The following is a 57,671-nucleotide window of genomic DNA, read 5'->3' as shown; positions in this document are numbered from 1 at the left end:
CGTCCCCATGTTCCGTAGCCTCTGGCACCGCGTCCGCGATTACATCCTGCTCGTGGTGCTCCTCGTGGTCTCACTCGTCGTCCTGCTCTCGCAGAACGGGCCGCTCTTCCGCTCGGCGCGGGCACTCTCGCTCCAGGCCACGGCCCCCGTTGAGGGGACGTTCACCTGGACCGACCGCTACACCCGCGCCCTCGATGAGAACGACGAACTGCGGGCCGACAACATCGCCCTCGCGGCGGAGGTGGCGCGCCTCCGCGAAGCCCGTCGCGAGAACGACCGGCTCCGCGCGCTCGTCGCCTTCCGCGACTCCGTCAGCTTCGACATGGTGCCCGCGCGCATCGTCGGCAAGGACATCACGAAGCAGGACAACCTCCTCACGCTCAACGTCGGCACGAGCGACAGCGTGCGCGTCGGCATGGCCGTGATCGACGAGCGCGGGATCATAGGAAAAGTGGTGCTCGCGAGCGAGAACTACGCCCTCGTGATGCCGCACCAGAACACCGACTTCCGCGTCCCGGCACAGATCGAGCTGCTCGGCCGCGACGGCGTCGTCCGCTGGGACGGGACGGCCTACGACCGGCTGCTGATGGAGTACGTGGGCAAGACGGAGCCCGTCGTGCGCGGCCAGCTCGTCGTCACGAGCGGGTTCAGCGGGACGTTCCCGCCCGGCATCCCCGTGGGGAAGGTGGACTCGGTGTTCGCCGCGAAGGGCCGGAACGACCTCGTGATCTACCTCGAACCCTCCGCCGCGCTCAGCACAGTGGACTACGTGTACGTGCTCCTCGACCAGATCTCGCCCGAGCGCGAGGAGTTGGAGAACACGTCGCTCCGCTAACAGGCACGTGCCCCGCACCGGGGGCCCGACCGAGCAGAGAGAGCGGCTCGTGCCGTTTCGCCGCTCGGCGGTACCGGACCTCGGCACCTCCCCACCCCATCCCTCAACGATCGTGACGCGCACGGCCCTCCTCCTCGTCCTCGGGTTCGTCTGGCTCGCGGGCCCGGCCCGCGCGCAGTCATCGCCGGAAGCGCTCCGCGCCGCCATCGACGCCATCATAGACGACCCCGACTTCGACGATGCGTTCTGGGGCCTCCACGTCGTCGACCTCGCGACGGGCGACACGGTCTACGCCCGGAACGAGCGGAAGAACTTCATCCCGGCCTCGAACCAGAAGCTGTTCTCGACGGCCGCCGCGCTCGACGGGCTCGGCCCCGACTACCGCTACACGACGACGCTCTACCTCGACGGCACCGTGCGCGGCTCGGTCCTCGAAGGCAACCTCGTCGTCCGCGGCTCCGGCGACCCGACGATCGGCGACCGCGCCTTCACCGAGGGCTACCCCCACGACGCCGACGCTACGGCGCTCTTCCGCGCATGGGCGGACTCCGTCAAAGCCCGCGGCATCACGGCCGTCACCGAGCACGTCATCGGCGACGACGACGTGTTCGACGACACCGAACTCGGCAACGGCTGGGCGTGGGACGACGTGCCCTCGCGCTTCGCCGCCGAGATCAGCGGGCTCTCCTTTAACGAGGGGCGCATCGTCGTCACCGCGCGGGGCGAGCGGATCGGCCGCCGCGCCGAGCTGAGCTGGGAGCCGGGCGATACCGACTACGTCTACTTCGTCAACAAAACCGAGACGGTCCGCTCGCGGCGGGACGCCGACCGCGAGATCCGGCGCGAGCGCGGCGGCAACACGTTCTGGATCGAGTCCGAGGTGCCGGTCGGCGAGCGCCTCCAGCAGACGGTCTCGGTGCACAACCCGACGCGCTACTTCGCGCACGTCCTCCGCGCCACACTCCGCGCCGAGGGCGTCCACGTCGACGGCGACCCCGTAGACATCGACGACTGGCGCGAGAAGCCGGAGTACCGGCGGCTCATCCCGGTTGCCACGCACACGTCGCGCCCGCTCTCCGAGATCGTCGCCCTCACCAACAAGGAGAGCCAGAACCTCTACGCCGAACATCTGCTCAAGACGCTCGGCGCCGTGCGCTGCCCCGAGGACCGGCCGGACGACGTCGACTGCGGCTCCGCCGAGGCCGGGCTCCTCGCCGCCGCGCCCCTCTTCGAGCGCGCCGGGATGGACCTCGAGACGATGCGGCTGCGCGACGGCTCCGGCATCTCCCCCTACAACTCGGTGTCGCCGGAGGACGTGACGGGCCTCCTCCGCGTGATGTGGGTCCACCCGGACCCCCGCGTCACCGAGGCGTACGTGCGCTCCCTCGCCGTCGGCGGGGAGGACGGCACGCTGCAGCGGCGGCTCCGCTCGGGCCGCGCGCGAGGCAACGCCCGCGCGAAGACGGGGACCGTCACCGGAGCCCGCAACCTCAGCGGCTACGTAACGACCGCGGCCGGGACGCCCCTCGCGTTCGCCCTCCTCGCCAACAACTTCGGCACGAGCGTCGGGCGGGTGACGCGGGCGCAGGACGCCATCGTCGAACTGCTCGCCGGATACGGCCGCTGAGACGGCGGGCTAGGCAAGTGCTTGTTTCGACGACGACATAATTTAGATATCGTATCTTTACGCCTCAGCGACCAGGCGACGGCTATCCCACGCTGCGGTCTCCTCCCCTAATTTCCTTCCCGCATGTCTTCCACCCATCGCTCGGCCTTCCCGGCCATCCACGCCACCACCGTACTCGGCGTGCGACACAACGGCCGCGTTGTCCTCGGCTCCGACGGGCAGGCGACGATGAAAGACACCGTGCTCAAGCACAGCGCGCAGAAGGTTCGCCCATTGTTCGGGGGGAAGATCCTCGCGGGGTTCGCCGGCGCCACCGCCGACGCGTTCACGCTCTTCGAGCGGTTCGAGGAAAAGCTCCAGAAGTACGGCGGCAACACCACACGCGCCGCCGTCGAGCTGGCGAAGGACTGGCGGACGGACCGCTACCTCCGCCGGCTGGAAGCCCTCCTCGCCGTCGCTGCCTCTGACCGGCTCCTGCTCATCAGCGGGACCGGCGACGTCATCGAGCCCGACGATGACATCCTCGCCATCGGGAGCGGGGCGCCCTACGCCCTCGCCGCCACGAGGGCGCTACTCAAGCACAGCAGCGGACTCTCGGCGCGGGAAATCGTCGAAGAGGGGCTTCACATCGCGGCTGACATCTGCATTTACACGAACCATAACCTCACGATCCTCGAACTCGACGCGAAGGAACCGGAGGCTGCCACCACAGCCACCGGCACCCAGGGGACGGACTGAATCCGGAAAATTCTACGGATCGGGGCCGTGCGTCTGCGGGGACGCGGGCACAACGCTACGATTGTAACCATGCGCGAACCTACCCACCAGGCGCCGGGCTCTGCCCGTGCCGCCGTCTTGATCGATTACCAAAACCTCTACTACTACCTCAAGAACAGGCTCGAAGGCCACGCCTCGCCGGGGGACCACATCCTCGACATGATCGACGCGCTGCGCCAGCGGTTGGTCGAGCAGGAAGCCCCCATCGCCGTCGGCCGCGCCTACGCCGACTTCGCGGGGCTCGACGACCACGCCCGCCACGTCCAGCGCGCGCTCTACCTCCTCGGCATCGACCCGTGCTTCGTCCCCTCGACGATGCACCGCAACACGACCGACCTCCAGCTCTGCATCGACGCGCTCGACCTCGTGCAGGACCGGCGCGACATCGCCACCGTCGTCCTCGTCTCCGGCGACCGCGACTACGTCCCGCTCGTGCAGGCGATCCAGCGGCGCGGCTGCGAGGTCATCATGGTCTCCTTCCGCGAGCACCTCTCGGCCCGCCTCTTCGAGAACGTCGACGCCGGCCGCTTCATCGACGCCGAGACGCTGATGACCGAGGACGCCCGCACCCTCCTCCAGGAGGATCACCACGCGAACGGCCAGCCGGAGACGACGACGGAGTTCGCCGAGGTCACCGACCTCCCCTTCCCCATCGACGTCGAGGCCCTCCGCGTGATCGAGGACTACTTCGGGCAGTACGACGAGGTCTACCTCACGCCGCTCCTCCGCAAGCTCTCCGAAGAGCTCGGCGACATCGAAGACCACGATCCGAAGTCGCTCATCGGCGACCTCGAGGACTGCGGGGCGTGCCGGCTCGAGCGCCGCAAGGGGATGCCCTACGACTACACCGTCCTCATCGTCAACCCCGAGCACCCCGCCGTCCGCGAGGTGCAGAACGAGATGCGCGCCGACTACGACGACGAGGACGAGTACGAGTCCAACGGCGACGGAGCCGACTACGAAGGCGAGTTCGGCGACCTCGCGACCGAAGAGGAGTAAGCGCAACCCCCTGCCTTTCTCGCATACGCTCGAAAAGCTGTCCCCCTCATCGAGGGGGACAGCCGCGCGAAGCTGGGAGTGAACGGAGGGACGCGTCCCGGAGTGAGCGACCGCGAGCGCGGCGGGGGGTCCGGCGTCATTTCAGGCGTCGTCGGAATTCCATAAACCCGGCGGGCCTCCCCTCGTACAACGCCTCTCCCTTTTGCTCATCGCGCCGGGCCCGCGGCTCGGCGCTTCCGACATGCTCATGCACGAAGAACGCACCCCGCGCCAGATCGTCGCGGAACTCGACAAGTACATCATCGGGCAGGACGACGCCAAGAAGAGCGTCGCCATCGCCCTCCGCAACCGCTGGCGGCGCATGAACGCGCCCGACGAGATGCGCGAGGAGATCATGCCCAATAACATCATCATGATCGGCCCGACGGGCGTGGGCAAGACCGAAATCGCCCGCCGCCTCGCCCGCCTCGCCGGCGCGCCCTTCATCAAGGTCGAGGCCACGAAGTTCACCGAGGTCGGCTACGTCGGCCGCGACGTGGACTCCATCATCCGCGACCTCACCGACTTCGCGATCGGGATGATCAAGGAAGAGCAGGCCGAAGGCGTGCAGGAGAAGGCCCGGCAGCAGGCCGAGGAGCGCGTGCTCGACGTGCTGATCCCGCCGTCGAAGCCGCGCAAGGAGCGGGAAGGCACCCTCCTCAACGGTCCCGGCTTCGTGATCCGCCCGCAGGAGGAGGTCGAAGGCGAGCCGACGGACGAGGACGACCTCCGTGAGCGCACGCGCGAGCGCTTCCGTACGATGCTCCACGAGGGCAAACTCGACGAGCGCGAGATCGAGATCGACGTGGCGAGCGAGAGCACGCCGACGCTCCAGATGTTCGGGCCGATGGGGCTCGAAGAGATGGGGATCAACATCCAGGAGATGTTCGGCAACCTCGGCGGCGGCAAGAAAAAGAAGAAGCGCCGGATGCCAGTGAACGAGGCCATCGAAGCGCTCACGGCCGAGGAAGCGCAGAAGCTCATCGACATGGACGCTGTCCAGCGCGTGGCTGTCGAGCGCGTCCAGCAGTCGGGCATCGTGTTCATCGACGAGATCGACAAGGTAGCCGGCGGCTCGCGGCAGGCGGGCGGGCCGGACGTCTCGCGCGAGGGCGTCCAGCGCGACCTCCTCCCGATCGTCGAGGGCTCGACGGTGATGACGAAGTACGGACCCGTTAAGACCGACCACATCTTGTTCATCGCCTCGGGCGCGTTCCACGTCTCGAAGCCGAGCGACCTCATCCCCGAGATGCAGGGCCGCTTCCCGATCCGCGTCGAGCTCGACAACCTCACCGAGAACGACTTCTACAAGATCCTCACGATCCCGAAGAACGCCCTCCTCAAGCAGTACCAAGCGCTCCTCGCCTCCGAAGGCGTGACGATCGAGTTCACCGACGATGCCGTGCGCGAGATCGCCCGGATCGCGGCGCACGTCAACGAGGAGGTCGAGAACATCGGCGCCCGGCGGCTCCACACGATCCTGACGACGCTGCTCGAGGAGATCCTCTTCGAGGTCCCCGAAGCGCAGCAGGACGACACGATCACGGTCGACGAGGCCTACGTCCGCGACCGGCTCCAGTCCGTCGTCGAGAACCGCGACCTCAGCCAGTACATCCTGTAATCCACCCGATTGCCGGTTTTGCCGTAGGGGCGCAGCACGCTGCGCCCCTACTGTATTTTGGCGCGATGGCCGACGCATCCCCGTACCGCACGTCTCTCCACCGCCTGAGCGATCCGGCCGTGCGCCCCGCGTGGGACCGGCTGCTCGCCCAGAGCGCGCAGGCCACGGCGTACGCTGACCTCCGGTTCGCGGCCCGAGTCGAGGCCGCGCTCGGCCTGCCTGCCTTCGTCGCCTCGGTATGGGAGGACGATGTGCTGCGCGCCGGGGCGCTCGTGTTCGAGAAGCGGCGGGGGCCCTACCGCGCCGCCGCCCTCCCGCCGCTCGTGCAGTACGTCTCTCCGTTGCTCGACGGGGACCTGCGCGAGACCGACGTGCACCATCACCGCTCGCCGCTCGATGCCCTGCTCGGACTGATTGCCGGCACGTTCCATCAGGCGACGCTGGTCCTCCACCCGTCGCTCGGCGACGTGCGGCCGTTCCAGTGGCAGGGCTGGCGGGTCGAGCCCGCGTTCACGTACCGCATCGACCTGCAAGCGCAGGACGCCGTAACGTCGGGCTGGTCGTCGAACCCGAAGCGGACGCTGAAAAGGGAGCGGGACGACTTCGTGCTAGCGGACGGAGCCCAATACGTCGCCGAGGCGCTCGCGCTCGTCGAGGCATCGCACGCCCGGCAGGGGCAATCGCTCGGGATCGCATCGGAATCGGCGGCGGCACTGGCGCACGGACTCGCCGAGGACGGCCTTGTCCGGGCTTTCGTCGCGCGCCGCGATGGGACGGCAGAAGCCGGACTGCTCGTGCTCTCGGACGGGCGGACGGCGCACTACTGGCTCGCCGGCAGCGAGCCCGGCGCGGCGATGACCGTGCTGCTCGGCCACGTCCTGCCCCGGCTGCGCGAGGAGGGCGTGGCGACCTTCGACTTCGTCGGGGCCAACACGCCGTCCATCGCCGAGTTCAAGCGTCGGTTCGGCAGCGCACTCGTTCCGTATTTTCGCGCCCGCCACACCGCCCGCCCCGAGCTCCGCCTGCTCGACCGGCTGCGGCGGTGACCCCGCTCGCCTCCGGCCCCCCTCCCGATGCAGTCCGACGCGCCCGCCCGCCCTGACGGCACACCCGCTCCGCCGTCGACGATCGGCGACCTCGCGGGGCGACTCCGCCGGCAGCAGCACGGGCTCCCGCTCTTCGTCGCGCTCCTCACCCTCGCTGCGACCTTTCTCCGGTTCGGGTACGTCTACGGATCGGGCGATCAGGACGAGCTGATCCCATCGCTGCTCCACCTCCTCGACGGCAGCCTGTTCACGCAGGACTGGCTGGTGCAGACCGTCGCGTCGGGCGTCAACGTGCGGACGTATTTCCTGTGGCTGATGGCACTGCCGAGCCTCGTTCTACCCGGGTGGCTGAGCGTGCTGCTGCTGTGGATTGGCGTGACCGTCGCGCTCAGCTTCGGCGTGTACGGACTCGCGCGCGATCTCGTCCGCGACCGGCTCGCGGCGGCGCTGAGCGTGCCCGTCGTGCTCGTGCTGACGGTGAAGTGGACGCTCGGGGCGAACTCGCTGGCCTACGACGCGCTCGTGCCGGAGGGCGTGGCGTGGGCGCTCGCCGTGCCCGCGATCACCCTCTTCCTGCAACGGCGCTGGGGCTGGGCGGGCGTGCTCCTCGGCGTCGCGGCGTGGTTCCACCTGCTCGCCGGGGCGCAGACGGCCCTCGTGCTCGGCGTGGTCGGGCTCGGGCGGGCGGCGTTGAGCGCGGACCTCGAAGGACAGAAGTGGCGCGCCGACCTCCTCGACCTCGTGCGATTCGGCGGTGCGTTCGTCCTCGCCGCCCTGCCGATCCTCGTCCCAGTGGGGTTCGAACAGTCCGCCACGAGCCCGACCGTCGAGTCCGCACCGCCGCCGTTCTACATCCACGCCCTCTTTCGCAATCCGCACCACCATCTGTTCTTCTCTTTCGGGGCCGGTGCCCACCTCCGGTTCTGGCCGGTCGCCGTGTTCGGGATCGCGGCGGGCCGATGGCTGCACCGGCGTGGCGTCCTCCGACACGGAGGCTTTCTCGCGGCGAGCGGCGTCTTCATCGCGCTCCTCTGCGGGATCGCCGTGCTCTTCGTCGAAATCGTCCCCGTGACGCTCGTGGCGAAGCTGCAACTGTTCAAGCTGACGGTGCTCGTCACGCTCGTAGCATCGATCCTCGTCACCGCTGCGTTCGCGAGTCTGCTGCCCGACGCACTCCGGCGATTCAGCGAGGGCGTGCTCGGCCGCCGGTGGATCGGGCTGGCCGTCGCGACCGTGCTGCTTGTGCTCCTCGCCGGACTCGCTGTCCGGGATGTGGGGCGGCCGGGTGCGCTGCTCCACCCGCTGCGCCATCAGGCCTCTCCGCTGGGCGAGGTCGAAGCGTGGGCACGGGTAGCGACGGCCGAGGACGCCCTGTTCGCGACCCCTCCGTCCGTGAGCACGTTTCGGACGTTCGCCCGCCGCGCCGTCGTCGCCGATTTCACCGGGTTCGTCTTCACCGATGCTGCGATGCAGACGTGGTTTCAGCGGCTGATGGACATCGCGCCCATCACGCTGCCGGCGACGGGGGTCGGCGTGAAGCCGGTGCTCGACGCCGCGTACGAGCAGCTCGGCCCGGCTGACTGGCAGCGGCTCCAGTCGGGATACGGCGCCGACTACGCGCTCGTGGCGCGCGGCACGCGCCTCCCTTTCGCCGTGGCGTTCGAAAACGCAGAGTGGACGGTGTACCGGCTAACCGGACCCTCGCCTTGAACGCGCTCCGCACTCTGCGACGGGTCCGCCTGCGGCTCGCACGGGCGAAGCGCTCGATCCGCCGTGCCGAGAGACTCCGCCACGGCGGCTTCCTGCGCCCCGTCCTCACCCTCGTTACGGGCGCCGTCGCGGCCCAAGCCGTCGTCTTCGCCGCGCGGCCGGTGCTGACGCGGCTGTTCACCCCCGACGAGTTCGGCGTTTTGACGGTCTTCGTCACGCTCGTCACCGTGCTCGGCACCGTCTCCTCCGGCCGCTATGAGGATGCCCTCATGCTCCCCGACGACGACGACGACGCGGCGGGCGTGCTCGCCCTCGCCTTCGCCGTGACGATGGGCGTGGGCCTGGCGACTGCCCTCGTCCTGCTGGACCTCTCGTGGTGGGCCGAGGTGCTCGGCGGGCCGGCGATGCGGCCGGCGCTCCTCTTCCTCCCGCCCGCTGTCGTCCTCGCGGGGTGGGGCCTCGCGCTCGAGACGTGGCACACCCGCCTCCACCGGTTCCGCCCCGTCTCGGCCAGCCGGGCCGTGCAGAGCGGGAGTGTTGTGGCGATCCAACTCGCCGCCGGGTTCCTGGCGATCGGCGCGGTGGGCCTCGTCGCTGGCGCCGCCGTAGGGTTCGTCGTGAGCGTCCTCTGGCTCGGCGCGACGTATATGTACGCCGACGGGCGGCGGCTGCGTGTTTCCCTCTCCGCTCTTCCGACGCTCGCGCGGCGATATGTCCGCTTCCCGCTCTTCTCGGCACCTGCCGCCCTGCTGAACGTCCTCGCCAGCCGCGCGCCGGTCCTCCTCCTCGCCGCCTTCTTCACCACGGGCACCGTCGGCCAGTTCGGCATCGCGTTCGGGACCCTCGTGCTCCCCCTCGGCCTGCTGACCGGTGCCGTCGGGCAGGTGTTCTTCGTCCGGGCGGCCGAGGCGCACCGCGCGAACCGGTTGGGTCCGCTCACGCTCAGCGTCCTCCGCCAGCTCCTCGTCGTGACGGTCTACCCCGCGCTCGTCGTCGCCGTCGCGGGTCCTGCCCTGTTTGCCTTTGTGTTCGGCCCGGAGTGGGCACTGGCTGGGGAATACGCCCGCGCGCTGTCGGTGTGGGTGCTGCTCGTCTCCGTCGCCGTGCCGCTGACGCGCGTGTTCGACGTCACGGAGCAGCAGCGCGCCGACCTCGGCTTCAGCATCGTCCTGTTCGTAGTCCAGACCGGCGCCTTCGCTGCCGTCGCCGTACTCGGCACCGCGCTCGATGCGATCGTCGCGCTCGGCGTCGTCGGCGCGGCGATGCGGCTGCTCCACATCGGCTGGATGCTCCGCCTGGCCGGGACGCCCCTTCGGCCGGCCGCCCTCGCTGCCCTCCGGGTCGTCACCTACGCGCTCCCATTCCTCGTGCTCGTGGGCATCGTGCAGGCGTGGGCCGAATCCGGTCTCTGGGTCGTACTCGCGGCCTTCGCCGGTGGGCTCGGCTATCTCGGCCTCGCGGTCCGACAAGGCGCGCTCGGAGACGACCTCTGAAAACGCAGCGCGGGGGCAACGCAAGCGCCGCCCCCGCGATATCAATTCCGTTCCAGCTTTCGGATCAGAGGATCGAGCGGAACGAGTCGGGCAGTTCGCCGCGGGCGTCGGGCTGCGCGGCGAGTTCGGGGCGCTCGGCTTCGCCGGCGGGCGCGGCGTCGGTCCCGCAGTACTTCTCGAACGCACCCACGAGGTCGGTCGCGATCGCGCTCGCGCTGCGGCCCTCGATGTGGCGGCGCTCCAGCACGAAGACGGGGTCGCCGTCCTTCAACAGCGCCATGAACGGCGACGACGGCGGGATGCCCTGCAGGTGCTCGCGCATGCGCGCGGTCGCCTCCAGATCCTGCCCGGCGAAGACCGTCACGTAGCGGTCGGGCTGCGGACCGACGTTCTTCGCCATCGCGACAGCGGGACGAGCGTTCGCCGCGGCGCAACCGCACACGGAGTTGACGACGACGAGGACGGTCTGGTCCTCGGCCGCTTCCATCGCCTGATCGACGGCGGCGGCGTCGGTGAGTTCGTCCACGCCGAGGCGGGTTAGCTCTGCGCGCATGGGTTGGACGAGCGGCTCGGGATACGGCATGGGGAATCGGGTCGGTGGAAAACGCGGAAGGAGGATTGGTGCGCCGAACCGGACCGGAGCTTGCAGACGAGGGAGGCACGGTGCGCGACACCTCGGGTGAATCCTCACGGCAAGACCGTGTTCCCGCCACCGTGGACGCAATCCGGTTGCTATCGTTCTATTTCACGTCAATGTCTTACCTTAAAGCAAAACATTACCCAACCGTTCGTTTCGTCATGCCCCCGTTTCGATTCGCACTCGACCGCGCGTTCGCTCCGCTCGTCGCCACGGCGGCGCTCCTGCTCCTCGCCGGGTGCGGGTCGAGCGCCCCGGTTGGAAACGCGACGACGCCCGCGACGGTCGAGGCCCGCGCTCGCGCTCCGGTGCCCGCGACGGCGGCGGAAGCGCAACTCCTCCGCGCGGCGTCCGAGTGGATGGGCGTGCCGTACCGCTTCGGCGGCACCACGAAGAGCGGCGTCGACTGCTCCGCGCTCGTCCGCGCCGTCTACGCCGGGGCGTTCGCGCTCCACCTCACGCGCTCGACGCGGACGCAGGTCAACGAGGGCATCGCCGTGCGCCGGGACGACCTCCGCACGGGCGACCTCGTCTTCTTCCGCACCGGCCCCGACCAGCGCCACGTCGGTATCTACCTCGACGGCGGACGCCTCCTCCACGCCTCGTCGTCGCGCGACCGCGTGCTCGTCGACGATTTCAACCAGCGACACTTCCAAGAGACGTATTGGACCGCCCGCCGCCTCCTCGACGTGCGGACCGACGGCGGCCCGGCCTCACCCGTATTCGCCACGACCGCGCCGCCCGCCCAGCCCGCTGTTCGCCCCGAGTCCGCGCGACCGGGCCCCGCGCCGTCCGGCCCGGCTCGCTCCGGGTGGTGACGATCGACGGCTTCGACGTGACGGCGCAGGCGCTATCGGTATTCTCCTGACTTCAATGGCGGTGACGCCCTTCGTCGCCGTATATTCCGCTTTCCATCGCCGCCTCCCGGTCGGGACGTGGCGTTCTTTTTTGTTTTCAGGGTACCACGACGGGCATGGACAAGCCGGTTTATCTCACGCAAGAAGCGCTCGACAAGCTCAAGGAAGAACTCCGCCTCGCCAAGACCGAGGGGCGGCAACGGATCGCCCAGGAGATCGCCGAGGCGCGCGCGCAGGGCGACCTCTCGGAGAACGCGGAGTACGACGCTGCCAAAGAGGCGCAGGGCCACCACGAAGCCCGCATCGCGAAGCTCGAAACGACGATCGCGAGCGCCCGCCTCGTCGACGAGAAGCAGATCGACGACTCCAAGGTCTTCATCCTCTCGACCGTCCGGGTGGAGAACGTGAAGACGAAGAAGGAGGCGACGTACACCCTCGTCTCCGCCGAAGAAGCGGACATGGCGAAGGGCAAGATCTCGATCGCGAGCCCGGTCGGGAAAGGCTTGCTCGGCCACGAAGTTGGCGACGTCGTGGAGATCACGGTGCCCGCCGGCAAGGTCCCGCTCAAGATCCTCGAGATCAGCCGGCAGTAGCCGCCCGCCCGACCCGGTTCCCCGCACGCCCCGGCGTGTCCTTTCTCCCCTCCGGTACGCAGCGATGCCCCGTGCGCAGGTCCAACGGAACACCCTGCTCCGCGTCCTCCGCGCGCTCGTCCTCTGGCCGATCCTCGCGCTGCTGATCTTTTACGGGCTGTGCACCGTGTCGCTCGTGGCGATGCGCTTCGTGCCGCCGCCCGTGACCTCGGTCCAGATCCAGCGGCAGATCGAGGCGATCTTCGAAGAGGGCGACTTCGAGTTCCGCTACTACCCCGTCTCGCTCGGCGCGATCTCGGACCAGGCCGAGCGCGCCGTAGTCGCCGCCGAGGACACGCGCTTCTACCAGCACGGCGGGATCGATTGGGAGGAGCTCGACAAAGCCCGCCGCGAGGCCGCACGCCGGGGCCGCGCCCCCCGCGGTGCCTCGACGATCACGCAGCAGCTCGTCAAAAACCTATTCCTGACGACGCACCGCTCGTACGTCCGCAAAGGGCTCGAAGTCCCGCTGACGTACCTCGCCGAGCTGATCCTCCCGAAGGAGCGCATCCTCGCGCTCTACCTCAACGTGATCGAGTGGGGGCCGGGCGTGTTCGGGATCGAGGCCGCCGCCCGCTACCACTACGACACCTCGGCCGCCGACCTCTCGCGCGATCAGGCCGCCCGGCTCGCCGCCGTCATCCCCGCGCCGCGCACGCGCCGCCCGCAGAACATGGGCAGCTACGCCGGAACGATCCGCTCCCGGATGCAGCAGATGGGATGGTGAGTCGGGGGTCGAGGGTCCGGCGCCTCGACTCCTGACGCTCGACCCCCGACTCCTATGATCGACCTCCGCAGCGACACGGTCACGAAGCCGACGCCGGCCATGCGCCGCGCCATAGCTGAGGCGGAGGTCGGCGACGACGTGTTCGGCGAGGACCCGACGGCGCGGCGGCTCGAAGCCCGTGTGGCGGAGCTGCTCGGCAAAGAGGCCGCCGTGTTCGTGCCGACCGGGGTGATGGGCAACCAGCTCGCCATCAAGGTCCACACCCGGCCCGGCGACGAGGTGGTAGTCGCCGAGCGGAGCCACATCTTCCACTACGAGTCGGGCGCGCCGGGGCTGCTCTCCGGCGTTCAACTCCGGCCGATTGAGGAGCCGCACGGGCTGCTCTCCGGCGAGGCCGTCGCCGCCGTCGCGCGGGGCCGCTACGACTGGGAGCCGCGCACGCGGCTCGTGTGCCTGGAGAACACGGTCAACAAAGCCGGTGGCGTGGTCTATCCGCTCGACCTCATCCACGATGTCGCCGAGGCAGCGCGGGCCCACAGCCTCGCGCTTCACCTCGACGGGGCGCGGTTGTGGAACGCCGCCGTCGCGTCGGGCCACAGCGAGGCGGAGATCGCAGCGCCGTTCGACACCGTGACGGTGTGTCTTTCGAAAGGGCTCGGCGCGCCGGTCGGGTCCGTGCTCGCAGGGTCGGAGGAGACGATCCGGCTGGCGCGGCGCTACCGGAAGCTGTTCGGCGGCGGGATGCGGCAGATCGGCCTCCTCGCCGCGGCGGGCCTCTACGCCCTCGACCACCACCGCGCCGGGCTCGCCGACGACCACGCCCGCGCCCGCCGTCTCGCCGATGCCTTCGCGGCGCTCCCTACGTTCACGATCGACCCGGCGACGGTCGAGACGAACATCGTCATCGCCGAGACGGGGCCGCCGGCCGAGGACGTGCTGGCCCGGCTCGAAGCGCGCGGCGTGCGCCTCGTCGCCTTCGGCCCGCACACCGTCCGCGCCACGCTCCACCGCGACGTGTCGGACGAGGACGTCGACGCAGCGATCACCGTGCTCCGCGAGGCGTTTGGCGAGCGAGAGCCGCGCCGCTTGTAATTGGACTACTTATCCACAAACGGGGCGTCGCGAAACCTTCGCGGGCGTCGTTCATCCTATCTTGGTAGCGCTTCCATTTCTCCCCTCTTTCCCGCAGCGTGATGTCCGACTGGTACGAGGTATTCGATAACGAGCAGGTCCAGTTCGATACGCGGCGACGTGTAGCCCGGCTGGTCGGCGTGCTCGTCGTCGTGCTCGGAGCCATCGCCGGGGCGATCCCGCTGATCCTGCTCTACGTCCCCTTCCCGTTCGTGGCGCTCGGCCTCGTCGGACTCGTGGTGGCGGGCATTCTCGCGTGGGCCTCGCGCGCGTTCCTCCGGCTGCGGAGCGTCGTGTGGTGCGTCAAGCTCTCGGTCCACCGCGTCGTCGGCTACGACTACGCGCGGCGGAAGTCGGTGCTGCCGTGGACGGAGGTAGAGCGCGTCGAGCTCGACGCGGCAGGCCTAGTGATCGCGCAAGCACCGGCGGAGGGGCGACCGGGTCGGGTGTTCCGCATCCCCCACCTCTTCCCGGACTTCCCCCGGCTCAGCCACCGCGTCGTCGAATACGCCGAGGCGCACGGCCTGCCCGTCTGCGTCGACGGTCGCCCGTGGCAGCTCCTCGATCTCTCGGCGCTCTACCCGTTCATGGCGGAGTGCGCGATCGCGGGCAGCGTCGACCCCTCCCGTGGCCGCGCGCTCGAAGGCGGTGACGAGGCGTAGCGGCGGGGCTAGTCCTCGTCGGACTGAAGCTCGGTCGCGCTGAGGAGGGCCCCGATCTCGTCGATCCGCGCCTCCGCGTCGTGCTCTCCGATCTCCATGAGGTGCCGGATGTAGTCCGGCTCGAAGAGGAGCATCGAGAGCCAGTCCGGGCTCCGCGTCTGCCGCGTCCCCAGCCCCCGCATGAGGAAGCGGAACGCGGGCGGCAGCTCCGGCTCGTAGTCGCCCGCGAGCCGGCCGAGGTCCTGCGACGGTCGGATCACGAGGAGGCGAACCGGGCGGAGCCCGTCGCGCTGATCCGGCGCGAGCGACCCGGAGAGGCGGCTGATCCGGCGCAGCGTCGTCGCGTCCTGGTCGAGGAGGTCGAGGAAGATGGCGTTCATGAGGACGCCGAGGATCTGCGCGGGCGGCGGGTAGCCCGTCACGGCGCGGTCCTCCGCTTCGACGGCCGTCCGTGCGTAGCGCGTCGAGACGGCGAGGATGCGGCGGGCGCCGAGGTGGAGCGCGGGCGAGAGCGGCGCCGTCAGCCGGATGCCGCCGTCGCCGTACCAGTCGGCGCCGACGGGGACGGCCGGGAAGATGAGGGGGAGCGCCGCCGACGCCATGACGTGCTCCACGCCGACGCGGGCGTGGACGCTGTGACGCTTCGGGAAGTCCCACGATTGAACGTCCTTCCCCTGCACCCACGTCACCGACCGGCCCGTGGCGTAGTTCGTCGCCGTGATGCCGAAGGCGTGGAGCCGGCCGGCCCCGATGTTCGCCTCGACGCCTTCGATCCCGTCGCCCTTGGGGTCGAGGTGGCGAGAGAGGAGGTCCCGTAGTGGGGCCGTGTCGACGAACCCACGCGCGCGGCGGCCCGCCTCGCCGCCGGAGAGCAGCCGCTTGGCCCAGCGGTAGCCGATCTGGAGCAGGCTCGAACTGTCGGTCCGGAACACCTGCTCCGTCGTCAGCCCGCCCCACAGCCGGCCGAGGTCGTCGAGCGCGTCGACGAAGGGGCCGGCGTAGCCGGCGAGCGAGGCGGCGTTGATGGCGCCGGCCGATACGCCGGTGATGATCTGCGGCTGGAAATCGGGCCAGCGCCGCGCGAGCGCGCGGAGCACGCCCACCTGATACGCCGCGCGGGCGCCGCCGCCACTCATCATCAGCGCGAGCGGCGCGACGGACGGGGACGTGGGGCCGGGGGACGTGGACACGGGGAGCGGAGACGTGCGTTCGGGAAATCCGAATCTACGGCAGCACCGTGAACGGGGTCAGGCTGCCCGTTACGCCGCCCCCTTCCCGGCTCGATCCAGCACCGCGAGCAGCTTCTCCAGCCGCTCTTTCGTAAACGGCCGGCTGACGCAGTGGTCGAACCCTGCATCGAGGAAGGGCACGTCGCCCACCCCGTTCGGCAGGAGCGCTACGGCTACGGTGCCCGCGTAGCCCGGCAGCGTGCGCGCCACGCGGAGCACGTTGACTCCACGCCGGCTGCCGCCGAGGTTGACGTCGAGCACGAACGCATCGTACGTCCCCTTCGCCATTCGGTCGAGCGCGGTCCGCGCTTCGGTCGCGACGTCAACGGCGAACCTGCTTTGGAGCACGCGCTCCAGGGCGGTGCGCGTCTGCGGATCGTCCTCGATGAGGAGCACACGCGGCCGTCCCTCGGCTGGCGGGGCGACGGGCTTCACCGGCACCACGTCGTCCAAGATGAAGGAGCCTAAGCGCTCCCCCTTCGTCTCTCCGGTGACGCGGAGCGACACCTCGCTGAGCGAGAGGAAGCCCTCTACTGCATCGCCGTCCGAGCCGCTCCGCTCCGTGGCACTGCTCGGCAGCAAGTCCGTCAGCATGAAGTCGTCTTCCATCATGAAACCATCCGTAGCGGATGGCGCCTTCGCTACCGTCTCCACTGGCTCCCAGGAGGGCCCTGCGGTCGTCGTCCCCACCGGCGCGGTCTCCGACCCCGGATCCGCCTCCGAGGGGTGGGTGAAGACGAGCGTGGTCAGGTCGAAGTCGCCGGCCTCGGGCTCCGCAATCGCACGCGCGGCGTGTTTCATCGCGTCCTCGTTTCGCGCGAAGGCGCGGCCGATCGCCTCCTGCACCCGCTCCGGCTCGATGATGCTGGGGAACGTCAGCGTGAACCGGCTCCCCTCGCCCTTCACGCTCTCGACGTTGACCGTCCCCCCCATGATCCCGACGAGCTTCTTCGTGATGGCGAGGCCGAGCCCGCTGCCGCCGTGACCGTGGCTGTTCCCCTGGTCCTCCTGCCGGAACTCGTCGAAGAGATGCGGCAGGAAGTCCTCGTCGATGCCGACGCCGGAGTCGACGACGTCGAGGCGGACGCGGTCGCCCTCGGTCGCCACCTCGATCGTGACGTGCCCGGACTCCGTGAACTTAATGGCGTTGCCGACGAGGTTGTTGAGGATGCGGTGGAGGCACACGGCGTCGAGCGGCGCGATCAGCTCCCGCTCGTCGGTGCGAAGTCGGAGCGCGATGCCTTTCCCGTCGGCGAGGGGCGAGAGCAAGAGGACGACCTGCCGCGCCTCATCCACGATGTCGAGGGGTTCGGGGACCAACTCGATCCCCTCGGACTCCAACTTGGCGAGGTCGAGCACGGAGTTCACCGTGCCCAGCAGCCGCCGCCCGCTCTGCTCGATGAGCCGGGCGAACTCGCGCTGCTCGCCGTCAAGTTCCTCGGCGAGGACGCCGGCAAAGCCGAGGAGGCCCGTGAGGGGCGTGCGGATCTCGTGGCTCATGCTGGCGAGGAACTCGCTCTTCTGCCGCGCCATCTCTTCCGCCTCCTCGCGCGCGGCCACGAGCGCCGTCTCGAACCGCTTGCGCTCGGTGATGTCCTGCCCGGTCGAATAGATGTAACTCATGCGCCCCCGCTCGTCCCGGACGGGCCGGCTGCGGTGCCAGATCCACCGCTCTTCGCCGGACTTGGTGCGGATCCGCATCTCGAGGTCGATCGTGCGGCCCTGGCGCAGGAGCTCGATCTCGGCGGCCAGCGCCGGCCGGTCGTCCTCGTGGACGATCCGCTGCAGCCCGTCGAGGTCTTCGACTTCGTCGATCGTGTACCCGCTGATCCGCTCGAAGGCATCGGTCACCCACGCGAGGCGGTGGCTCCCGTCGGGCTCCACTGTCAGCGCGTGCGCGTAGTCGGCCGCGAGTTCGGAGATGGCGCGGTACCGCAGTTCGCTCTCGCGGAGGGCTGCCTCGGCGTGGGCGCGCTGCTCCCGCTCCAGCGTAAGGGCGAGGAGATCGCCGACGGCCCCGGCGAAGTCCTGCTCGTCGAGGGTCCATGTGCGCGGCGCGGCGAGGTGCTCGAAGGCGACGAACCCGACGACGCGCCCGCCCCGACGGATGGGCGCGGTGAGCACGGCCCGCACGCCGTTCCGGGCGTGGTAGACGTCGAGGCCGACGCGCTCGCTCAGCGGCTTGTTCATCACATCGGCCGTGGCGAGGACACGCTGATGGCTGAGCATCTCGACGGCGTCCGCCACGGCATCCGCGCGGAAGGCGACGTCGGCGCGGTGGCGGCCTTCTTCGAGTTCGTAGAGGTCGTGACAGCGCATCTCGACGCTGTCCTCGTCGAGGAGCCAGAGGGCAACGCGGCCGGTACCCATCACCTTCGCGGCCACCTCTGTCGTGCGCCGAAGCACGGAGGGCGCGTCGGCGTCGAGGGTGGAGAGCTCGTTGAGCGCCTTCTGCTGCGCGAGGCTGCGCCGGCTCTGCAGATGGGCGGCCTCCTCCCGCTCGCGCCGCTCCGTCACGTCCTGCAGCACCCCGACGCGCCCCACGACTTTGCCGGACTCGTCGATCCACGGGGACGCGCTGTCTTCGACCCATCGCAGTTGATCGTCGGCCGTACGGAGTCGATACAGGGCGAGGTAGTGCGAATCCGAGGCACCGTCCCCCCCGTTCAGCGCGCTCCCTTCGATCACCTCCCGGCTCTCGATGAGGGTGTCGAACCCGCCCATCTCGCTCAGGTCGCGGGCGGAGTACCCCGTGAGCGTTTTGACGGACGCGCTGATGTGGTCGCAGGCCGTGGCGCCGAAACGGAGCCGGTAGAGGACGTGGCCCGTCGCCGCCGCGATCGTACGCAGCGACGCTTCGCTGTTGCGCAGCTCGCCCTCGGCCTGCCACCGCGTGACGGCCCCGGCGACGTTCCATGCGAGCGTTTCCGCCATGCGGAGGTCGCCATCCGAAAAGGTATGCGGTTCCTCGAAGAAGGCGACGAGCGCCCCGACCGGCTGCCCCCGGTGGATGAGGGGGAAGCTCCCCAGCGCCCGCATCCCAGCCTGCCGCATGGCGTCGCGCATCGGCCCGACGAGGAGGGGGCTCTCGAGCCGTCGCTCGTCTCGGATGAGGAGGGGTTTGGTGCGGACGGGGTACGCCTTCCAGACCTCCTGCTCGCGGCACGCCTGCACCTCCTCGGCGATCCGCTCGGACCACGTCTGCACGTCGAAGCCCTCGGCGCTGTGCCGGAGAAAGACGACGGCGTCAGCCTGCAAGGCCTCTTCCACGACGCGGAGGATGGCAGCGTCGAGGGCGTTGCTGCCTTGCGCGGCGTCGACGGCCGCGCTGAACCGGACGATGGCTTCGAGCTGCCGGGCCCGGCGCTGCTCGACGTGGAAGGCGCGGCGCTCCTCGGTGATGTCCTCCATCGTGCCCTCGTAGTAGAGCAGCGTCCCCGAGGCGTCCCGCACGCTCCGCGTATTCTCGCGCGTGACGACGAACTCGCCGTCGGTGCGCTCCCAGTGCATGACGAAGTCGCGCACCTCCCCGGCGACCTCGATCTCCCGCACGAACGCTTCGCGGGGGTACTTGATGGTGGTGATGACCTGCTCGCCGAGGAGGTCCTCGACGGCGTCGCAGCCGAGGATCTGGGCGAGGGCGTGGTTCGCGTAGAGGATCCGGCCGTCGGCCGTCGAGCGGTAGAGCCCGATGGGCATATGCGCGGCGAGGGCATGGAACGCGGACTCCGCCTCCGGTTCGGCCCGAGGCGCGAGCTGCTCCCGATGGCTCCGCAACGCCTTGGCGACGACGACCCCGAGCCGGCCGAGATCGGCCGTCCGGATGACGTCCCGCACGCCTTCCCCGATGAGCGCGACGGCCTCGGCCTCGCCGAGCGCGTCCCCGACGACAACGACGGGGGGGCACGAAGCGCGGTGCTGCACCCCTGCGAGCACCTCCCACGCAGAGATCCCCACCTCATCGTGGCACACCACGACGGCGTCCCACGCACGTCGGTCCAACGAGGCGGCTAGCGCCTTCGGCGTCGAAACGAACTCGGGGTGCGGATCGTAGCCGGCACGGCGAAGGGCGTCGAGGACCGGGTCTGCGGGCGTGCTAGATACGAGGAGCGCGTGGAGGGGAAAGGTCATCGGGGAGGGCAAACGGTGCAGGGGGCGCGGCCTACAGCACAAATGCGGTGCCACGCCACGCCGTAAACGGCAGGCCCTTTTACGTCGCCGGAGCGCGCCTTTCTGCCTTCCCAACGGGCGCAACAATGCGCACTTCTGTTTCGGAACTACCGCCGCGGCCAAACGCACCGTGAGGCCGTAGCCCCCGGCACCGCCTTCTCCACCTGCTCGAGGCGACGGTGCCGCGCGCGCGCAGGACCGAGCGCGTACGGGGCGGCGCCACCCGTATCTTGCCCGACCCGACCTCCCGCCCCATGTCCGAGTCCGCCGCCCTCACCCTCGCCCTGCTGCGCATCGACGGCGTCGGACGCGTGACGGCGCAACGCCTGCTCGCGCACTTCCCGACCTACGACGCCTTGCGGGCGACGCCCCGCGAGCAGGTCCTCCTCCGCATCAAAGGCGCCCCGCGCGCCGCCGCCCTCGTCGATACGCTCTTCGACGACGAGGCTATGCGCCCCCTGCTCGCCGAGGCCGCCGACGCCATCGCGACGCTCGCGAGCCGCCGCATCGACGTGCTAACGAGCCACGACGCACGGTGGCCCGCCGGGCTCGACGCCCTCGACCTCGCCGAGCGGCCCGCCGCGCTCTACGCCTACGGCGACGCCGACCTGCTGACGCGGCCCGCCGTCGCGCTCTTCGCCCGGCCGCCCCTCCCCGGCCCCGCGTTCGAGATCGCGCAGGACCTCGTCCGCAAGCTCATCGCCCACGACCTCGTCGTGATGGGCGGCGCCGAGCACGGGTTCGACGTCGTTGTCCACAAGCTGTGCACGAGCGCGGGCCGGCCCTCCATCCTCGTGGCGAACGCGGGGATGGCCCGCATCCCGAAGCCGATGCGGCCCCATGTCAGCGCCGCCGTCGCCGCGGGCGGGCTGCTCCTCTCGCCGTTCCCCGTCGAGCACGGCCCGTTCCCCCACGACGACGCCGAGCGGGCGCTCGTGATGGCCGCCGCCGCCCGGGCCTCGGCCTTCTTCACGCCCGAGCCGGAGACGCACGAAGCGCGCGCCCTCGCGTGGGCCGTCGAGCACGACCGTCCCACGTTCGGGGTCGCGGGGGATGCGCCGCTGCCCGAGCGCGTCCACGCCCTCGGCCGGCCGATCGACCTCGATTGGGTCGTCGCGGCGGCGCAGCCCGAGGGAGGCGCGTAGGTGCCCGACGCTCCGCTTCCCGAGGCACTGCCCGCCCGCATCGTCTTCGTGTTCCTCGACGGCGTCGGACTCGGCCCGACCACTGACCACAACCCGTTCGCCTCGCTCGCGCTTCCCCATTTCGAGCGACTCGCGGGCGGACAGCGGTGGACAGCGGACGCTGTGCCCATTGCCGAGTCCGGACACCTCTTCCGACCCATCGATGCGACGCTCGGGGTGGAGGGCTTGCCGCAGAGCGGGACGGGACAGGCCACGCTCCTCACCGGGGTCAACTGCGCGGCGCGGGCGGGCCGCCACTTCGGCCCCTATCCGCACTCCACGTCGAAGCCCGTCATCGCGGCGCGCAACCTGTTCGTGCGGCTGCGGGACGCGGGGCGGACGGGCGCGTTCGCGAACGCCTACCCCGACCGGTTCTTCCGCTACGCCGAAGGGCGCGGCCGGTGGACCGTCACCACGCTCTGCTGCATCGAGGCCGGCGTCCCCCTCCGCCGCGAGGCCGACCTGCGCGCGGGCGATGCGCTCACCGCCGACCTCACCGCCGCCGCGTGGCCCGAGCACCTCGGCATCGACGTGCCCGTGATCTCGGAGGAGGCAGCCGGCCGCCGCCTCGCCCGACTCAGCCACGCCGCCGACCTCACGCTCTTCGAGTACTACCTCACCGATAAAGCCGGTCACAGCCAGAGTCCCGGCCGCGCCGCCGCCACGCTCCGCTCCCTCGACGCCTTCTTCGGCGGCCTGCTCGGCGCGCTCGACGAGGGCGACCTCCTCGTCGTCACGAGCGACCACGGCAACCTCGAGGACCTCGGCACGAAGACGCACACGCGCCACCCCGTCCCGCTCGTCGCGCTCGGCCCCGGTGCTGCCGCACTCGCCGAGGTGGGCAACCTGATGGACGTGACGCCGGCCCTCGTGGCGCTCCTAACAAAGTAGGGGCGACGCGTGCAGCGCCGCCCCTACCGTCACTGGGGTTCGATCGGATCCCGCGACTACCGCGCCACGAGGGCGCCCGTGCGGAGCTCGTTGGCGATCCGGTCGGCGTCGTAGACCGACTCCAGCGCCTCCATCATCCCGCGCGAGTCCACGCCCACCGTCCGGTTCTGGTACGGGAGGTAGATGTAGTCGCCGGGCAGGCTCTGGATGTTGCCGTCGAACGCGACGCCGACGACTTCAAGGTTGCGGTTGAGCATCGGCGAGCCGGAGTTGCCGCCGATGATGTCGTTCGTCGTGACGAAGTTGAACGGCGTCGAGAGGTCGAGCGCGTCCGGGATCGGCATCCACGCGCCGGGGAGCTCGTAGAACTCAGCAAGCGACTCCTGGGGACGGAAGCTGTAGTAGCGGTCGTACATCCCGTAGAACGTCGTGTACGGCGGCGCGACGGTGCCGTTGTAGGGGTAGCCCCGGACGACGCCGTCGTTGATGCGGAGCGAGAACGTCGCATCCGGCGGGATCTCGGTGCCGTAGACGTCGAAGCGGGCGCGCGCGAGCTGGGCGGCGAGTTCGTTCACCTGGGCACCGAGCACGCCGGACTGCTGCTGGTACTGCGCGAAGCGGGGCCAGATGGCCGCCGCGATCACGAGCGCCGGGTCGCCGGACGCCGCAAGGTCGCCGTCGAGCGCGGCGGCGGTGCCCGCCTCCGTCGCGAACGCCGAGTTCTGCAAGAGGTCCTGCGCGGCGGCCTCGACGGAGCGCCCCTGCAGGATCTGCCGGACGATGTCGCTGTCCTCGCCGAAGTAGTAGACGAAGTCTTCGAGACGAGCTTCGAGAAGCGCGCGCTCGACGCCGGCCGGCCGCTCGTCGTCGATCCCGAGCACGGTCTCGCGGAACGACGGGTTTTGCGTGAGCCCGTAGGCGTAGGCGTAGACCGACCGCGTGATGACGTTCGAGGCGACGGGCGAGCCGGGGTTCATCCCCACGAACGCCCCGAACTCCTCGCCGAACTGTCCGGCTTCCCGCCGGTTCTGCGCGATCTGATCGAAGAGCGCGCCGTACTCGGCGGCGAGCTGCGCGTCGTTCTCGACGGCCTCGCGGAAGCTCCGCTCGGCGGCGGCGCGGCGGGCGATGATGTACGGATCGCGGAGGCCCTCGACGCGGCCGGTGTAAGACTTCCGCGCGTTCGAGAGGGAGAAGTACGTGTCCTCCAACTCAGGCGTCTCCGGCGCGTCGGGGTTCGCAGCGACGAAGCCCTCGTACACGTCGGCGCGCGTGGAGTAGAGCCGGAGGATGGCGGGGTCCTGCACGTCGCGGCGGTATTCGAGCTGGGCCACGGTCTGGAGCCGCGTCGTCGTGCCGGGGTTGCCGATGACGAAGACGAGGTCGCCCGTGTCGCTGCCGTTCTCGCTCCACGGGAAGTAGAACTCCTCCGTGTCGAGCGGCTGCCCGTCCTCGCCGAGGGCGCGGAAGAGGGCGAAGTCGAGGCTGTAGCGCGGGTACGTGAAGTTGTCCGGGTCGCCGCCGAAGAAGCCGGCCTGGTCTTCGGGCGCAAAGACGAGCTGGATGTCGTCGTAGCGACGGAAGATGTACGCCGAGTACTGGCCGCCGTTATAGAGCGAAATGACCTGCGCGCGGAGGCCCGCGTCCTCGCCGCCGCGCTCGGCCCCGAGGCGCTCTTCGATCGCCGCGATCGCTTCCTGCCGGGCGTTGATCCGCTCGGCGTCCGTCTCCATCGTCGTTGCCGCCGCGTCCACCTCAGCCGTCACGTCCACGATCTCGACGAGCTGCTCGACGTAAAGGTCTTCGACCGTGCGCTCGTCGTCCATCGTCGCGGCGTAGAACCCGTCGTCGCCGAGGTTCTCGCCGGCCTGCGTCACCTGCGTCACGCTCTGGCGGGCGCAGTGGTGGTTCGTGAGGATGAGCCCGTTCGGGGACACGAACGAGGCCGAGCAGTAGCTCGCAAAGCGGAGCGCGCCGAGCCGGGCGTGCTCGAACCAGTCTTCATCGGGCGAGAAGCCGTAGGTCTCGGTGAGATAGGTGCGCGGCGGGTTGTCGAAGGTGAACATCCGCCCCGTGTCGGAGCGGCTGGCCCGGACCGTGTCGGGGTCGATGAGCGCCGGCGCCTCCATGGCGGCCGTCTGATCGGTCGCGACCGTCACCGGCTCCTGCGGCAAGGTCGTGGTCGGCGGGGGGGCGGACGGCGGGGGGGCCGTCGTCATCTCCGTGCTGGAACAGGCGCCGAGGGAGAGGGCGAGCACCAGCGTGACGATGGAAAAACGGTTCATTACGTTCTGTCGTTGCGTGAGAGGGGAGGACATCGGGAGACCGCCGTTCACCGGGGCTTATATTGGGCGACTGCTTGCGAGAGTGGCGGAATTGGCAGACGCGCCAGACTTAGGATCTGGTGGGGTAACACCCGTGGGGGTTCGAGTCCCCCCTTTCGCACCCCTTCCCCGGCGCCGCCCGAGTCCGCTCGGACCGGGCGACCGGAGAGTATGCGCGTCGTACGTCTCTCCGCAACGTCCGCCCGGTACGGCCGTTCCCCACGGCCCTCGCTCTGCCCCCCGTCTTCACGTCTTCGTACGCTGTCGGAGACTCCCGCTACGGCTGAGACGACGATCGCCCGTGACTCAAAACGGCACTCGGACGAGCCTGTAGTGGAACCGTACGGTTCCAACCTTTTGCAACGTAAGGCTCCTCTCTCTCGTAGGATCGGTAGGTGAATGCCCCCTACCATGCAACGACGCCGCGCCCATCCCGCCGATCACGTTCACTTCTCCTCCGGGTTCGCCGGATGGGTTCGGTGGGTCGTCTACTGGATCGCGAGTCGCTCGGTGAACGGGGCGCACGTCCTCGCCCGCTACGGACGCACGCGAGTGCTCCCCTTCCTCGACGAGCAACGCACCCTGCTCGTCAGCCGAATCGACGCGGAGTTCGGCCGAGTTCGGGACACGACTGCCGCCCCTACCTACTCCTCGCTCGCCGAGGCGGTCAGAAGGCGGCGTTTCACGAACGCGCGCGGATAGTAGCCGTGCACGGTTGAGGGCGTACTGCGTGAGGGGTCGCCAAGGCTAACCGACCCCTGCAGCCGACGTTTTTCGTATTGTGTGTATGGCAGGGATCTCCCCCTCAAGAAATGGGGAGCGCCCCTATATAAAGCCGCGCTCCCCTTTTGATATCCTGCTCTCGTACCGTCCTAGCCACGTACCTGACGCTTGCCGCATGAATCGCATCCCTGAAGGCTTCCGCACCTCGACCGGCTCCAGCATCACGATGTGGAAGCGGGTTATGGACATCCAACTCCGCCTCAAGAACGCACGCTTGGACGAGGAAGAGATGGACCACCTCCATGCCGAGTTGCAGGAAGCCCTCGCTCAACTCCGTGTCTCCTACGCCGACAAGATGCTAAAGGGGACTCGGTTTCTCCGCCCTGGGATGCGCGCGGCTTCGCCGCCGGGACACGAAAGCGCCCTCTGACAAGGGCCCTTGCACTTGAACTCGTTTCCTTCTGCGTGCCTTGCCTCCTAAGGCACGTTGCCCTCTCCTAGGCACACCGAACTGCGATGGACCTGCCTCCCTCCAAGTCTATCACCCGCTGGAAACACGTCGAGGTGATCTACCAGCGCCTGAGCAGCGGCGGATTGAGCACCCGACAGCGAGAATGCTTACGGAGCGAACTAGAGCACGCCCTCCAATCCTTCGAGTTTGCTGACCTGCGTCGGAGCGATTCTGTGGGTGAAACGAATCACACGCCGCGCACGCCCATTTCGCTGACACTATGAACGGACCAGTTCTCACGGAATGGAAGCGGATGAAGGCGATCGAACTCCGCCTTCGGATCATGACCGGCCGAGGCGAGGCCAGCCAGCTTCACACGGCATTGTACGAGGCGACCGCGGCCTATGCGAGTGCGTTCACGGCCAACCCACCCAAGCCCCCGCCGCTGAGCGCGTAGGCTCACAAGCACCAGAGCATCACGGCCCGAGCGGTTCGGGTCAGCGCCTCTCCGCCCTTCCCCGTCGCAAAGGAGGAGCAGAGTAGACGGGCGATCGACGCTGCTGTGGCCTGCTACCGTCTGGGGCTATATTCGACGCTCCCACGCCCCGCTGTGGCTACGGCGAGCGGTCGGCAAGTCGAATCCGGTACCGTGCCCACTCGGGCGTAACAAGGTACAGGCCGTTCCGGCTCGCTCCGGTCCGAAGCCCCGACTTCCTGCGCGCCGCTTTCCGGAGCGCCCCCCGCCACGTCTTTCATGCGCCTGCTCGCCCTCGCCCTCCTCGCCGCGCTCTCGACGGTCCTCGGCTGCACTCGACCCCCTGTCACGGGCAAAGCCGCACCACCTCAGCCCCCCGAAGCCGCCTACGCCCGACCGAGCGACGCCCTCCTCCAACGGCCCGACCTTCAGGTCGTCGTCGAGCGGCAGACGCGGCGTAACGCGGCGGTGCTGCGGGATCGGTTGACCTCCAAAGTTGCGGCCGTGCGTGCTCGGGCCGCACTAGCGCTCGGCTCGGTGCAGGACACGGCGGCTGTCCCCCTGCTCCTCTTCCTCCTCGATGACCCGAGCCCGCTCGTCCGTGCCGACGTGGCGTTCGCCCTTGGGCAGAGCGCCGGCGAAGCGGCCGAACTCCCGCTCATCGCCGCACTCCGCGACGAGGCCGATCCGGCCGTGCAGCGGCTCCTGCTCGAAGCCCTCGGAAAAACGGGCGGCGAGGCCACGCTCTCCGCCCTCCCCGGCCTCCCGTTCCCGGCCAGCCTCGACCCCGACCGGGCGATCGCAATCGCGCGCTACGGCCTCCGCGGCGTCCACGACCGCGACGCCGTGGACTGGCTCGCGCGGCACCTCACGGACCCCGACCCCGACCTCCGCGAGCACGCCGCCTACTACTTCGGCCGCATCGCCGACCCCGATCCGTGGCGCTACGCCAGCGACCTCGTGATCGCGGCCTCCGACAGCCTCGCCCCCAGCGACCCGGCGCAGCAGTACCTCGCGCTCGCGCTCGGGCGGCTGGACGCGGACGGCACCGAAGCCCGCCTCGTCCAACTCCTCCGCAAGAGCGAGGACTGGCGCGTGCGGACGAACGCGGCGCGCGCCCTCGCCCGCCCGACCTCATCGAGCTTCGCCCACCACGCCCTGCTCGTCGCGCTCGACGATCCCTCCACGCACGTCGCCGCCGCCGCGGCCGGAGCGCTCGCCGCCGCGGATACGCTCGATGCCGAGCGGCTCGACCTCCTCGAAGTGTGGGCCGACGCGCACCCGGCGCGGTGGCGCGTGTGGGCTCCCCTCCTCTCAGCACTCGCGCAGGCAAACCGGGTCGATGCCGTGCTCGCTCGCGTACGCGACCTCGGCGCGAGCCGTTCGTCCGCCCTGCCCGCGCACGAAATCCCCTTCGCCCGCGCCGCTGCGCTCGGCGGACTCGCCGGCGTCCTCGACCCCGCCGCGCTCGACCTCGTCCGCACGGCCGCTGACGACCCGGACGCGCGCGTGGCGTACGCCGCGCTCGAAGCGCTGAAGGCGAGTTGGGCGGATGAGCACACCGCCGAGCGTGCGCCGTTCTACTTCGACCTCTTCGCCCGTGCGCTCCGGCGACGCGACCTCGCCACGGCTTACGCCGCCGCCCCCGCCCTCGCCGACTCCCTCTTCCGCCCGCTCGGCGCGTCCACCGTGCTGCGCGAGACCTACGGCGAGATGAGCACGCCTGACGACATCGAGCCAATGGTCGAGATCGTCCGCGCGCTCGGCGAGATCCGCGACACGACGGCCGTCCCGTTCCTGCTCGAAGTCGCGCTCGAAGGGCCGCACCCGACGATCCGGCAAGCCGCCGCGACGACGCTCAGCGAGCGCTTCGGTGAGGGCATCGACTTCGAGGCGACGGGGCTCATGCCGCCCGACTTCCCGGCGTTCGACTGGGACTACCTCCGATCGCTCGGCCGCCACCCGCGCCTGCAGTTGCAAACCGACCGGGGCGAGGTCGTGATCGAGCTCGATACCGAGGCGGCCCCGCTCACCGTGCAGACCCTCACGCGCACCGCGGGGCGCGGCGACTACGACGGCGTCCCGTTCCACCGCGTCGTCTCCAACTTCGTCGTGCAGGGCGGCGACTACGTCCGCGCCGACGGGTTCGGCGGGCCGGGCCTGTTCCTCCCGAGCGAGTTCGCCCGCGTCCCGTACGAGCGCGGCACGATCGGGATGGCGTCGGCGGGGAAGGACACGGAGGGCTCGCAGTTCTTCGTCACGCATTCGATGCAACCCCACCTCGACGGGCGCTACACCGCGTTCGGCCGCGTCGTGCGCGGGCAGGACGTCGTCGACGAACTCCTGCAGGGCGACCGCGTGCTGCGCGCGACGGTCCAGCCCGACGACGCGGCGCGCTAGTTCAGCAGCCGGTCGTACTCGCTAGAGCGCGCCGGGTCCATCTCGATCAGCATCGCGTAGAGCTCGTTCCGCACGTCGTCGGCGTCTTCGAAGAGCTGCACGAGTTCGCTCGCCTTCGCCGCGAAAAAGAGGTCCGTCGAGTACTTCCGCGAGACTTCGAGGAATAGCTCGTAGATCCCGGAGATGGCGCTGAAGCCGGTCTGCCACGCCGTCTCCGGGTCCCGCGTGAAGAGGTCGAGCGCGCCGAGGTGGTAGAGGAAGTAGGCCCGGCGGAGCGGGAGGTAGCGCGCGTCGAGGAGCTGGCGGACGAGCGTCGTCCGCGTCTGGTCGTCGCCGATGCTGAGCCAGCCGGCGTCGCCCTGCGCCTGCGCGAGCTCGGCGATGCTCCGCGCACGCTCGAAGTGCGGCGTCCCGCCGAGTTCCGAGAACGTGTCGTAGTCGTACCCGAGGATCATGTACGCGTAGAAATCGAGCAGGCTCGTCAGCGCGTCGTAGCGGTTCGGGTTGAAGATGAGCGGCTGGCCCCGGTTGTACTGGAACTGCCACTGGGAGTCGATGATCTGGAAGACCGGCGTCGTGCGCGGCGTGCCGTAGATCGGGCGGCTGCTGCCGACGGCGATGCGGGCGGTGAAGCGGTCGAGCCCCTGCGCCTCGGTGAACGTGATGCTGAACGTGCAGTTGATGCGCTCGATATCCGCGAAGCGGTCCTCCGTCCACGAACGGCCGTCGAGGTAGCGTTCCATCTCCTCTTCGAGGTCGTCGAGGAAGGTGAACTCGTTCCCGCCGAGCGACTCGAAGTTGACGTCGACGTTGCAGTTCAGCTCCTGCGCGGAGGCGCGGGGCGCGAGGGCAGCCACGGCGAGGGCGAGGAAAGCGAGCCGGCGAAAGGCGGAGAGCATAACGGGGAGGCGGGTTGCACAGCGGGAGCGCGCGGGCGGAAGATAGCACCGGCGCGCAGCGAGGGCCGCGCGGCGCCGGGCGCCCTCTCCATCATACGTTGCAACCGTCAGGAATCGTATACTTCGGCTCCCCGCCGCGGTCAGGTCACGCCGACGTTTTCATGCGCCCCCTCCTCCGTCTCGCCGCCCTCTGCGCCCTCGTCGGCGCCGCCGGACCGGCCTCCGCCCAACTCGTCCCGCTCGCCGAAGGCGGCGCGCGCACGCTCGCGCTCGGCCGCGCCGGCACCGCGCTCTCGGGCGACGTGTGGGGCCACCACAACCCGGCGAGCCAGGCTGGGCTTCCGGGCCGCGCCGCCGGCGCCTTCGCCTCACAGGCCTTCGGGCTGTCCGAGCTCCGCGTCGGTGCCGTCGCCTTCGCCGAGCCGACCGCCTTCGGCACGTTCACGGGGACGGCGCGGACGTACGGCTTCGAGGACTTCCGCGAGACCCACTTCGGAATCGGCTACGCCCGCGCCTTCCCCGTCTCCGCCTCGCGCAGCGTCCACGCCGGGCTCGCCCTCGGCTACACGGCGGTCTCCATCACCGAGTTCGGCTCGGGCGGCGCGCTCGGCCTCTCGCTCGGGGCCCTCGTGGAGGTGCTGCCCGGCCTCGACTTCGGCTTCCACGCCTACAACCTCAACCGGCCCGAGTTGACCGAGTTCGACCCGCTCCGCTCCGGCCTCGAAGTCGGCCTCGCGTACCAAGCCGTCAAGCAAGCACTCCTGCTCTTCAGCGTCGACAAAGACGTGGACTTCCCCGTCTCCTTCCGGGGCGGGCTCGAAGTCCAACCCGTCGACGTGCTCTTCCTCCGCGCCGGGTTCTCGACGGAGCCCGTCCGCTTCAGCACCGGCGTCGGCGTGGCCGTCGGGATTCTGCGCGCGGACGTGGCGGCCGAGCGGCACGACGTGCTCGGCTGGACGCCCGCCTTCGGCTTCGGCGTCCAGTTTTAGGGGGTCGGGAATGGGAGAGAGAATGAGAGAGAAAGGAGGGCGGAGAAAGCGACTTGCTTGGTCGAGGAGCTCTCTCCTGTGTCATCCCGAGCGCAGCCGAGGGACCCCGCAGGGCTCGGCGAAGCCCATCTCTGTCGAGCATCGCGGTGCCCACGAGAGATCCTTCGACAAGCTCAGGATGACACGTCGGGAGGGTTCGCAGAATTCCTCGGCAGAGCAACAGCATCTCTCCTCTCCCTCCCCCCTCTCGCTCCCCTCCCTCTTCCTCCTCGCTCTCTTCCTCGCTGCCCCGGCCGCGCTCGCGCAGGACGTGCCGGCGGACACCACGGCCGACGACGTCCGCGAGGACGTGCTCGAAAACCTCACCGACGACGAGATCTCCGGCGACCCGACCGAGCTGCTGGAGCTCCTCGAAGACCTCCGCGAGAACCCGCTCGACGTCAACCGTGCCGGAGCGGAGGAGCTAGCGCAGGTCCCGTCGTTCTCGCCCATCGTCGCCCAGGCCATCGTCCGCTACCGCGAAGAGAACGGCCTCTTCGGCTCGATCCCCGAGCTGCGCTCGGTCGAGGGCATCGATCCGGCGACGTACCTCGAAGCCCGGCCGTACCTCACGATCGGGCTGCCGCTCCCGCGCACCGCGCCCGAGGCCTCGCCCTATCCCGAGGTGCCGAGCCTCGCCGTCGTCCGCGCGAACGCCCGCATCGAACTCCTCCAGCGTGTCACCCGACGCCTCGACCTCGGCGAGGGCTACGACGCCCTCCCCGACGACCTCGCCGACGACGTGCCCCCGCCGACGCGCTACGCCGGCTCACCCGAGCGGATCTACACCCGCCTCCGCGCCACGTATCGCCGGAACCTCAGCGCAAACATCACCCTTGAAAAGGACCCCGGCGAGCAGTTCACCTTCGACCCCGACATCGGGAGCTACGGCTACGACTTCGCCTCCTTCCACCTCGCCGCCCTCCGCGTCGGCCGGATCGAGGCGCTCGTCGTCGGCGACTTCGTGGCCGAGTTCGGACAGGGGCTCGCGCTGTGGCGCGCGGCCGGGTTCGGGAAAGGGCGCGAGTCGGTCCGCCCGCTCGTCAAACGCGGGCGCGGGATCCGGCCCTACGGCTCGACCGACGAGAACCAGTTCTTCCGCGGCGTCGGCACGACGGTCGCCGTGACGCCCGCGCTCTACGCGACGGCCTTCGCCAGCCGCCGCACGCTCGACGCCTCGTTCAACGACGTGGACACGACGGACGTGGATATTCCGATCACGGACGCGACCGTGGCCGGCCTCGCCGCAGACGGCCTCCACCGCACGCCGAACGAGATCGCGAAGAAGGACGCGCTCGGCGAAACGCTCTTCGGCGGCGGACTCGAATACCGGTTCGAGCGCGCGACCGTCGGCGTCGTCGGCTACAACGCTCGGTTCGACAACCCCCTCGCGCCCGGCGACCGGCCGTACGAGCGGTTCGCCTTCTCGGGCACCGACGCGACGACGGCGAGCGCGTACGCCAACCTCTTCCTCGGCGACTTCCAGCTCTTCGGCGAGGTCGCCCAGAACGACGGCGTGTTCGCGGGCGTCGGCGGCGCCGAAGCGAGCCTCGGCAAGCTCGACGCCGTCGTGCTCGCCCGCCACTACCCGCGCGACTTCGTGAGCCTCCACGGCTATGCCTTCGGCGAGCGCAACGGGGTCGGACAGAACGAGACGGGGCTCTACCTCGGCCTCACGCTCCGCCCCGCGAAGACGTGGGCGGTGCAGGGCTACTTCGATCAGTACCGCTTCCCGTGGGTCCGCTTCGGCCTGCCGCGCCCGGCATCCGGTCACGAGGCGCTCCTCTACGTGCAGCACAAGCCGAGGCGGTGGATCACGGTCTACGTGCAGGGCCGCACCGAGACGCGCGACAGCAACGCCGACTTCGACCAGCCGACGGGCGCCGTCCTCCCCGGGCTCGTGCCCGAGACGCGGCAGAGCCTCCGCGTGCAGGGCGAGTACGAGGCCAGCCGCGACCTCCGCTTCCGCACGCGCGTCGAGGGCTCGCGCTACCGCGAGAGCGACGAGCCGGTAGACACGGGCGTGCTCGTCTTCCAAGACGTCCGCTGGCAGTTCACGAAAACGCTCCGGCTCGACACGCGGCTGACGTACTTCGACACCGAGGGGTTCGACGCGCGGCTCTACCAGTTCGAGAACGACCTGCTCGGCGTGTTCGCGAATACGCTCCTCTTCGGGCGCGGCACGCGGGCGTACGCGATGCTGACGTTCAAGCCGCGCGGCCGGTTCGAGGGGCTCGACCTCCGCGTGAAGCTCGCCGAGACGCGCTTCGAGGACCGCCGCACGATCAGCAGCGGGCTGAACGAGATCGACGGCAACCGCGTGCGCGACCTCGCCCTCCAGGTCCGCTACCGGTTCTGAGCCGTGCCATGCGCCTCCCCCGCCCCGTTCGCACCGGCGCCTGCCTCCTGAGCCTGACGCTCGGCGTCGTGCTGGGCGTGACGCCGGCGCGGGCGCAACTCGCCGTGGAGCCGTCGAGCCTCGCCGTGACCGTGCCGCAGGGCGAAACCGAGACGCGGACGATGACGCTAACGAACAGCGGGAGCGAAGCGCTCGCCTTCTGCCTCTCGTTCGACCGGCCGCTTCAGCGGACAGCAGGGATATCTCGTTTGAGTGAAGGTGCTTTCGGGAGCGCGTGTGGGACCTACGGCGAGGTCTTATTCCTCGTGGACCGCGACGACCTCCCCGGCTGCTGCGCTGATCCCTACGGGCTGACGATTACGTCCGACGGACGACTCTTCGCAGCCGAAGGCAATGGTGGAAGAACCATCGAACTCGACGCCGCGCTGAACTTCGTCCGCGTATTCGATCACCCGGTGGTGGCGGAGTTCGAGCCGTTTCCTGCTACAAGGGGTGTCACCTTCAATGCTGACATCAGGACGCTGTGGTGGCTCAACATCGAGGCGAGTGGGTTCGACGTCTATCGAGCGTTGCTTCTCGAAGGCGACCTCGACGGTGTCCCGACAGGGCAGCGGATCGAACTCCCGATAAGAGCACCCAATGTGCCACCGGATGAGCGCCGCCTCCCTGTTGGAATCGCTTATGATGCTACCCGAGGTCTGTTTTACTACACGGATATTCGGAGTGAGACGATCTGGGCTGTGGACACCCTCGGACACGTTGCTCCTGGCTACCCCATCCAGCCTGACGCATACCCCGGGGCAACACTTGCCTTTGGGCTCGATTCCCACCCGAGCGAGACCGGTACCGACTCTTTGAGTACTCGTCTCGAATTGTATGTTCGTCCTCCGGGCGCGTCGCGTCGGGTTGCAGCGATAGACCCCTACGGCGGCGATCTTGGTGCGGGGACTTCGCTGGAGACGCCGCTTCCCTTTCAAGACCCCAACGCAGAGACGGGGTTGTCTAGTGGGGAGCCGGTGAGGAGCCGCGTCGATCCTAATGGAGTTCTCTACTATCCATGGTCCTCATTCGAGAATTCAGGCGTGCTAGCAATACGCCCGCACCCGCTGCCGCCGTCGTGGCTCGTGGTGGAGGCGTGGGACGGGGCGCTCGCGCCGGGCGAGAGCCGTACGCTGGAACTGACGTTCCGGCCGGGGCAACGCTCGGTGGGCGACAACACGGCGGCGTTGCAAGCATTCACGGCGGAGACCGGCGAGGCCGTCGAAGTTCCGCTCACGCTCACGGTGACGCAGGGGACCGACGCCGAGAGCGGAGACGGTGCGCTCCCGGAAACGGCGACGCTGAACGTCTACCCCAACCCGTCTGCGAACGCCGCGATCGTAGCGCTCACGCTGCCGACCGACGCCGATCTCCGCGTCACCGTCTACGACGTGCTCGGCCGCCGCGTAGCAAATCTGGCAGACGGGCCGTTCGCTGCGGGCTCCCACCGGCTCGACCTCGACACGGCCGCGCTGCCCGGCGGCGTCTACCTCGTGCGCGTGCAGAGCGAGGCGTCCGTCCTCTCCCGCCGCCTCGTCGTCGTCCGCTGAGACCTCCCCCGCGTTTAGCTCGCCGGAGCCCTTCGGGGACCGTTCCCGGTTCAAACGACGATGGGGCGCAGCACGGTGCTGCGCCCCATCGGCACTGCTGAGCATCACAGGTCGGCTTGCTCTACTTAGAAGCTCTCCACTTCGTCATCCCGAGCGGAACAGCGTGGAGCCGAGGAATCTTTGCGGGCACGGTGTCAACAGTCTGCTGCGGGCTTCCCCGGAGAGATCCTTCATCTTCGGCCTGCGGCCTCCGCTCAGGATGACATCCACTTGAGCTTTTCGACAGAGTAGAGTCGGATCAGGCCGGCTGCAATGCCGCCGGGTCAACAGCCTGCTTCGCGATCTTGTTCAGCTTATCGTCGGTGTTCTTCTCCTCGGACAGCGTCTCCTTCAGGAGTTGGAGGTCGTCGTGGCGCCCGAGCATCTCGGCGAACGTGCAGACGGTGCCGTAGCCGGCGATCTCGTAGTGCTCGACGCGTTGCGCGGCGGCGATGAGGCCGGCGTCCTTCACGGGGTCGGCGGCCTTCTGCTTAATCATCTCCTTGCCTTCCTTGATGAGGCCCTTCATGGCCTGGCAGGTCTCGCCGTCGAGGTCTTCGCCGAGGTTCTTGCCGATCTTTTCGAGCCGGCTCTTCTGCTGCTTCGTCTGCTGGAGGTGCTCGCTGAAGGCCTGCTTCAGGTCCGGGTGGTTCGCCTCCTTCGCCATGTCCGGCAGGGCGTCGACGAGCTGCGACTCGGCGCTGTAGAGGTCTTTGAGCTGGTGGAGGTAGAGGTCGTGGAGCGTGTTGAGCTTCATGGTGATGAGAGGTGATGTAGAGAGGAGTAATTCCGGCAGGCCGAAGAGGTGGAAAGTGGCGGCACCGTCGGAGCACACAAAAGTATATGTGCACCCTTATTAACTAACGCCCAGCCCGCTTGTTGCAGCCTCAGTCCGTCTCCGCCCGATTTCACACGCCGCGACGAGCTACGCTTCCTCGGCCAGCGGCAGGCACACGACGAACTCCGTCCGTCCCGGCCGCGACTCCAAATCCAGCGTGCCGCTGTGCTGGTTCCGCACGATCCGCTGCACCATGTCGAGCCCGAGCCCGCTCCCGTCGCCGACGCCTTTCGTAGTGAAGAACGGCTCGAAGACGCGCGACTGAATTTCTTCCGGGATGCCCGTCCCGTCGTCGATGACGGAAACGCAGAGGTAGCGGCCCGACACCTCGGCGGCGACTTCTATGGTCCCGCCCTCCGCGACGGCGTCGAGCGCGTTGTCGAGCAGGTTCGTCCAGACCTGATTCAGCTCGCCGGGATAGGCCGGCACGAGCGGCAGCCCCTCGGCGACGGTGCGGACGAGGCGGACGTTCTTCGACCGGAACTTGTGGCCGAGCATCGTCAGCGTGGACTCGATCCCCGCCACCACGTCCGTCGGCTGCTTGACCGGGGCCTGGTCCATGTGCGAGTACGTCTTCACCGAGGCCACGAGTTCGGAGATGCGGCCTGCCGCCGAGCCGATCTCCGCGAGCAGCCGGTCGGCCGCGAGCCCGCCTTCGACCCAGCGCAGCACGTCGGGCACGGCGGCGGCATCGACATCGGCGGCGATCTCGTCGAGGCAGGCGGGCGTGAGGCCGGCGTCGGCGAGGGTCTCGGCGAGGCGCCAGCCGTCCTCCACGCCGAGCGCGTCGAGCCGGTTGGCGAGATCGTCTTCGAGCTCGCCGCGCGCGACGACGGAGAGCTGGTCCGGCTTCGGCCCCTCCTCGGCCAGCTCGCGCTGCACGGCGCTGGCGAGGCGGATCTGCTCGGGGCTGAGCCGGTGCTCGCTCATCCGCGCGACGAGTTCGGGCAGGGTGGCGACGCGCTCCTGCATGTCGGACACCGAGCGGCGGATGGCGGCGGCGGGGTTGTTCAGTTCGTGCGCGAGTCCGGCCGAGAGCTTGCCCAACGCGGCCAGCTTCTCCGACTGCTGCTCACTCCGCGTCGCCTCCCGCACGCGGTCGCTCATGAGCGCGACGAGGCGGCGGCCGAGCTCTTCGCTCCGCTCCAGCATCGCCGGGAAATCCTTCTTCCACACCATCACCACCCGAGCGGGCTCGATGACGAGGCCCGTGCCGGTGTACTCGGTCATCCGCGAATACGGCAGCATCCCCGTGATCTGCCCGCCGCGAAACGTGTTGTAGAGCAGCGGCTGCCCGCCCACGTCGAGGACGAGTTGCACGGCCCCGTCGAGTTGGATCATCATCTGCTCTGCCGGCATCCCCGCGCTGAACATCTTCTCCCCGACGGGGATTTCGAGATACTCCCCGTGCTCGGCGAGCCAGTCGAACAGCCTGTCTTCGAGCCCTTCGAGTCCGGGAACGCGGCGGAGTTCGTCGACGGGGACAGGTGCGGTGGTGTAAGCGAAGGGAAGGTTCATCGGCACGGGGCTATGAGCTCCTCACCATCACCAACCTGTCATTGCGAGGAGCGTAGCGACTCGTCCCGTAGCGACGTGGCAATCTCCCGATTTCAGCAACCCTCAGGAGATTGCCGCGCTTCCTTCGGTCGCTCGCAATGACAGCGTCCATTGATTTAGCAGGAGCGTTTAAACGGGTTCGGCGAGGCCGACGTTCGCGAGCGCATCGTCGAGTTCGCCGAGCGTGGGATTCTTCATTTCGCGGTCGCCGACGACGACCATGGGGAATTTTAGCTTGCCGTTGTTCATCGCGCGGACGGCGTCGGCCGCATCGGCGTCTTTCTCGACGTTGTAGTAGTCGAACGGGATGCCCTTCCGGTCGAGGTACGAGCGGAAGCCGCCGGTCAGTGCGCACCAATCCGCGCCGTACACTTTCGGGCGAACGCGGGGCAGCGGCTCGTCGGTCGCCCCATCGCCGCCGGTCGCGAACGGCGATGGGACGCGAACCGTGTCCGGCACATCCGCGCTGTGCTCGTCGGTGCCGAGCCCGGCCGGGCGGAAAAGGACGGCGCCAGCGAGGAACGCGTCGGCCGAGCCCTTCAGCTCCAACTCGTCGCCGGAGGCCAGTCGGAACGATTCGTCCCCCGCGACCGAGGCGCCGTCGCGGACGACATCGAGCACGGTCAGCCCGTAGCGGCCGAGATCGAGGTCGGCGATCGTTTCGCCGCTGGCTGCGGCGCCGGCGCGGACGACGACGTGGCGGTGGACGAGCGTTTCGCTATCGACGTGGCAGACAACGGCCGGTGCCTCGGTATCCTCGCGGAGCGCGACGTAGCCGCCGCTGCGCATCCGCTCGACGTGGCCTTCGATCTCGTCGCGGCCGACGCCGTAATCCCGCAGCAGATCGGCGAAAATCTGGACGACAATCTCGAACTCCTGCGCGATCGCGCGGTCTACGCCGGCCGCTTCCAGCTCCTCGGCTTCGTTGAGGTAGCGCGTGCGCGCGACGATCCGCATCGTCGGGTTGAGCGTGCGGGCGACGGCGGCGGTGCGGTGGGCGAGGTCGTAGTCGTCGTCGGCGAGGACGAGGAGTTTGGCTTTGCCGATGCGGGCCTCTTCGAGCGTGTGCGCCCGCGTCGGGTGGCCGCGCACGACGGCGAGCCCTTCGGCCTCAGCCTCGTCGGCACGCGGCGGGCTCAGCGTGATGACGACGTGGGGAATCCCGCTGCCGCGGAGGACGCGCACGAGCCGCCGCGCCGAGCGCCCGTAGCCGGCGACGATGACGTGGTTCTCGATGCGCGCGTGCTCCGGCGCGAGCCCGGCGGGCTCCGCCTCCATCGCCGCCACCTCTTCGGCTTCTGCCTTCTCTTCCATCCTGCTGCCGAGCCGTGCGCCGAGACTCGCGAGCGCCGGCGTCGCCACCATCAGCAGCACCGACGACGCGAAGAACACCTGGCTCCCCGTCCCTTCGAGCCCGGCCGGAAAGAGCCCGACCTCGCGCCCGGCCCGCTCCAGCACGAACGAGAACTCCCCCACCTGCGCGAGCAACAGCCCCGACGCTGCCGCGACCGGCAGCCCGTAGCCGAGCACGCGCGCGCTCAACGCCGTCACGACCGCCTTCAGCACGAGCACAGCGGCGACGACCCCGATCACGAGCGGGAGGTTCGTAAACAGGAAACCCACGTCCAGCAGCATCCCGACCGAGACGAAGAACGTCGCCGAGAAGAGGATCTGGAGGGGCATGATCTCGCCGAAGGCGTGCTCCGAGAACCGGCTCTCCGAGACGATGAGCCCGGCGAGGAACGCACCGAGCGCGACGGAGACGCCGGCGAGGCTCGTCAGCCACGCCGTTCCGAAACAGAGGGCGATGACGGAGAGGAGGAACAGCTCCTGCGAGCACGTCCGCGCCACGCGCTCGAGGACGGCCGGCATCACGCGCCGTGCGCCGAACAACACCGCCACGATTACGAGGCCCGCTTTGACGAGCGCCCAGCCGATGTCAAGCGCCGAACCGCCCGCCCCGGCAAGCATCGGGACGAGGAGGACCATCACGATGATCGCGAGGTCCTGAAAGATGAGGAGGCCGAGGGCGACCTGCCCGTGCGGCGCGTTCTGCTCGCCCCGGCTGCCGAGCAGCTTCAGCACGATCGCCGTCGACGAGAGCGCGACGAGGAAGCCGGTGAACACGCCCGCCTGCCACGGCACGCCGAAGAGCGCGAGCACGCCCGCCGTCGCTGCCGTCGTGAGGACGACTTGGAGCCCGCCACCGCCGAAGATGAGCCGCTGAATCCGCGCTAGCTTTTCGAGCGAGAACTCGATCCCGATCGTGAACAGGAGGAGGATCACGCCGACCTCGGCGAGGGCGTCGACCATCTCCTGATCCTGGATCAGCCCGAGCCCGTGCGGCCCGATCAGCACGCCCGTGAGCAGGAACCCGACGATCGGGACGAGCCCGAGCCGGTACCCCACGTAGGCCACGACCGCGCCCGCGACGATGAGCGTCGCGGTTTCGACGAGGAACGGCGGCGCGGCGCCGGCGGCGAGAAAGAACGTCATGCGCTAGCCCGATTCGTGGAGTCGATGCGAGCGGAAACCCGCTCGCCTATCACGCCGACAACCTACGACTTCCGCGGTACTTGTTCCAACAGCGAACGTCGCCCCGCTCGCTACAGCGTCGCGAGGTGGCGGTGCATGAAGTGAACGGCGACGGAGCCCTCGCCCACCGCGCTCGCCACGCGTTTGACCGACTCGTGCCGCACGTCGCCGGCCACGAAGATGCCCGGCACATTCGCTTCGAGCAGGAACGGCGCGCGTTCGAGCGGCCACCCGTCGAGGTGGTGCTCGGCGAGGTCGGGCCCGGTGATGACGAAGCCCCGCTCGTCCCGCTCGACGAGGCCGTCGAGCCAGTCCGTGTGCGGCGCGGCGCCGATGAACACGAAGAGGTAGCTGCCATCCACCTCGGTCCGCTCCCCCGTCGTCTGGTGTTCGAGCACGAGCCGCTCGAGGTGGCCGTCGCCCCGGCACTCGGCGACTTCGGTGTGGAGCAGCACGTCGATCCGCTCGTGCGCCTCGATCCGCTCGACGAGGTAGTGGCTCATCTTCGCGCCGAGGTCGTCGCCGCGGATGAGCATCACGACGCGGCGCGCGTACTCGGCGAAGTACATCGCTGCCTGCCCCGCCGAGTTGCCCGCACCGACGATGTAGACGACCTCGTCCTTGCAGCCGAGCGCCTCCGTCATCGTCGCGCCGTAGTAGACGCCACGCCCGGCGAAGCGCTCTGCGCCATCGGCGGGGAGCTGGCGCCACGCCACGCCCGTCGCCAACATCAGCACGTGGCAGGATACTTCACTGCCGTCGGCGAGCCGGAGCCGTTTGTACGGCCCGTCGACGGTCAGGCCTTCGACCTCGCGCGGCGCGATGATCTCGACGCCGAAGCGCTCGGCCTGGGCGACGGCGCGGCGGGCGAGATCGGCGCCGGAGAGGCCCGAGGGGAAGCCGAGGTAGTTCTCGATCCGGCTCGACGTGCCGGCCTGGCCGCCCGGCGCCTCGCGCTCGATCAGCACGGTCCGCAGCCCTTCGGACGCGCCGTAGACCGCCGCCGCGAGCCCGGCCGGTCCGCCCCCGACAATCGCGAGGTCGTAGAACTCGGCATCGGCGCTCGTGCGCAGTCCGAGCCGCTCGGCCACCTCAGCTGGCGACGGGCTTTCGAGCCGCTCGCCCTCGGGCAGAATCACGAGCGGGAGCGCCGCCCCCTGCACGAGTTCGTCCGCCTCGTCACTTTCCGCGTCGATGAACTGATACGGGACGGCGTTGCGCGCGAGGAAGTCCTTCAGCCCGTGCGCCTCCGACGACCACCGGCTGCCGACGACGCGGACGCCGCCGTAGCCCGGCCGGAACGTCGCCCGCCACTCGTCGAGCAGGTCGTCAAGCACGGGGTAGAGCCGCTCTTCGGGCGGGTCCCACGGCTTGAGGAGGTAGTAGTCGACCTGCGATTGGTTGATCGCGTCGATGGCGGCCTGCGTGTCGGCGTAGGCCGTGAGGAGCGCGCGCTTGCTGCGGGGGAAGCGCTGCATAGCCTCGCGCAGGAACTCGACCCCGTTCATCCGGGGCATCCGCTGGTCGGAGAGCAGGAGGGCAACGGGATCGCCGCGCTCGTGCAACTCGTCGAGCGCGGTAAGAGCTTCCGCTGCACTCGACGCACGAAGGATGCGGTAATCCTGCCCGTAGCGGCGGCGGAGGTCGCGGGCGATCGCGCGGAGGACGTCGGGGTCGTCGTCCACGACGAGGATGGCGGGGTTGGGCATGGCGGGCGGCGTAACGGTGGGTGATCCCCCAGAGCCTCGCTCTGCGGACCCCTCTAACGCCGCTCCTTCAGAACGGCTCCGCCGCGCTCGCTCACACCACCCTCCGCCTTCTCGGCGTCCTTGACGGGGGCCGGCTGCTTCGTGAACGCCTTCACCACGAGGACGGGGCACGGCGCCATCTTCACCACCTTCTCGGCCACGCTCCCCATCAAGACGTGTTGCAGCCCGGTCAGCCCGTGCGAGGTCATCACGACGAGGTCGTTCTCGTGCTCGCCTGCGAACCGGATGATCTCCACATCGGCACTGCCCTTGACGACGTGGAAGTCGAGGTGCGGCTGCTCGCCGGGGCTGCCGAAGCGTTTCTCGAGGGCCGTCCACGCTACCTTCTCCAGGTTCGGCACCATGCCGTAGATCCGCATCGCTCCGAGCTTGAAGAACGAAGGGAAGGCCGGCTCCTCGACGACGTGGAGGATGTCGAGGTGAGCCCCGTGGAGTTTGGCCATCTCCTCGGCGTATTCCACTCCCTGCTCAGCGAGCCGAGAGAAGTCAAAGGGGACGAGGATGCGTTTGAAAGGGAGCATGGAGCCTCACGGAAGGGGCCCCAAGATAGGGAATCGTCCGGCGATAAAACAGCGGGCGCTAAACCATAATAGCGGCCCGTATGGCGTCAAATCGGTAGTCCACACGTGCGCCCGCCAGCGCTCTAAAACGAGAGGCGTAGCCCGCCTCCCGCCGTAAACCCGCTGAAGCCACCGAGCGTGTACACGAACCGGGATGTCAGGGCCACCTGCTCCGTGACCACCGCGGATGGAGTCAATCCGATATCGAAGAGCGTCAGCGCATCGCCGATGAGCGCGCTCTCGCCGTAGTTCCGTACCCGCGCCAGGGCGCCCACCTCGACGGTCGGAGTCACCTGGAAGCGGGCGTCCGTCATGAACAGGATCTGCGTCGGCACGGCCGTTTCCGCCGTAGCGGAGGCATCCGGCAGGTCGCCTTCGCCTCGGGCTCGATACCGTGCCACCGTGCGGATCTCGTGGAACCCGAGGTAGAGGAGGTACTGCGCCGTCGCCGTCACGGTGTTGCCCGGCTCGTACGTGATCGCGCCCCACGTGTCGGTTCCGTTGATCCCGTAGGAGAGGTCCACGGAGAACGAGGAGGTAGGGTTGATCTCCAGTTCGGCTCCGGCTGTGAGCAATACTTCTTCGCCCGGATCGTACTGGTCTGGAAGGTCTTCGAGCGGCTCGTACGGGCCACGGTACTGATACGACGCGCCGAGCCCAAGCGCGAGACGATCTCCGGCAGGGAAGGCGTACGTCACGGCGGGAGCAACCCGGATTCCCTGGCCGAACGTGGGCACGCGGAGATCGTAGGCCGTCTGCCCGGCCAACGCCGAGGTCTGGAATTCCTGGAAGGAGAGCGCATTCTGCCCCGTCGTCGCGTTGACACCGACGCTGAACACGACGCTGCCGGTCCCGGCAGGCTGGAAATAACTCGCGACGAACTGCACGTCGCCCAGCCCGGAAACGGTCGTGACGTCGCTCCCGCTCACCGACGCATAGTTCGTCTGCAAGCTGAGCGCGACTGCGTTCCCGATGGGGAGGAAGATGCCCAGGGGCACGCTGAACTCGCTGATGTCCTCCCCATCGTCGGAGAAGCGCTGGTAGAGCCCCTCCATCGAAACCCGGATGGGCTGACGATCAGCGCTCGCGTATAGCGACGTCGGCTGTCCCACGGCGAGTGGGGCCGTCAGCGTAGCGAGGAGGGCGAACAGGAGGAGGTGTCTCACGGGTTCGGAAGGGTTTAGCGGAGGACGGACGCTCGGCGCGTCGCAGAAGCATCGCCAGCGCGGAGGCGGACGAGGTAGAGCCCGTTCGAGACCGTGCGTCCGGACGCATCACGGGCGTCCCACTCGACGCTGTGAGCCCCGGCGTTGTGGTCGCCATCGGCGAGCACGCGCACGCGGCGCCCGAGGAGGTCGAACACCTCGAGCGTGGCGGGGCCGCGCGCGTCGAGGCGGTAGCTGATGGTCGTCTGCTCCGCGAAGGGGTTGGGGTAGTTCGCATCGAGGGCGAAGCCGGTGAACTCGAGCGGTGCGCCCTCGCTGCCGGTACGGGCGAACGCTTCCGTCCCTGCAATCAGCCGCAGCCGACGCAGCGGTGCGTCCCGGCTCAGCGCCACCTCGAACGTGTTGCCGACCCGCTGCACGGCCGTCCCGCGATCGAGATCGATCACATACAGTTCGAACCCGTCGGGCCGGACGCCCTCTTCGCTCAGCGACACCGTGACGCGCTGCGTCCCGCTCGTGAGCAGTTCTTCTGACGCCGTCACCTCGACGTCCCACATTTCGCCATCCGCACGGACGGGCTTCAAGCTCCGCATCCACCGCTCGCCGTTCTCGATCACGCTCACGCGGACGTGCTCCCCGATGGGCGGCGGCTCGCCAAGGTCCAGCCGGTCCCGACCCGTAGCGGCCGTCGCGGCGAACCCGACGACGTTGTGGAGATCGGCGCGATCTCCCATCCGAGCACCGATGTGAACGATGTAGTCCGTCTCCGGTGCCTGCACGGCCCCTCCGCCCACGGATTCACGCGGCGGCACGAGAAAGGTGACGGGCTGCACTTCGAAGCTCTGGACGAAGTACCCCGTCCACGGCTCGAGCGTAGACGCCACGTCGTAGTCGCCGGACGCTGGATTGAAGGCCAGCAACGGTCCTACGTCCGCTCCGCCCCGCACGTCGTCCCACGCAATCGGGAAGGCGTACGGGTTGCCGATCTGATTGAACCCCGGTAGGAGTGTGATGGACGGCAACGAGTCCGGGTTGGTCGACGAGGCCGCGTCGATATCGAACGCACCGCCGGTGGCAGTGATGAGCCAGAACGCAGCCCCTTCCGTCAGGGAACTCGCTGCTCCGGGAATCTCCACATACGCTTCCTGCGCCGGGTCCCACCGGGCTGCGCGCCACCGCGCGATGTCCGGGGTGCCAAAGTCGTCGGTGAGTTCCCCATCGGCTGTGCCCGTGCCGAGGTCGGCGGCCACCGAGACCATCCGATACTGGCGGGGTGCCAGCTCGATGGGCACCTCGAACGAGCCAAGGTAGACCGGGAGGCGGTAGGGGTTCTCCGCCGCGTTCTGCTCAGGGTACGTGCGCAGTTCCCCATCCTCGGCGTACTCGCCGTAGATGTCGAGCCCGCGCTCGGTCACCGCCGACGCCGGGATCACGACGCTGAACATATTGCCGGTCTGCTGTGGCACCACCGATTCGTACTGCACCTCGCCCGTGGGGCGGTAAAACAGCCGGCCATTGGAAACGGGGCCATCAACAAACACGGTCACCGTAGCCTCTAACTCCTCACCGGGGATGGGAACCGAGAGTTCTTCGATCTCGAAGTCCTGTGCGCGCAGGTCCGCTCCTCCGAGGAGGACGGCGAGCGCTGCGACGATCCGTACCATTCGTTTCATATTTCAATCCCTGTTGACTTCATATCACTCGTGACCCATCAGTTGCCGCCCGGCGGCGGCGGTGACGGCGGGAGGGGGAGCGGCTCGAAGGTGCTCGTGGCCGCCGCTGCTTCCCCGGACGGGTCATCCCGTCCGCCCCCGGTGCCCGGAATGAAGGCAGACCCGATGCTATCGTTCAGCTTGCCGAGGCGGCTGCCGACGAGGTCGATCCCCCCGAAGTTTTCGAGGGAGCGGGCCGCGGCGAGTCCGTTCTGGATCGACCCGCCCGCTTTGTCGACGGCATCAGCGCGCGCCGATGCATCGGCGGCACGCTCGAACGACGGGTCGAGCTTCACAGCTTCGCGGAAGAGCCCGGTCGCCGCGGCGAAATTCCCGGCGTCCTCCTCTTCCAACCCGCGGGAGTAGAGGAGGAAGGCCTGGAGGTTACGTGTGGGCACCGCGTCGAACATCGCCCGCTCTTCGGCGGTGAGGGGCACGCCCATCTGCTCCACGAGGGCGAGCACAACCTCGCGCTTCAGTTGAAAGAGATCGTTGAGGTTGTCCGACCGCGACTGCAGGTTTGGCGTTGGTTGCACCGCCCAGTTCCACAGCGCGGCATCGATCCGGAGGTCGCGGTCCTCGACGTCGAAGGAGCCGCCGACGGCACGACCAGCGCGGAGGAGCCGGCCCACGCGCGGCGTCGTGGCCGGGTTGAACGCCTCGGACTGCGAAAGCGAAAGCTCGTCCAGCAACGACTGGAGCCGGAGCCGCTCCACCACCTGCAGCCCGCCGATGCCGGCGAGGTCGGCCTGCACCATCTCTCCCAACCCGCGGCCGAGCGGCGCGTAGCGGAGGTCGCTCCCACGGTAGGCGAACGGGAACACGGCAACGGTCTGGGGCGACGCCTCGGCCGTAGCGAGCGAGTCCTCGCGGGCTGCGAGGGACCCCATCTCCTGCTCGATCTGTTCGCGGACGAGCGATTCGTAGCGCCCTTTCAACAACGGCCGGAACGCCGACCGCGGAGAGATGTCCTCGAATCGGCCGTAAAACTGAAGTGCCTCCCCGGGATCCCCTTCCGCCTCGTTGAGGAGGCCGAGGTAGTAGAGCGTCTTCGGATCGTCCCGGTCTTCGACGTACGCCTGCCGGAGATATTGAGCGGCATCGTCGAAGCGCTCCGCTTGCGCGAGGAGCGCGCCGAGGTCGCGGAGCGCGCCCGCGTCGTTGGGCCGGCGGACGAGGTCGGCCCGGGCCCGATCAATAGCGCGGTCGAGCTTCTCCGGCGCTACCGTGCCGACTTGGTTGGTCGGTGCGCAGGCAGCGAGCAGCCCGAGCGCTAGCACAGTGAGGAGAGCGAGTCCGCGGGGCATAGGGGCGTTGGATGGCGGTTGGTGGGGGCGCGACCCGGTGGACTGCGCCCGTACTGTTCGCGTGGGTTAGTTCGCCGCGAGTTGGGGGCGCAGGCTGTCCGCTCGTCGGCGGGCGTCGGCATACTGGGGATCGTACTCGAGCGCTTCCAAGAACTTGTCGTAGGCCTCCTGATATTTCTCCTGTTCGATCAGCCCAAGCCCCTGCGAGTACGAGAGCTGAGCGTCGAGGGAGCGCGTCTGACCGCCGTTGCCGCTGCCGCCTTCGCTGTTTCGCCCGGCGCTGGCAAGCTCTACGCCGATCGCCTCGGTCACCTGATCGGACAGCTTCTCGACGAGCTCGAAAAACTCGTCCCGCTTCCCGAAGATCTGCTCGGCCAGCAGGATTTCCCCCGTCTCGACTTTCACGAGGCGAGCCGAGATCCACATCTGCTTTTCGTGCACCGTGAAGGCGCCGAAGAGGACCGCATTCGCGCCGAGGAGCTGCCCGGTGCGCACGGCCGAGGCCTGATCGACGATGCCGTCGTCACGTTGGAGTTCGAGTTCGTCGAGGAGCCACTGGATCCGCTCGCGCTCGACCACCTTCAGATCGGTGGAGCCTTCGAGGTAGTTGATCATCATCGACGCGAACCCCTGCTGCATCGGGTCGAAGCGCTCTTTCTCGTCGACGGAGCTGTTCGTGAAGTCCATCACAGCCAGGGTCTTCATCCCCGGCTCGGGGCGCTGCACTTCGTAGCCGGCGTAGTCGCGGCGGACCTCGTAGTAGAGCTTCATCAGCGACGGCGGCTCGTCGTCGGGGTCGAGCTCGACGAGCGGGGGCTCGAGGTCGAGCAGTCGGTCGATCGTCGAGCGGGCGTCGTCGAAAGCGCGTTTGGCAACGTAGGCACGGCCGAGGTACTGGAGCGCCTCCTTCTTGACGGTCTTGTCAGCAGAGCCGTCTTCGATCAGCGCAGCGAAGCCGTTGATGGCCTGGTCGTACTCACCGGCCGTGAAGGCTTCGACAGCCTTCTGCAGGGACGCCTCTTGCGCTTGAGCGCTCGCGCCCAACAGACCGACGAAACAAAAGATTGCACAGAGTAGGCGGGACATAATCGGAGACATCGCGAAGTACCTCGTTGGCTGACAAATCCCTAGCACGAAAGCGTGTAAGGCGTAACAATATAGGAGCAACCGAGAACTTGTCACTCCTCCTTCTGCAGAGTGAATACCAACCGTTCGGTTTGCTGTACTAACCCTGCCCGAATGGTAACCGGTTGTGGCGGTTCGACGGACCTAAACCCGCTGCGCCGCACCTCGACGGTGTGAGTGCCGGGGGGAAGCTTGATGACGCCGGTCTCGCCGGCGTTCCGGTTGTTGACCCATACGGAGCCCCATGTCGACTCGCCTGTGGCCTGCACGTTGACGTTCGCCTGGAAGTAGCACGTCGCCGTGGTGGTCTGCCCGGCGCGAATCGTGACGGGGCCGGTGGCGTTACCGTAGTCTGGATGCGTACACCGGACGGTCTGGGTACCAACCGGGACGGTGAACGTGCCGGAATCGGGCCTGCTCTGCCCGTTGACCGTCACCGTGCCGCCCTCATTAGACCGGAGGACGAGTGTGCCCGTCTGGGCCGGAGGAGGATCGGATGCGGTGTTGCCCGGCGGCGCATTGTCCGAAGGCAGGGTGGTGACGCGTTCTAGATCGGCGCGGATTTCTCTCGGCGACGCGGGGTTGAGGACGACGCCCGTCTCGCTGTATGGCTGGTAGCCGCGTCGTTCGAGACGGACCGAGAGCGGGCGGCCCGTGCTGTCACGGTGTGTGTAGGGCGTCTCCCCTACCCGCTGCCCGTCGATGACGACGGTAGCGCCGGACGGGTTCGACGCTACGTTGAGGAGCGCGACCCGCGCGCTGCCAACGTTCCCATCCCCCGTAGAGGCGACCGCCACGAGCGGCAGGAGGAGGTTCATCGGCTCCCCCTCAGTGAAGGAAAGCGTTGTATCGACGGTTGCGTAGCCTACCCGCTCGACCCGAAGCCGCCCGCCCTCCCCCCTCACCGCGACAGACTCCAGCGGCGTCCGGCCTATCTCTCGCCCGTCGAAGTACACGGCCGCGCCGGGCGGATCGGTACTCACGCTGAGCGGGGTCGTGCTGCCCGAGGGCCAGAAGAAATAGGCGAGGGCGGCGAGCGCGAGCACCGCGAATACCCCACCGCCAATCATCATGCGCTGCTTCGGCACCGCCTGCTTCGTCACCACGGGCGGGGGAGCCGACTGATACGCCTCCCCCGCTACCACCGTCTCCGCCTCCCGACGCGGTGGCGGTCCGTTGGTGTTAAGCCTAGCCGGAGCCGCATCGCCGGGAATGGCCTCAAACGCCTCCCGCATCGCCGCCGCATTCGCGTAGCGGTCGTCGGGGGATTTGGCAAGCGCCTTCATTACGGCAGATTCGAGGCCGGGCGGGAGGTCGCGGGCGAACTCTCCCAGGGGCGGGTACTGGTCCTCGACGATCTTCCGCATCGTCGAGAACTCGCTGCCGCCACGGTCGAAAGGCAGGCGGCCGCTGAGCGCTTCGTAGATCGTGATGCCGAGGGCGTAGAGGTCGCTGCGGCCGTCGAGGTTGCGCTCGCCCTTGACCTGCTCGGGGGACATGTAGTAGAGCGTCCCCGCAATCCCCTGTGTGACGGTCATCCCCTGGTCGGCCGTATGGAGCTTGGCAAGGCCGAAGTCCGTCACCTTGACGTGGCCGTCCTCGGTGAGGAGGATGTTGCCCGGCTTGATATCCCGGTGGATGACGCCGACGCCGTGCGCGTGTTCGAGCGCCGAGATCATCTCGAGGAACGGGGCCCGGATGTCGGCCCAGCGCACCGGCCCCCGCTCCATCTTATCGCCGAGGGTCCCGCCCCCGATGAACTCCATCACGATGAAGATGCCGTCGTCGGTCCGGCGCAGCGCGTAGATGCTCGTGATGTACGAGCTGTTAATCCGGGCGAGGGCGCGGGCCTCGGAGCGGAAGCGCCGCACGAACGACTCGTCGCGGGACAGTTCACGGGCGATCATCTTGAGCGCGACCGGCCGGGCGAGCGCCACGTCCTCCGCCTTGTACACCACGCCCATCCCGCCGCGCCCTAGCTCCTCAAGGATGCGGAAGCCGTCGATCTCTTGGCCGATGTACGTGTCAGGCATGAACCAGGGGGCGCGTCGGGAATCGAAAAGCCAGCAGGCCTAGAGTACGAAAACTATAACTTATTCTACCTTTACCACCAGTACCGTCACATTATCGTGGCCGCCCCGATCGTTGGCGAGCTGAACGAGGGTCTCGGCGGCCTGCTGTGGGGCCTCTGAGCGGACGATATCGCGGATCTCGATGTTCGTTACGCGAGCCAGCCCATCAGAACACAGCAGGAAGGCGTCGCCGGCTTGGGGCGTGTGGAGTTGCTTCACGTCCACCTGCACTTGCGGCTCGATCCCGATGGCCCGGACGAGCGCGTGCCGCTGCGGATGCCGCGCGGCCTCGTCTACGGTCAGCACGCCCTCGCGCATCAGGGCCTCCACGAGCGTGTGGTCCCGCGAGAGCTGCACGATCCCCTTCTTGTTGATGAGATATGCCCGGCTATCTCCGACGTGGGCGAGATACGCATCCTCCCCCACAAGCGCGAGAGCCGTGCAAGTCGTTCCCATTTTCTTCGGGATCCCGCCGCCCTGCGCGAACTGATATACCCGGGCGTTGGCCTCGCCGACCGAGCGGTGCAACCGGTCTTCGACGGAGCCTTCCGAGCTACCGAAGTACGTGTCGCCGACTGCCTCAACGGCGACCCGGCTCGCGTGCCCCCCGTCCTCGTGCCCCCCCATCCCATCGGCCACGACGAACAAGTGCTCTCCATTACGCGAAGACCGCACGACGGGGAAGCGGCCGAAGTCGTCTTGGTTTTCCGTACGGACCTGGCCGACGTCAGACTTGGCGCCGAAGTGGATGGTGAGCGGGCGAGCGGAGCGCTTCCACAGCATGAGCGAGCGGATCAGGGGTGGGGAGGGAGAGCAGCTGCAGAGGGGCTCGACGCAGCATCCTGGAGGTAAGGCTCCAGCGGGTTATCGAAGTCGAACCCGAAGAGGCGTGGGTTCTGCCCGATCACGGCTGCGGCGAAGATATGGAGGACGTAGTTCTTCGTCTCATCCGGCATGCGGTCTCGGTACTCGTTGAGGAACCGCCAATAGTTACGCTGCTGCGGGTTCTCCGGGATGCCCTCAAAGTCTTGCTGCACGAGTTCGAGGGGCGTCTCCGGGAGTTGATCGAGTTTCGATGCGACGCGGTGCTCGCCCCAGTTGTAGGACGCCATCACGAGCAGGCCGGAGGCGTGGGCCAGGTGGGTGTAGATGTAGAGGAGGTAGCGAGCGGCGGCGTCGGTGGCGAGGGCGAAGTCGTGGCGTTCATCCTGCGGGTCGCAGACGCGGAGATCGACGCGAGGCCCCGTCACGAGGCCGTAGGCCTGCGCGGTCGTCGGGATGAACTGCCACATCCCTTTCGCGATGCCCCACCGCGTTTGCGGCCCGCTGATGCACGTGTCGAAGTTGCTCTCCTGCAGCGCGAGGTAGAAGAACTCGGGCGGGAGGCCGTAGGCCTGCATCGTCCGGACGATCGCGGGCGTGTACCCGTTGCGCTCGGCGAGCCGGACGGCGTTCTCGAACCGGCCCGAGCTCTGCCACTCGGTGATGACCCCTTTGATCTCGCGCACGAAGCCCGCCGGCATCGTGAACTCGCTCTCGTTGAAGATGCGGGCGACGCGGTAGATCTCCCGTTCCTGCGGCGAGAGCTTGCGGTAGAGGCCGAGTTCCTCGATGTACCCCTCGTAGAGTTCGGCTTTGCGGAGGCGACGCGCCTCGATGTTGTCGAGTTGGGCCGCGAGGTCGGCGTTCCCGCCTTCTTCGGCCAGCAGACGGAGTTGGGCCGTCTCCAGGTCCTGCTCCTTCATCTCGTAGAACAGGGACTCGGCCGTCCCTTCCAACCGCTCTACCCGGATCTGCTGCCAAATGGCGAAGGCGAGCGCCAGAATCAGCAGCACCGCCACGCCACCGATGATGCCGCCGTAGGCCCGTTTCTGTTTGGTCTGGACCTGCTGATAGGCCTGGCGGATCATCATCGTCCGCTCCCCGACCGGCCCGTCGGCTCCCTCTTCGAAGTAGCGCCGGATCACTTGGCTTACGGAGGCCTTGGGATCCTTCGCTTTGCTCGACGCGGGTCCTCCGTTCTGCTGCGGAGCGCTCGCACCTGCCGACGGCACGCTCGGAGCAAGCTCCTCAGGTACCCCGGCACCCATCCACCCTCGGTCGGGCGAGGTTCTGCGACCGATCCGATCGGCTTCGGCCTTCTCCTCTAAGATCTCGATGGGCGCCTCTTCCGTCACCGCCGTCTCGGCGGACTCTCTCACAGGCGCGCGGTCCTGCACCTTGAAATGCACGGCCGGTCCGTCGCGCCCGAGCCGCACGACGATTTCCCCCGCCAGGGGCATCTCATCGATCCGCTCTCCGTCGCAGTAGGTACCGTTCGTACTCCCTGCGTCCCGAAGCACCCACTGGCTGTCCTCGAGAAGCACCTCGGCGTGGATGCGGCTGACACGGCCGGAGTCCACGTGGAGCGTCGCCTGAATCCCCCGCCCGATCGTAAAGGCTTCGGTGAAGGCTCGCTCGAGACCGGGCACACTGCTCCCCTCGACACGCACCAAGATCTCGGGGCGCGCCCCTGTCGGCTGGGAAGCGGAGTAGGGATACGAGCTCAAAAAAGTAGGACTCGGGAGGGCAGAAGGTCAGGCCTCGTGTCGGGACTGCGCCTTAACGTATAGGTAACGTCGTTCCTCTGCAACGCGGGCCGTCCCCGCCTCATTCTTTTCTCGGAATCGGCAAGCCGATGGCGAGGTGGACCGGCGTGCTCAACACGTGGCGCGGCGGCTGCATGCGGATGGCAAGCAGGTCGTACCCCTCGATCTCGGCGTCGGGGACAGGATCGGCCGTGACCGAGGCCTCGTCTCCGCCGAGGAAACTACGAAGCCGCGCGACGACGGCTGCCGTCTTCGTTTCCAGATCCGCCGAGGCATCGATTTCGGCGGGCAGGAGGAGCAGGCGGTGGGCCGCCCGCGCGGCGAAGAGGCCGCACCCGAGCGTCGCGTGCGCTGCCGCGTGCGCGGTCTTCTCGGCGTCGTCGAAAATCTGGGGCCGCGAGGCGTTGGGAGCCTGCGCGATCTGCAGCCGGTCGCGGTTGGCCGTGCCGGTGAGCGCGACGAACCCGGCGTCGCCGAGTTCGGCGGCTTTCCCTTCGGGCAGCAGGACGGCGAGCGGCGTCGTGCCCCGGTCGGTCTCCCAGATCGGGAGATCGTCGACGGGACGGCCGGTGAGGTGTGTCGGCCAGTCCGTTTTGGCGAGCGAATCGGCCATCGCGAGCGCGACGGCGAGCGCGCCGCCGCCCCACAGGTAGCCTTGCTCTTCGACGGGGACCTCCTTCGACGGATGCTCCGGCCCGTACGGCGGGCGGAGGAGGAACGGGGGGAACGCGAGCGCGAGGTGCCGCGCTTCGTCTTTGTCACGGAGCTTGTTCCAGTGGATGTACTCCGGGCCCTGCATCAACTGCGGCACGAGCGGCAGCGGCCCGATCGCCTCGGGCGCGTCGAACCCGAAGAATCCCGGCGCGGCGGAGGCGATGAACGGCGCCTGCAGGCTCGCCCCCGTCCCGGCGAGGTCGTCGAGCAGTTCGACGTCGGCCTGGCTGTTGTCGAAGGCGAAGCCGAGGATGACGGCGGTGAGCGGGTCGCCGGCGTCGGCGGCCTCGTGCTCGGGGACGAGCACTTGGTAATAGACGGTCTCGCTGAGGCTCTCGCGGCGGGCGGGAACCACGTCGAGCAGGACGCCCTCGCGGAAGGGCAGCCGGTCGACGAGCAGCTTCAGCCCACGCCACGCGGCTTCGAGCCGGCGGAGGTCCGGGTGCTCGATGATCGCGCGGAGTTGCCCACCGAGCTTCGCGTCAAAGTCCGCCAAGATTTTGTCGGCGGCCGAGGCCGCGATGCGCGGCGCGCCGTCCGACACCGCGTCGGCGAGCGCGGCGCCGATGCCGACCGGCTCGTCGTCGCTCCCATCCCCCGTGTCCACGAGGCCCATCAGCCGGTCGAGCGGGTCGTCCGTCTTCGGCTTCGCGGGCTTCGGCTTCGGTGGCTCGACGGTGAGCTGGCCGTAGAGTCCGTCGGCCGAAGCGGCGTCGATGCCGGCTTCGGCGAGGCGGGCGCGGAACGTCTCGCGGTCGGTGCCTTCGGTGCGGACGCCGTGGACTTCGGTACGGATCGCCAACAGCCGGGCCAGGGCCGGGACCTGCCGCGCGATCGCGGCGGGCGCGAAGTCTTTGAGCGACGTGAACCGCAGCCCGATCTCCAGCGACGCCGGCTGCGGACTCAGCCGATTCGGGACCTCGATGCGGAGCGCGGGCTTCCACTCCTCCATCACCCCGGCGAAGCTGTTCACGTCCACCCGCCGCGCGACGGACTCGGTCCGGCTCGGGCGCTGCTGCGGCACGAGATCGGCGACGAGCATGAGCCGCAGCGGCATCCGCTTCTCGCGCCGCTGGGCGCCCGCGCCGGGCTGCGTGACCGACGTCGTGTCGGGATCGGAGGAGATGAAGAGGCCTACGTTCTTGTGTACGTCGCTCATGTCAATCGAGTCAAGTGGCCGCGCTCACGCCATGCGGAGGTCGATGCCCGCAATCGTGTCGAGGCTAAGTTCAGGAAGGGTGTGGGTCCCGCGCCACACCTGGCAGAATACGCCTTCGTCCGTTAAAAACAAGAGGGTATCGAGGTTGGCGGCGAGGGCGTGTGTCTGCACCGGCCGAGCCTGCGGATCGACCGCTGCGGCCTCGTCCGGGCCGAGCCCGTCGGTGTACACGCTGAGCCCGAGGCGGGGCTGAACGCCGGCGAGGCGAAAGCGGCGGTAGCCGTCGGGCGTGAGGTGACGGAGCTCGACCTCCTCATTCCCGACGAGGTAGCCGGGCACCTGAAGTGCGGGGTGCGCACCGTTGTAAAACCCGAAGTCGAAGTCGGCGGGCAGGCCGAACTCGGGGTCGAGGTCGTTGAGGTTCCGGCCGGTGAGGGCGGCGCGGGGCTGCCAGCTCCGGCCGTAGAACCCGAACCCGACGGGCGCAGGCTGGTCGTCCCACGAGCGGATCGGGCGGCGGGGGTCTTCGAGGTTCGGGAGCGGCTTGCCATCCACGGACTCGCGTGTCTTCTTCCCGATGAAGCCGCGCCCGATGTGGTTCTGCGGGCTCCACGCGCGCCCTTTGTGGTCGAACCCGCCGAAGGCCCGTTCGTAGACGAGCGGCATCTCGGTGAACGGCTCGGGGTCGGACATGACCGGCACCATCACGAGCCGGGTCGGGAAGACCCACCGCCGGTTGCCGAAGACGCGGACGGCCTGCTGCACGCGCCCCACGCGGATCGCGGCGTCGAGCGCGGGCACCGGCTTCCCGCCCGGCGCATACGCCCGGCCCACGACCACGACATCGGCGCGAGGCTTGAACGGGACGACGTCGGTTTCGAGCCGGACGCTGCCCGTGATGTCGCCTTTGAAAAACTCGTCGTCGGCCGTGATCGGCTGCTGCTCGTCGGCGACGGGCGCGAGCGTGCCGTCGGCCCCGACGGGGATGCGGAACGTGGCCTTGAGCAGGACCGAGAGGCACGGCTTCCGGTCCGGCCCCATGCCAATCGCGAGGCCGTCGACGAACGGCGTGTCATTCGTGACGTTCATCGGCTCGGGCGAGGTTGCGCCGACGCGGGCGGGCGATAGAGCGGGAGCGGGCGGACCGGCGGCGGCGCGGCACCCGGCCCGAACGCGGGCGCGACCGGCTCCGGCATCCGCGCCGACTCGAAGTCGCACTCCGATCGCTGGAAGCCGTCGAGCGTCGTCCAGAAGAAGTCGGCGCCGAAGAAGCTGCACCCGGCGGCCTGCGTCCCGGCGAAGTCGGCCCCGACGAAGTTGGCGAAGTCGAACGAGGACTGGCTCAGCCGCGCCTCGCGCAGGTCGGCGTATTCGAACACGGCCGTCTCGACCGTGCTGTGGTGAAACGTCGCCCGCGCCAGCGTCGCCCGCGTGAACGTGCCGACGGAGAGCTTGGCCCCGGAGAAGTCGCACCCCGAGAGGTCGGCGCGCGGCGCGTACGTGGCGACGAGGAACGCGCTGCGGAAGACGGCGCCCGGCGCGCGCGCCTTGTCGAGGATCGCCCCCGAGAGCACGGCCTCGGTGCAATCGGTGCCGGCGAGGTTCGCTTCGGTGAGCAGCGCCTGTTCGAGGTTCGCGCCGACGAGCTTCGCCCCGCTGAGATCGGCGGCGGTGAAGACGCTTCCTTTGAGACTCGCCCCGCTCATCTCGCACCCACTCAGGTTCGCCGCTTCCAACACCGACCCTTCGATTACGCAGCGCAGGAGCGACGCGCCGCGAAAGTCGGCGCGGTCGGCGGTGCAGGAGGTCAGCGTTACCTCGTCGAGCCGGGCGTTGCGGAACATAGCGTCGTCGAGCAAGCACCCCTCGAACGTCGCCCCGGTCAGGTTCGCGCCGGAGAAGGTCGCGCCGCTCAGCAGCGCACCGCCGAACCGAACGCCCCGCAGGTCGGCCCCGGTGAAATCCGCGCCATCGAGCAGGGCTCCGGTGATCTCAGCCCCCGGCAGGTTCGTCCCGGCGAGGTTCGCGCCGGTGAGATCGGCCGACGTGAGCGGGACCGCGCTTAGGTCGACGCCGCGCAGGTCCGCATCGGGCCGGAGCCGGTCGAGGTCGAAAGCGAGCGTCGTCGGTTCCATATGTCAGGGGCGGGTGAGCGTCCGGTAGAGCCGAAGCGCGAGGGTATCGGGGACGCCGCCAGGCGGGGCGAGCAGCGCGGAGGCGAGATGGCGGCCGTGTGCGCGCTCGGCCCACACCGGCGGGTGCAGCACGCCGGTCCGATGCGAGCCGGTGAGCGCGTCGTCGGGCGCGCGGGCAGTGTCGGGCTGATGGTGCGGGAGCGAGCCCGCAAGCCGCCGTGCAAAGTGCGGATCGTAGCGGTCGCGGGCGAGGGCGAACACGTCGAGCGTGGGCCACGGAAGCCCGAGCGCCGTCGCGCTCGGCACGCCGGTCTCGAAGCCCTCGGCGCGGGCGAGCGTCTGCCACCGCTCGACCGGCGGACCCGGCTGGGTGTTCGGCGATACGAGCGCCGCTTCCGGTCCGCGAACGAGCGCCCGGACGATCCGCGCGTCGAGGGCGAGCCGGGGCAACCTCATCTCTTCGCCTCCCCACAGCGGAAGGACGAGGGCATCGGTCTCCAACACGAGCGCGAGCCCGCGTGGGGCGACGACGAAGGCGAGCCCGTCCCCCACCGGCACCCGATCCACGCCGCCGACCGTCGTGCGCTGCTCGGCGCCGTCGCCGGTGCGGAACGACGTGCACCGGTCGAGCGCGTCGTACTGGAATGTGCACGAGGCCGGCGGCGGAACGGCGGGCTGCGGACTGTCGGGCTGCGGGGCGTACGGGGTGACCGAGGCGAAGGGCAGCGTCTCATCCGATGCCGGCGCGGAGTCCCCGCCCGAGGAATCGGGTGCGCTGCGACCTTCCCCGTCGCGCGCGAAAGCCGTCAGCCGGTCGCCGTCGTCGAAGGTGAAGCGATACGCCGTCTCGCCGACGCGGAGCAGCGCGGGGCGAAGGCGGGTATCGTGTTCAAGGCGGAACGTGCGGCCACCGGTTTCGACCGTCGTCAGCAGGCCGTCGGGGTCGTAGCCGAACGTGGCCGCCGCGTCCCCGCGCTCCGCGCCGATCAACCGTCCGTCATCGTCGTAGTCGAAGAGCAACGTCGTGGTCTCGTCTTCCGCCTCGTGCTCGACGGCGAGCAGCTCGCCGGTCGCGCCATACTGGAATCGCCGGGCGCTGCCGTCGGCCGCGTGCTCTTCGAGCGGCTCGCCGTGCGCGCTGTAGACCGCGCGCCGGTCGCCGGTCGTCACCGCGACGCCGTCTCCATCGTAGTCGTAAGTCATCGTCCCGCCCGGCCCTTCGGCGCGAACGAGGCGGTCCTGCTCGTCGTACGCGAACCCGACCTTCCCGCCGGCCCCCTCGGCCGCGCTGATGCGTCCGGCTAAATCGTAGGCAAAGCGCACCCCTCCGCGTCCCGCTTCGGCCGTGAGCACGCGACCCGCCGCGTCGTGCGTCCGGCGGACCTCGACGCGCTCGGCGTCTACGATCCGCGTGAGCCGACCGGCCCCGTCGTAGTCCCACGCCACGCTGTACCCGTCGCCGACGGCCACGCCGATCAGCCGGCCTTCGGCGTCATAACGGAAGCGCTGCTCGCGGCCGAGCCGGTCGGTGCGGGCGGCGACGCGGCCGAAGAGGTCGGAGGTAAGCCGGAGCCGGAGCCCCTCTTCGCCCTCCACGAGCAGCGCCGCGCCTTCGCGACGGAGTGCGATGCGCCGCCCGGCCGGACTGACGATCGCCGAGGCGCGCCCTTTCCCGTCGCGCTCGAACCTCCACGTCGCGCCGAGCGGCGTCGTGAGTTGGGTGAGGCTGAACCGCTCGTCGTAGCCGAAGGCGAAGACGCCCTCGCCAGGCCCGTCCATCGCTTCGACGAGACCGCCCGGCCCGAGCGTCGCGTTTGAGAACCGGTCCTCGTAGTCGATCTGAAAGCGCTCGCCCTTCGCCGGGTCGAGCCGCTGGAACG

The 57,671-nt window shown here is 69.0% G+C and carries 43 protein-coding genes and 1 tRNA gene (1 of these 44 running past the window's edge); 23 read left to right on the top strand and 21 right to left on the bottom strand.

Features of this window, described 5'->3' with window-relative positions:
- Positions 1-7: 7 nt before the first annotated feature.
- The 8 genes from mreC (at position 8) to ABJF88_16315 (ending at position 10,147) form a co-directional block, all read left to right on the top strand.
- Positions 8-835, top strand: a complete 828-nt coding sequence (mreC, locus tag ABJF88_16350) for a rod shape-determining protein MreC (GenBank protein MEP0548509.1) — start codon at positions 8-10, stop codon at positions 833-835.
- A 112-nt stretch (positions 836-947) separates the two neighbouring features.
- The gene (gene dacB / locus ABJF88_16345) at positions 948-2,462 is read left to right on the top strand and encodes a D-alanyl-D-alanine carboxypeptidase/D-alanyl-D-alanine-endopeptidase (protein MEP0548508.1); all 1,515 of its coding nucleotides are present in this window, start codon (positions 948-950) and stop codon (positions 2,460-2,462) included.
- A 123-nt stretch (positions 2,463-2,585) separates the two neighbouring features.
- Positions 2,586-3,200: an ATP-dependent protease subunit HslV gene (hslV, locus tag ABJF88_16340; GenBank protein ID MEP0548507.1), complete on the top strand. Its 615-nt coding sequence runs from the start codon at positions 2,586-2,588 to the stop codon at positions 3,198-3,200.
- A 69-nt stretch (positions 3,201-3,269) separates the two neighbouring features.
- The gene (locus tag ABJF88_16335) at positions 3,270-4,238 is read left to right on the top strand and encodes an NYN domain-containing protein (protein ID MEP0548506.1); all 969 of its coding nucleotides are present in this window, start codon (positions 3,270-3,272) and stop codon (positions 4,236-4,238) included.
- A 247-nt stretch (positions 4,239-4,485) separates the two neighbouring features.
- A complete protein-coding gene (gene hslU / locus ABJF88_16330; GenBank protein ID MEP0548505.1) occupies positions 4,486-5,898 on the top strand; it encodes an ATP-dependent protease ATPase subunit HslU in 1,413 nt (470 codons plus the stop codon).
- A gap of 65 nt (positions 5,899-5,963) precedes the next feature.
- On the top strand, positions 5,964-6,944 hold the full coding sequence (locus ABJF88_16325; protein ID MEP0548504.1) for a GNAT family N-acetyltransferase: 981 nt from the start codon (positions 5,964-5,966) through the stop codon (positions 6,942-6,944).
- A 27-nt stretch (positions 6,945-6,971) separates the two neighbouring features.
- Positions 6,972-8,654, top strand: coding sequence for a DUF6798 domain-containing protein (locus ABJF88_16320; protein ID MEP0548503.1), 1,683 nt, complete (start codon positions 6,972-6,974; stop codon positions 8,652-8,654).
- Positions 8,651-10,147, top strand: a complete 1,497-nt coding sequence (locus ABJF88_16315; protein MEP0548502.1) for a lipopolysaccharide biosynthesis protein — start codon at positions 8,651-8,653, stop codon at positions 10,145-10,147. The genes ABJF88_16320 and ABJF88_16315 overlap by 4 nt, the downstream gene beginning before the upstream one ends.
- Positions 10,148-10,211: 64 nt before the next feature.
- Here the strand turns inward: ABJF88_16315 and ABJF88_16310 are convergent, their stop codons facing one another.
- Positions 10,212-10,730: a BrxA/BrxB family bacilliredoxin gene (locus ABJF88_16310; protein MEP0548501.1), complete on the bottom strand. Its 519-nt coding sequence runs from the start codon at positions 10,728-10,730 to the stop codon at positions 10,212-10,214.
- A 215-nt stretch (positions 10,731-10,945) separates the two neighbouring features.
- Between ABJF88_16310 and ABJF88_16305 the strand changes: the two genes are divergently transcribed.
- The 5 genes from ABJF88_16305 (at position 10,946) to ABJF88_16285 (ending at position 14,793) form a co-directional block, all read left to right on the top strand.
- Positions 10,946-11,602: a C40 family peptidase gene (locus ABJF88_16305; protein MEP0548500.1), complete on the top strand. Its 657-nt coding sequence runs from the start codon at positions 10,946-10,948 to the stop codon at positions 11,600-11,602.
- A 155-nt stretch (positions 11,603-11,757) separates the two neighbouring features.
- On the top strand, positions 11,758-12,234 hold the full coding sequence (greA, locus tag ABJF88_16300; protein ID MEP0548499.1) for a transcription elongation factor GreA: 477 nt from the start codon (positions 11,758-11,760) through the stop codon (positions 12,232-12,234).
- A 64-nt stretch (positions 12,235-12,298) separates the two neighbouring features.
- Entirely contained in the window at positions 12,299-13,000 is a 702-nt protein-coding gene (mtgA, locus tag ABJF88_16295; protein MEP0548498.1) for a monofunctional biosynthetic peptidoglycan transglycosylase, read from the top strand.
- A gap of 54 nt (positions 13,001-13,054) precedes the next feature.
- Positions 13,055-14,092 carry a GntG family PLP-dependent aldolase gene (locus ABJF88_16290; GenBank protein MEP0548497.1) on the top strand — a complete coding sequence of 346 codons (1,038 nt, stop codon included), beginning with the start codon at positions 13,055-13,057 and terminating at the stop codon, positions 14,090-14,092.
- A 101-nt stretch (positions 14,093-14,193) separates the two neighbouring features.
- On the top strand, positions 14,194-14,793 hold the full coding sequence (locus ABJF88_16285) for a hypothetical protein (GenBank protein MEP0548496.1): 600 nt from the start codon (positions 14,194-14,196) through the stop codon (positions 14,791-14,793).
- 8 nt (positions 14,794-14,801) lie between these two features.
- Here ABJF88_16285 and ABJF88_16280 read toward each other — a convergent pair whose 3' ends face one another.
- On the bottom strand, positions 14,802-15,983 hold the full coding sequence (locus ABJF88_16280; GenBank protein ID MEP0548495.1) for a patatin-like phospholipase family protein: 1,182 nt from the start codon (positions 15,981-15,983) through the stop codon (positions 14,802-14,804).
- 69 nt (positions 15,984-16,052) lie between these two features.
- The gene (locus ABJF88_16275; protein MEP0548494.1) at positions 16,053-20,153 is read right to left on the bottom strand and encodes a PAS domain S-box protein; all 4,101 of its coding nucleotides are present in this window, start codon (positions 20,151-20,153) and stop codon (positions 16,053-16,055) included.
- Between the two features lie 293 nt (positions 20,154-20,446).
- Here ABJF88_16275 and ABJF88_16270 point away from each other — a divergent pair, with 293 nt between their 5' ends.
- Both ABJF88_16270 and ABJF88_16265 read left to right on the top strand, forming a co-directional pair.
- Positions 20,447-21,337 carry a DNA-processing protein DprA gene (locus ABJF88_16270; protein ID MEP0548493.1) on the top strand — a complete coding sequence of 297 codons (891 nt, stop codon included), beginning with the start codon at positions 20,447-20,449 and terminating at the stop codon, positions 21,335-21,337.
- Complete coding sequence (locus tag ABJF88_16265) at positions 21,338-22,267, top strand: alkaline phosphatase family protein (protein ID MEP0548492.1); 930 nt, start codon at positions 21,338-21,340, stop codon at positions 22,265-22,267. It abuts the gene before it with no gap.
- Between the two features lie 56 nt (positions 22,268-22,323).
- Here the strand turns inward: ABJF88_16265 and ABJF88_16260 are convergent, their stop codons facing one another.
- Positions 22,324-24,552 carry a S46 family peptidase gene (locus ABJF88_16260; protein ID MEP0548491.1) on the bottom strand — a complete coding sequence of 743 codons (2,229 nt, stop codon included), beginning with the start codon at positions 24,550-24,552 and terminating at the stop codon, positions 22,324-22,326.
- A gap of 76 nt (positions 24,553-24,628) precedes the next feature.
- Here ABJF88_16260 and ABJF88_16255 point away from each other — a divergent pair.
- The 5 genes from ABJF88_16255 to ABJF88_16235 all read left to right on the top strand — a co-directional run bounded on the left by ABJF88_16255 (position 24,629) and on the right by ABJF88_16235 (position 28,640).
- A tRNA-Leu gene (locus ABJF88_16255) sits at positions 24,629-24,712 on the top strand.
- 290 nt (positions 24,713-25,002) lie between these two features.
- The gene (locus tag ABJF88_16250; protein ID MEP0548490.1) at positions 25,003-25,293 is read left to right on the top strand and encodes a hypothetical protein; all 291 of its coding nucleotides are present in this window, start codon (positions 25,003-25,005) and stop codon (positions 25,291-25,293) included.
- Positions 25,294-25,489: 196 nt separating this feature from the next.
- Positions 25,490-25,744 carry a hypothetical protein gene (locus tag ABJF88_16245; protein MEP0548489.1) on the top strand — a complete coding sequence of 85 codons (255 nt, stop codon included), beginning with the start codon at positions 25,490-25,492 and terminating at the stop codon, positions 25,742-25,744.
- 301 nt (positions 25,745-26,045) lie between these two features.
- Positions 26,046-26,222 (top strand): hypothetical protein, encoded by a 177-nt coding sequence (locus ABJF88_16240; protein MEP0548488.1) that lies wholly within the window; start codon positions 26,046-26,048, stop codon positions 26,220-26,222.
- Positions 26,223-26,519: 297 nt separating this feature from the next.
- Positions 26,520-28,640, top strand: coding sequence for a HEAT repeat domain-containing protein (locus ABJF88_16235; GenBank protein ID MEP0548487.1), 2,121 nt, complete (start codon positions 26,520-26,522; stop codon positions 28,638-28,640).
- Here the strand turns inward: ABJF88_16235 and ABJF88_16230 are convergent.
- On the bottom strand, positions 28,637-29,539 hold the full coding sequence (locus tag ABJF88_16230) for a DUF4835 family protein (GenBank protein ID MEP0548486.1): 903 nt from the start codon (positions 29,537-29,539) through the stop codon (positions 28,637-28,639). The genes ABJF88_16235 and ABJF88_16230 overlap by 4 nt on opposite strands.
- Positions 29,540-29,700: 161 nt before the next feature.
- Here ABJF88_16230 and ABJF88_16225 point away from each other — a divergent pair, with 161 nt between their 5' ends.
- The 3 genes from ABJF88_16225 to ABJF88_16215 all read left to right on the top strand — a co-directional run bounded on the left by ABJF88_16225 (position 29,701) and on the right by ABJF88_16215 (position 34,515).
- Positions 29,701-30,528: a hypothetical protein gene (locus ABJF88_16225; GenBank protein ID MEP0548485.1), complete on the top strand. Its 828-nt coding sequence runs from the start codon at positions 29,701-29,703 to the stop codon at positions 30,526-30,528.
- A gap of 178 nt (positions 30,529-30,706) precedes the next feature.
- A complete protein-coding gene (locus tag ABJF88_16220) occupies positions 30,707-32,926 on the top strand; it encodes a helix-hairpin-helix domain-containing protein (GenBank protein MEP0548484.1) in 2,220 nt (739 codons plus the stop codon).
- A gap of 8 nt (positions 32,927-32,934) precedes the next feature.
- A complete protein-coding gene (locus ABJF88_16215) occupies positions 32,935-34,515 on the top strand; it encodes a T9SS type A sorting domain-containing protein (protein MEP0548483.1) in 1,581 nt (526 codons plus the stop codon).
- Between the two features lie 298 nt (positions 34,516-34,813).
- Here the strand turns inward: ABJF88_16215 and ABJF88_16210 are convergent, their stop codons facing one another.
- The 16 genes from ABJF88_16210 to ABJF88_16135 all read right to left on the bottom strand — a co-directional run.
- Entirely contained in the window at positions 34,814-35,311 is a 498-nt protein-coding gene (locus ABJF88_16210) for a ferritin-like domain-containing protein (protein MEP0548482.1), read from the bottom strand.
- Between the two features lie 168 nt (positions 35,312-35,479).
- The gene (locus tag ABJF88_16205; protein ID MEP0548481.1) at positions 35,480-36,910 is read right to left on the bottom strand and encodes an ATP-binding protein; all 1,431 of its coding nucleotides are present in this window, start codon (positions 36,908-36,910) and stop codon (positions 35,480-35,482) included.
- Between the two features lie 168 nt (positions 36,911-37,078).
- Entirely contained in the window at positions 37,079-39,445 is a 2,367-nt protein-coding gene (locus ABJF88_16200; protein ID MEP0548480.1) for a cation:proton antiporter, read from the bottom strand.
- Positions 39,446-39,555: 110 nt separating this feature from the next.
- On the bottom strand, positions 39,556-41,193 hold the full coding sequence (locus ABJF88_16195) for an FAD-dependent oxidoreductase (GenBank protein ID MEP0548479.1): 1,638 nt from the start codon (positions 41,191-41,193) through the stop codon (positions 39,556-39,558).
- A gap of 53 nt (positions 41,194-41,246) precedes the next feature.
- Positions 41,247-41,774, bottom strand: a complete 528-nt coding sequence (locus ABJF88_16190; protein ID MEP0548478.1) for a universal stress protein — start codon at positions 41,772-41,774, stop codon at positions 41,247-41,249.
- Between the two features lie 122 nt (positions 41,775-41,896).
- Positions 41,897-42,979, bottom strand: coding sequence for a hypothetical protein (locus tag ABJF88_16185; GenBank protein MEP0548477.1), 1,083 nt, complete (start codon positions 42,977-42,979; stop codon positions 41,897-41,899).
- A 14-nt stretch (positions 42,980-42,993) separates the two neighbouring features.
- On the bottom strand, positions 42,994-44,652 hold the full coding sequence (locus ABJF88_16180; protein MEP0548476.1) for a FlgD immunoglobulin-like domain containing protein: 1,659 nt from the start codon (positions 44,650-44,652) through the stop codon (positions 42,994-42,996).
- Positions 44,653-44,690: 38 nt separating this feature from the next.
- Positions 44,691-45,998 (bottom strand): hypothetical protein, encoded by a 1,308-nt coding sequence (locus ABJF88_16175; GenBank protein ID MEP0548475.1) that lies wholly within the window; start codon positions 45,996-45,998, stop codon positions 44,691-44,693.
- A 66-nt stretch (positions 45,999-46,064) separates the two neighbouring features.
- Positions 46,065-47,084 carry a CsgG/HfaB family protein gene (locus ABJF88_16170; GenBank protein ID MEP0548474.1) on the bottom strand — a complete coding sequence of 340 codons (1,020 nt, stop codon included), beginning with the start codon at positions 47,082-47,084 and terminating at the stop codon, positions 46,065-46,067.
- Positions 47,085-47,176: 92 nt separating this feature from the next.
- Entirely contained in the window at positions 47,177-49,156 is a 1,980-nt protein-coding gene (locus tag ABJF88_16165) for a PEGA domain-containing protein (protein MEP0548473.1), read from the bottom strand.
- 60 nt (positions 49,157-49,216) lie between these two features.
- Positions 49,217-49,978, bottom strand: coding sequence for a Stp1/IreP family PP2C-type Ser/Thr phosphatase (locus ABJF88_16160; protein MEP0548472.1), 762 nt, complete (start codon positions 49,976-49,978; stop codon positions 49,217-49,219).
- 11 nt (positions 49,979-49,989) lie between these two features.
- On the bottom strand, positions 49,990-51,666 hold the full coding sequence (locus ABJF88_16155; protein ID MEP0548471.1) for an FHA domain-containing protein: 1,677 nt from the start codon (positions 51,664-51,666) through the stop codon (positions 49,990-49,992).
- Between the two features lie 178 nt (positions 51,667-51,844).
- Positions 51,845-53,656, bottom strand: coding sequence for a type VI secretion system contractile sheath large subunit (locus tag ABJF88_16150; protein ID MEP0548470.1), 1,812 nt, complete (start codon positions 53,654-53,656; stop codon positions 51,845-51,847).
- 24 nt (positions 53,657-53,680) lie between these two features.
- On the bottom strand, positions 53,681-54,745 hold the full coding sequence (locus tag ABJF88_16145; GenBank protein MEP0548469.1) for a DUF2169 domain-containing protein: 1,065 nt from the start codon (positions 54,743-54,745) through the stop codon (positions 53,681-53,683).
- Positions 54,742-55,791 carry a pentapeptide repeat-containing protein gene (locus ABJF88_16140; GenBank protein ID MEP0548468.1) on the bottom strand — a complete coding sequence of 350 codons (1,050 nt, stop codon included), beginning with the start codon at positions 55,789-55,791 and terminating at the stop codon, positions 54,742-54,744. The genes ABJF88_16145 and ABJF88_16140 overlap by 4 nt, the downstream gene beginning before the upstream one ends.
- Before the next feature lie 3 nt (positions 55,792-55,794).
- Positions 55,795-57,671, bottom strand: the 3' portion of a protein-coding gene (locus tag ABJF88_16135; GenBank protein MEP0548467.1) for a DUF6531 domain-containing protein. Its footprint extends 901 nt past the window's final position; only the last 1,877 of its 2,778 coding nucleotides appear in the window; its start codon lies off the right edge, out of view — the gene reads right to left on this strand; its stop codon occupies positions 55,795-55,797.

The sequence above is a fragment of the Rhodothermales bacterium genome (assembly GCA_039944855.1).
Taxonomy (GTDB): Bacteria; Bacteroidota; Rhodothermia; order Rhodothermales; family JANQRZ01; genus JBBSMX01.
This window is presented reverse-complemented; position numbering and strand designations above follow the sequence as displayed.

Excerpts from the sequence above, each read along its gene's own strand:
- mreC (MEP0548509.1), top strand. The coding sequence starts at position 8 with ATGTTCCGTAGCCTCTGGCACCGCGTCCGCGATTACATCCTGCTCGTG.
- ABJF88_16210 (MEP0548482.1), bottom strand. The coding sequence starts at position 35,311 with ATGAAGCTCAACACGCTCCACGACCTCTACCTCCACCAGCTCAAAGAC.
- hslU (MEP0548505.1), top strand. The coding sequence starts at position 4,486 with ATGCACGAAGAACGCACCCCGCGCCAGATCGTCGCGGAACTCGACAAG.
- ABJF88_16230 (MEP0548486.1), bottom strand. The coding sequence starts at position 29,539 with ATGCTCTCCGCCTTTCGCCGGCTCGCTTTCCTCGCCCTCGCCGTGGCT.
- ABJF88_16335 (MEP0548506.1), top strand. The coding sequence starts at position 3,270 with ATGCGCGAACCTACCCACCAGGCGCCGGGCTCTGCCCGTGCCGCCGTC.
- ABJF88_16145 (MEP0548469.1), bottom strand. The coding sequence starts at position 54,745 with ATGAACGTCACGAATGACACGCCGTTCGTCGACGGCCTCGCGATTGGC.
- ABJF88_16140 (MEP0548468.1), bottom strand. The coding sequence starts at position 55,791 with ATGGAACCGACGACGCTCGCTTTCGACCTCGACCGGCTCCGGCCCGAT.
- ABJF88_16285 (MEP0548496.1), top strand. The coding sequence starts at position 14,194 with ATGTCCGACTGGTACGAGGTATTCGATAACGAGCAGGTCCAGTTCGAT.
- ABJF88_16205 (MEP0548481.1), bottom strand. The coding sequence starts at position 36,910 with ATGAACCTTCCCTTCGCTTACACCACCGCACCTGTCCCCGTCGACGAA.
- ABJF88_16220 (MEP0548484.1), top strand. The coding sequence starts at position 30,707 with ATGACACGTCGGGAGGGTTCGCAGAATTCCTCGGCAGAGCAACAGCAT.
- ABJF88_16320 (MEP0548503.1), top strand. The coding sequence starts at position 6,972 with ATGCAGTCCGACGCGCCCGCCCGCCCTGACGGCACACCCGCTCCGCCG.
- ABJF88_16180 (MEP0548476.1), bottom strand. The coding sequence starts at position 44,652 with ATGAAACGAATGGTACGGATCGTCGCAGCGCTCGCCGTCCTCCTCGGA.
- ABJF88_16215 (MEP0548483.1), top strand. The coding sequence starts at position 32,935 with ATGCGCCTCCCCCGCCCCGTTCGCACCGGCGCCTGCCTCCTGAGCCTG.
- ABJF88_16245 (MEP0548489.1), top strand. The coding sequence starts at position 25,490 with ATGAATCGCATCCCTGAAGGCTTCCGCACCTCGACCGGCTCCAGCATC.
- ABJF88_16235 (MEP0548487.1), top strand. The coding sequence starts at position 26,520 with ATGCGCCTGCTCGCCCTCGCCCTCCTCGCCGCGCTCTCGACGGTCCTC.
- ABJF88_16240 (MEP0548488.1), top strand. The coding sequence starts at position 26,046 with ATGAACGGACCAGTTCTCACGGAATGGAAGCGGATGAAGGCGATCGAA.
- ABJF88_16165 (MEP0548473.1), bottom strand. The coding sequence starts at position 49,156 with ATGCCTGACACGTACATCGGCCAAGAGATCGACGGCTTCCGCATCCTT.
- mtgA (MEP0548498.1), top strand. The coding sequence starts at position 12,299 with ATGCCCCGTGCGCAGGTCCAACGGAACACCCTGCTCCGCGTCCTCCGC.
- ABJF88_16225 (MEP0548485.1), top strand. The coding sequence starts at position 29,701 with ATGCGCCCCCTCCTCCGTCTCGCCGCCCTCTGCGCCCTCGTCGGCGCC.
- greA (MEP0548499.1), top strand. The coding sequence starts at position 11,758 with ATGGACAAGCCGGTTTATCTCACGCAAGAAGCGCTCGACAAGCTCAAG.
- ABJF88_16150 (MEP0548470.1), bottom strand. The coding sequence starts at position 53,656 with ATGAGCGACGTACACAAGAACGTAGGCCTCTTCATCTCCTCCGATCCC.
- ABJF88_16325 (MEP0548504.1), top strand. The coding sequence starts at position 5,964 with ATGGCCGACGCATCCCCGTACCGCACGTCTCTCCACCGCCTGAGCGAT.
- ABJF88_16305 (MEP0548500.1), top strand. The coding sequence starts at position 10,946 with ATGCCCCCGTTTCGATTCGCACTCGACCGCGCGTTCGCTCCGCTCGTC.
- ABJF88_16270 (MEP0548493.1), top strand. The coding sequence starts at position 20,447 with ATGTCCGAGTCCGCCGCCCTCACCCTCGCCCTGCTGCGCATCGACGGC.
- ABJF88_16200 (MEP0548480.1), bottom strand. The coding sequence starts at position 39,445 with ATGACGTTCTTTCTCGCCGCCGGCGCCGCGCCGCCGTTCCTCGTCGAA.
- ABJF88_16195 (MEP0548479.1), bottom strand. The coding sequence starts at position 41,193 with ATGCCCAACCCCGCCATCCTCGTCGTGGACGACGACCCCGACGTCCTC.
- ABJF88_16160 (MEP0548472.1), bottom strand. The coding sequence starts at position 49,978 with ATGCTGTGGAAGCGCTCCGCTCGCCCGCTCACCATCCACTTCGGCGCC.
- hslV (MEP0548507.1), top strand. The coding sequence starts at position 2,586 with ATGTCTTCCACCCATCGCTCGGCCTTCCCGGCCATCCACGCCACCACC.
- ABJF88_16170 (MEP0548474.1), bottom strand. The coding sequence starts at position 47,084 with ATGTCCCGCCTACTCTGTGCAATCTTTTGTTTCGTCGGTCTGTTGGGC.
- ABJF88_16260 (MEP0548491.1), bottom strand. The coding sequence starts at position 24,552 with ATGAACCGTTTTTCCATCGTCACGCTGGTGCTCGCCCTCTCCCTCGGC.
- ABJF88_16275 (MEP0548494.1), bottom strand. The coding sequence starts at position 20,153 with ATGACCTTTCCCCTCCACGCGCTCCTCGTATCTAGCACGCCCGCAGAC.
- ABJF88_16310 (MEP0548501.1), bottom strand. The coding sequence starts at position 10,730 with ATGCCGTATCCCGAGCCGCTCGTCCAACCCATGCGCGCAGAGCTAACC.
- ABJF88_16250 (MEP0548490.1), top strand. The coding sequence starts at position 25,003 with ATGCAACGACGCCGCGCCCATCCCGCCGATCACGTTCACTTCTCCTCC.
- ABJF88_16175 (MEP0548475.1), bottom strand. The coding sequence starts at position 45,998 with ATGCCCCGCGGACTCGCTCTCCTCACTGTGCTAGCGCTCGGGCTGCTC.
- ABJF88_16190 (MEP0548478.1), bottom strand. The coding sequence starts at position 41,774 with ATGCTCCCTTTCAAACGCATCCTCGTCCCCTTTGACTTCTCTCGGCTC.
- ABJF88_16290 (MEP0548497.1), top strand. The coding sequence starts at position 13,055 with ATGATCGACCTCCGCAGCGACACGGTCACGAAGCCGACGCCGGCCATG.